This is a genomic window from Microvirga sp. HBU67558, from assembly GCF_018069605.1.
GTDB classification, from domain to species: domain Bacteria; phylum Pseudomonadota; class Alphaproteobacteria; order Rhizobiales; family Beijerinckiaceae; genus Microvirga; species Microvirga terrae.
In genome coordinates, this window is sequence record NZ_JAGPUP010000536.1 from 1 (window position 1) to 57,671 (window position 57,671).

Annotated in this window: 50 protein-coding genes (1 of these 50 running past the window's edge); 31 read left to right on the top strand and 19 right to left on the bottom strand. The window is 64.9% G+C overall.

Annotated features, from left to right (window positions below; genetic code table 11):
- Positions 1-319: 319 nt before the first annotated feature.
- Positions 320-1,249, top strand: a complete 930-nt coding sequence (locus KBI52_RS19225; protein ID WP_210810558.1) for a class I SAM-dependent methyltransferase — start codon at positions 320-322, stop codon at positions 1,247-1,249.
- Between the two features lie 170 nt (positions 1,250-1,419).
- Here KBI52_RS19225 and KBI52_RS19230 read toward each other — a convergent pair whose 3' ends face one another.
- Together KBI52_RS19230 and KBI52_RS19235 are read right to left on the bottom strand one after the other, a co-directional pair.
- Positions 1,420-2,238 (bottom strand): SDR family oxidoreductase, encoded by an 819-nt coding sequence (locus KBI52_RS19230; protein WP_173947090.1) that lies wholly within the window; start codon positions 2,236-2,238, stop codon positions 1,420-1,422.
- A gap of 95 nt (positions 2,239-2,333) precedes the next feature.
- Positions 2,334-2,816 (bottom strand): GNAT family N-acetyltransferase, encoded by a 483-nt coding sequence (locus KBI52_RS19235; RefSeq protein ID WP_173947091.1) that lies wholly within the window; start codon positions 2,814-2,816, stop codon positions 2,334-2,336.
- 93 nt (positions 2,817-2,909) lie between these two features.
- On the opposite strand from KBI52_RS19235, the gene KBI52_RS19240 reads away from it, so the two are divergent.
- Together KBI52_RS19240 and pdeM are read left to right on the top strand one after the other, a co-directional pair.
- Positions 2,910-5,447, top strand: a complete 2,538-nt coding sequence (locus KBI52_RS19240; RefSeq protein ID WP_210810565.1) for a ligase-associated DNA damage response DEXH box helicase — start codon at positions 2,910-2,912, stop codon at positions 5,445-5,447.
- On the top strand, positions 5,444-6,145 hold the full coding sequence (gene pdeM, locus KBI52_RS19245; protein ID WP_173947093.1) for a ligase-associated DNA damage response endonuclease PdeM: 702 nt from the start codon (positions 5,444-5,446) through the stop codon (positions 6,143-6,145). Before KBI52_RS19240 ends, pdeM begins: the two co-directional genes overlap by 4 nt.
- 135 nt (positions 6,146-6,280) lie before the next feature.
- Here pdeM and KBI52_RS19250 read toward each other — a convergent pair whose 3' ends face one another.
- The 4 genes from KBI52_RS19250 to KBI52_RS19265 form a co-directional block, all read right to left on the bottom strand.
- Positions 6,281-7,258 carry a nitrilase family protein gene (locus tag KBI52_RS19250; RefSeq protein ID WP_173947094.1) on the bottom strand — a complete coding sequence of 326 codons (978 nt, stop codon included), beginning with the start codon at positions 7,256-7,258 and terminating at the stop codon, positions 6,281-6,283.
- 77 nt (positions 7,259-7,335) lie between these two features.
- Positions 7,336-8,097 carry a TIGR02186 family protein gene (locus tag KBI52_RS19255; RefSeq protein WP_173947095.1) on the bottom strand — a complete coding sequence of 254 codons (762 nt, stop codon included), beginning with the start codon at positions 8,095-8,097 and terminating at the stop codon, positions 7,336-7,338.
- Positions 8,094-9,023, bottom strand: coding sequence for a sulfite exporter TauE/SafE family protein (locus tag KBI52_RS19260; protein ID WP_173947096.1), 930 nt, complete (start codon positions 9,021-9,023; stop codon positions 8,094-8,096). The genes KBI52_RS19255 and KBI52_RS19260 overlap by 4 nt, the downstream gene beginning before the upstream one ends.
- A 103-nt stretch (positions 9,024-9,126) precedes the next feature.
- On the bottom strand, positions 9,127-12,300 hold the full coding sequence (locus KBI52_RS19265; protein WP_210810569.1) for an SEL1-like repeat protein: 3,174 nt from the start codon (positions 12,298-12,300) through the stop codon (positions 9,127-9,129).
- A gap of 362 nt (positions 12,301-12,662) precedes the next feature.
- Here KBI52_RS19265 and KBI52_RS19270 point away from each other — a divergent pair, with 362 nt between their 5' ends.
- The 8 genes from KBI52_RS19270 to KBI52_RS19305 all read left to right on the top strand — a co-directional run bounded on the left by KBI52_RS19270 (position 12,663) and on the right by KBI52_RS19305 (position 21,418).
- Positions 12,663-13,064 (top strand): MerR family DNA-binding transcriptional regulator, encoded by a 402-nt coding sequence (locus KBI52_RS19270; protein ID WP_173947098.1) that lies wholly within the window; start codon positions 12,663-12,665, stop codon positions 13,062-13,064.
- A 381-nt stretch (positions 13,065-13,445) separates the two neighbouring features.
- The gene (locus KBI52_RS19275; protein ID WP_173947099.1) at positions 13,446-15,239 is read left to right on the top strand and encodes an acyl-CoA dehydrogenase C-terminal domain-containing protein; all 1,794 of its coding nucleotides are present in this window, start codon (positions 13,446-13,448) and stop codon (positions 15,237-15,239) included.
- Between the two features lie 85 nt (positions 15,240-15,324).
- Entirely contained in the window at positions 15,325-16,533 is a 1,209-nt protein-coding gene (locus tag KBI52_RS19280) for an acetyl-CoA C-acetyltransferase (RefSeq protein ID WP_210810575.1), read from the top strand.
- A 24-nt stretch (positions 16,534-16,557) separates the two neighbouring features.
- Positions 16,558-18,768 (top strand): FAD-dependent oxidoreductase, encoded by a 2,211-nt coding sequence (locus KBI52_RS19285; RefSeq protein WP_210810577.1) that lies wholly within the window; start codon positions 16,558-16,560, stop codon positions 18,766-18,768.
- A gap of 188 nt (positions 18,769-18,956) precedes the next feature.
- Positions 18,957-19,466 (top strand): DinB family protein, encoded by a 510-nt coding sequence (locus KBI52_RS19290; protein WP_210810580.1) that lies wholly within the window; start codon positions 18,957-18,959, stop codon positions 19,464-19,466.
- Positions 19,467-19,476: 10 nt separating this feature from the next.
- The gene (locus tag KBI52_RS19295; RefSeq protein WP_210810581.1) at positions 19,477-20,025 is read left to right on the top strand and encodes a thioesterase family protein; all 549 of its coding nucleotides are present in this window, start codon (positions 19,477-19,479) and stop codon (positions 20,023-20,025) included.
- A 55-nt stretch (positions 20,026-20,080) separates the two neighbouring features.
- Positions 20,081-20,704: a 2-hydroxychromene-2-carboxylate isomerase gene (locus tag KBI52_RS19300; protein ID WP_210810585.1), complete on the top strand. Its 624-nt coding sequence runs from the start codon at positions 20,081-20,083 to the stop codon at positions 20,702-20,704.
- Between the two features lie 9 nt (positions 20,705-20,713).
- Positions 20,714-21,418 (top strand): aspartate/glutamate racemase family protein, encoded by a 705-nt coding sequence (locus KBI52_RS19305; RefSeq protein WP_210810590.1) that lies wholly within the window; start codon positions 20,714-20,716, stop codon positions 21,416-21,418.
- Positions 21,419-21,563: 145 nt separating this feature from the next.
- On the opposite strand, the gene KBI52_RS19310 is transcribed toward KBI52_RS19305, so the two are convergent.
- Together KBI52_RS19310 and KBI52_RS19315 are read right to left on the bottom strand one after the other, a co-directional pair.
- A complete protein-coding gene (locus KBI52_RS19310) occupies positions 21,564-25,073 on the bottom strand; it encodes a PAS domain-containing hybrid sensor histidine kinase/response regulator (protein WP_210810595.1) in 3,510 nt (1,169 codons plus the stop codon).
- Between the two features lie 71 nt (positions 25,074-25,144).
- A complete protein-coding gene (locus tag KBI52_RS19315; RefSeq protein ID WP_210810597.1) occupies positions 25,145-26,059 on the bottom strand; it encodes a LysR family transcriptional regulator in 915 nt (304 codons plus the stop codon).
- Between the two features lie 101 nt (positions 26,060-26,160).
- On the opposite strand from KBI52_RS19315, the gene KBI52_RS19320 reads away from it, so the two are divergent.
- The 4 genes from KBI52_RS19320 (at position 26,161) to KBI52_RS19335 (ending at position 28,939) form a co-directional block, all read left to right on the top strand.
- Positions 26,161-26,595, top strand: coding sequence for a DoxX family protein (locus KBI52_RS19320; RefSeq protein WP_173947108.1), 435 nt, complete (start codon positions 26,161-26,163; stop codon positions 26,593-26,595).
- A gap of 10 nt (positions 26,596-26,605) precedes the next feature.
- Positions 26,606-27,133 (top strand): VOC family protein, encoded by a 528-nt coding sequence (locus KBI52_RS19325; protein WP_210810599.1) that lies wholly within the window; start codon positions 26,606-26,608, stop codon positions 27,131-27,133.
- 53 nt (positions 27,134-27,186) lie between these two features.
- Positions 27,187-27,621, top strand: a complete 435-nt coding sequence (gene mscL / locus KBI52_RS19330; protein ID WP_210810604.1) for a large conductance mechanosensitive channel protein MscL — start codon at positions 27,187-27,189, stop codon at positions 27,619-27,621.
- Positions 27,622-27,736: 115 nt separating this feature from the next.
- Positions 27,737-28,939 carry a pyridoxal phosphate-dependent aminotransferase gene (locus tag KBI52_RS19335; RefSeq protein ID WP_210810605.1) on the top strand — a complete coding sequence of 401 codons (1,203 nt, stop codon included), beginning with the start codon at positions 27,737-27,739 and terminating at the stop codon, positions 28,937-28,939.
- Positions 28,940-28,952: 13 nt separating this feature from the next.
- Here KBI52_RS19335 and KBI52_RS19340 read toward each other — a convergent pair whose 3' ends face one another.
- Positions 28,953-29,417, bottom strand: a complete 465-nt coding sequence (locus KBI52_RS19340; protein WP_173947112.1) for an RbsD/FucU family protein — start codon at positions 29,415-29,417, stop codon at positions 28,953-28,955.
- Positions 29,418-29,574: 157 nt separating this feature from the next.
- Between KBI52_RS19340 and KBI52_RS19345 the strand changes: the two genes are divergently transcribed.
- Positions 29,575-30,624: an AbrB family transcriptional regulator gene (locus tag KBI52_RS19345; RefSeq protein ID WP_210810653.1), complete on the top strand. Its 1,050-nt coding sequence runs from the start codon at positions 29,575-29,577 to the stop codon at positions 30,622-30,624.
- Positions 30,625-30,736: 112 nt separating this feature from the next.
- Here the strand turns inward: KBI52_RS19345 and KBI52_RS19350 are convergent, their stop codons facing one another.
- Entirely contained in the window at positions 30,737-32,239 is a 1,503-nt protein-coding gene (locus tag KBI52_RS19350) for a hypothetical protein (RefSeq protein ID WP_210810609.1), read from the bottom strand.
- 137 nt (positions 32,240-32,376) lie between these two features.
- Positions 32,377-33,264 carry a MurR/RpiR family transcriptional regulator gene (locus tag KBI52_RS19355; protein WP_262265898.1) on the bottom strand — a complete coding sequence of 296 codons (888 nt, stop codon included), beginning with the start codon at positions 33,262-33,264 and terminating at the stop codon, positions 32,377-32,379.
- A 124-nt stretch (positions 33,265-33,388) separates the two neighbouring features.
- Between KBI52_RS19355 and KBI52_RS19360 the strand changes: the two genes are divergently transcribed.
- The 5 genes from KBI52_RS19360 to KBI52_RS19380 all read left to right on the top strand — a co-directional run bounded on the left by KBI52_RS19360 (position 33,389) and on the right by KBI52_RS19380 (position 39,847).
- Complete coding sequence (locus KBI52_RS19360) at positions 33,389-34,177, top strand: N-formylglutamate amidohydrolase (protein ID WP_210810610.1); 789 nt, start codon at positions 33,389-33,391, stop codon at positions 34,175-34,177.
- 63 nt (positions 34,178-34,240) lie between these two features.
- The gene (locus KBI52_RS19365; protein ID WP_210810612.1) at positions 34,241-35,776 is read left to right on the top strand and encodes an amino acid permease; all 1,536 of its coding nucleotides are present in this window, start codon (positions 34,241-34,243) and stop codon (positions 35,774-35,776) included.
- A gap of 21 nt (positions 35,777-35,797) precedes the next feature.
- A complete protein-coding gene (locus tag KBI52_RS19370; RefSeq protein WP_262265897.1) occupies positions 35,798-37,207 on the top strand; it encodes a glutamine synthetase family protein in 1,410 nt (469 codons plus the stop codon).
- A gap of 73 nt (positions 37,208-37,280) precedes the next feature.
- Complete coding sequence (locus tag KBI52_RS19375; RefSeq protein ID WP_210810617.1) at positions 37,281-38,672, top strand: aldehyde dehydrogenase family protein; 1,392 nt, start codon at positions 37,281-37,283, stop codon at positions 38,670-38,672.
- Positions 38,673-38,683: 11 nt separating this feature from the next.
- Positions 38,684-39,847, top strand: coding sequence for an iron-containing alcohol dehydrogenase (locus KBI52_RS19380; protein WP_173947117.1), 1,164 nt, complete (start codon positions 38,684-38,686; stop codon positions 39,845-39,847).
- Between the two features lie 66 nt (positions 39,848-39,913).
- Here KBI52_RS19380 and KBI52_RS19385 read toward each other — a convergent pair whose 3' ends face one another.
- Positions 39,914-40,516, bottom strand: coding sequence for an NADPH-dependent FMN reductase (locus KBI52_RS19385; RefSeq protein ID WP_173947118.1), 603 nt, complete (start codon positions 40,514-40,516; stop codon positions 39,914-39,916).
- Between the two features lie 103 nt (positions 40,517-40,619).
- Between KBI52_RS19385 and KBI52_RS19390 the strand changes: the two genes are divergently transcribed.
- Positions 40,620-41,024: a helix-turn-helix domain-containing protein gene (locus KBI52_RS19390; protein WP_173947119.1), complete on the top strand. Its 405-nt coding sequence runs from the start codon at positions 40,620-40,622 to the stop codon at positions 41,022-41,024.
- 5 nt (positions 41,025-41,029) lie between these two features.
- On the opposite strand, the gene KBI52_RS19395 is transcribed toward KBI52_RS19390, so the two are convergent.
- On the bottom strand, positions 41,030-41,689 hold the full coding sequence (locus KBI52_RS19395) for an HAD family phosphatase (RefSeq protein ID WP_210810621.1): 660 nt from the start codon (positions 41,687-41,689) through the stop codon (positions 41,030-41,032).
- Positions 41,690-41,868: 179 nt separating this feature from the next.
- On the opposite strand from KBI52_RS19395, the gene KBI52_RS19400 reads away from it, so the two are divergent.
- On the top strand, positions 41,869-42,636 hold the full coding sequence (locus tag KBI52_RS19400; RefSeq protein ID WP_173947121.1) for a potassium channel family protein: 768 nt from the start codon (positions 41,869-41,871) through the stop codon (positions 42,634-42,636).
- A 5-nt stretch (positions 42,637-42,641) separates the two neighbouring features.
- On the opposite strand, the gene KBI52_RS19405 is transcribed toward KBI52_RS19400, so the two are convergent.
- The 4 genes from KBI52_RS19405 to KBI52_RS19420 all read right to left on the bottom strand — a co-directional run bounded on the left by KBI52_RS19405 (position 42,642) and on the right by KBI52_RS19420 (position 47,987).
- Positions 42,642-43,751, bottom strand: a complete 1,110-nt coding sequence (locus KBI52_RS19405) for an ABC transporter ATP-binding protein (protein ID WP_173947122.1) — start codon at positions 43,749-43,751, stop codon at positions 42,642-42,644.
- Positions 43,748-45,937: an iron ABC transporter permease gene (locus tag KBI52_RS19410; protein ID WP_210810624.1), complete on the bottom strand. Its 2,190-nt coding sequence runs from the start codon at positions 45,935-45,937 to the stop codon at positions 43,748-43,750. Before KBI52_RS19410 ends, KBI52_RS19405 begins: the two co-directional genes overlap by 4 nt.
- A gap of 109 nt (positions 45,938-46,046) precedes the next feature.
- The gene (locus KBI52_RS19415) at positions 46,047-47,093 is read right to left on the bottom strand and encodes an ABC transporter substrate-binding protein (RefSeq protein ID WP_173947124.1); all 1,047 of its coding nucleotides are present in this window, start codon (positions 47,091-47,093) and stop codon (positions 46,047-46,049) included.
- A 120-nt stretch (positions 47,094-47,213) separates the two neighbouring features.
- Complete coding sequence (locus KBI52_RS19420; RefSeq protein WP_247654507.1) at positions 47,214-47,987, bottom strand: inositol monophosphatase family protein; 774 nt, start codon at positions 47,985-47,987, stop codon at positions 47,214-47,216.
- 208 nt (positions 47,988-48,195) lie between these two features.
- Here KBI52_RS19420 and KBI52_RS19425 point away from each other — a divergent pair, with 208 nt between their 5' ends.
- The 8 genes from KBI52_RS19425 to KBI52_RS19460 all read left to right on the top strand — a co-directional run bounded on the left by KBI52_RS19425 (position 48,196) and on the right by KBI52_RS19460 (position 55,510).
- Entirely contained in the window at positions 48,196-48,642 is a 447-nt protein-coding gene (locus tag KBI52_RS19425) for an NUDIX hydrolase (protein ID WP_173947126.1), read from the top strand.
- Between the two features lie 114 nt (positions 48,643-48,756).
- Positions 48,757-49,929, top strand: a complete 1,173-nt coding sequence (locus tag KBI52_RS19430; RefSeq protein WP_210810626.1) for a zinc-dependent alcohol dehydrogenase — start codon at positions 48,757-48,759, stop codon at positions 49,927-49,929.
- Between the two features lie 11 nt (positions 49,930-49,940).
- Positions 49,941-50,516, top strand: coding sequence for a cyclase dehydrase (locus tag KBI52_RS19435; RefSeq protein WP_210810627.1), 576 nt, complete (start codon positions 49,941-49,943; stop codon positions 50,514-50,516).
- A gap of 9 nt (positions 50,517-50,525) precedes the next feature.
- Entirely contained in the window at positions 50,526-50,975 is a 450-nt protein-coding gene (locus KBI52_RS19440) for a DUF488 family protein (protein ID WP_173947129.1), read from the top strand.
- Between the two features lie 41 nt (positions 50,976-51,016).
- Positions 51,017-51,559, top strand: a complete 543-nt coding sequence (locus tag KBI52_RS19445; protein ID WP_210810631.1) for an MOSC domain-containing protein — start codon at positions 51,017-51,019, stop codon at positions 51,557-51,559.
- A gap of 301 nt (positions 51,560-51,860) precedes the next feature.
- A complete protein-coding gene (locus KBI52_RS19450; protein ID WP_210810635.1) occupies positions 51,861-53,672 on the top strand; it encodes an ABC transporter ATP-binding protein in 1,812 nt (603 codons plus the stop codon).
- A gap of 42 nt (positions 53,673-53,714) precedes the next feature.
- Complete coding sequence (locus KBI52_RS19455) at positions 53,715-54,212, top strand: GAF domain-containing protein (RefSeq protein WP_210810639.1); 498 nt, start codon at positions 53,715-53,717, stop codon at positions 54,210-54,212.
- An 8-nt stretch (positions 54,213-54,220) separates the two neighbouring features.
- Complete coding sequence (locus KBI52_RS19460) at positions 54,221-55,510, top strand: FAD-binding oxidoreductase (RefSeq protein ID WP_210810644.1); 1,290 nt, start codon at positions 54,221-54,223, stop codon at positions 55,508-55,510.
- 220 nt (positions 55,511-55,730) lie between these two features.
- Here the strand turns inward: KBI52_RS19460 and KBI52_RS19465 are convergent, their stop codons facing one another.
- Together KBI52_RS19465 and KBI52_RS19470 are read right to left on the bottom strand one after the other, a co-directional pair.
- On the bottom strand, positions 55,731-56,042 hold the full coding sequence (locus KBI52_RS19465; protein WP_173947134.1) for a hypothetical protein: 312 nt from the start codon (positions 56,040-56,042) through the stop codon (positions 55,731-55,733).
- 109 nt (positions 56,043-56,151) lie between these two features.
- Positions 56,152-57,671, bottom strand: partial view of a M10 family metallopeptidase C-terminal domain-containing protein gene (locus KBI52_RS19470; protein ID WP_210810648.1) — the 3' portion only. 160 nt of this gene lie beyond the right edge of the window; the window shows 1,520 of its 1,680 coding nt (coding positions 161-1,680); its start codon lies beyond the right edge, outside the window; its stop codon occupies positions 56,152-56,154.

Consider the following 57,671-nt stretch of genomic DNA (forward strand, 5'->3'; position numbering starts at 1 on the left):
ATCGAGCTGTCAAGAACAAAGTGAGAACACATCGTTGCGCAGACCCTGCCACGTCATCACCGGCCCTGTGCCGGTGATCCCGATCCGGGAAGCGCCGCGCCTCACCGCAGCGGGATGGCCGGGACAGGCCCGGCCATGACGGGGTGCGTGGAATGACGGGCGGTGGGTAGCCATGACGTGGTGGGTGTCAGGACGGGCGGAGGGTGGCGGAACGGCCGCAGGATGACGGGAGCCGCTCCACGAGACTGCCGGGGCCGTTCCGGAACGACCGGGACACGACGCCATTGACAGCCCCCTTGCTCTCCCGCATCCAAACGTCATGCCGCAGACCGCCACCGTCCGATCCACCGGCGATTTCCACGCCGACCGCCGCTATGAGTATGCCCGCTCCGCCTTCGACGAGGGCGACTTCGAGGCTGCCGCCGACCTGGCCCGTCAGGTGCTCGAGCTTGCCCCGGACTTCGCTCCGGCCCAGGCGATGCTCGGTCGCTCGGCCGCCGAACTGGGCCTAGCGGACGAGGCGGTGAACGCCCTGCGTCGCGCCCTCGCGCTCGAGCCCGAGGATGCGCTGGGCGTGCGGATCGACCTCGCGCGGCTCGGTGCGCTTGCGCCCGAGGCGGCGATCACCGATGGCTACGTGCGCGCGCTCTTCGACGACTACGCGCCGAAATTCGACCGGCACTTGACGAGAAGCCTCGCCTATCGGGGACCGGCGCTGATCGCCGACGCGCTGCGCCGGGCCTGCTCCAAACGGATGCGGGAGTACCGCTTCGGCGCCAGTCTCGATCTCGGTTGCGGCACGGGGCTGATGGCGCAGGAGCTCGCAGGATGCTGCGCGTCCATCGAGGGCGTCGATCTCTCGCCGCGCATGCTCGAGAAGGCGCAGAAGACGAAGCTCTACGACGCCCTGCACGAGGGCGAGCTCCTGGCGTTCCTCGCCGGCCGCCGGACGGGCGAGGCCGATCTCGTGGTGGCGGCCGACGTGTTCGTCTACATGGCGGCGCTCGATGCCGTGTTCCGCGAGGCGCATCGGGTGCTGGGCCGCGAAGGGCTCTTCGCCTTCACCGTGCAGGCGCACGAGGGCGAGGGCTTCATCCTCGGGGCGGATGCCCGCTACGCCCACAGTGGATCCTATCTGCGCGACGTCGCGGACAGCACGGGCTTCGATGTCGTGATCATCGAGCGCGTCTCGACCCGGGAGGATCGCGGCGTGCCGGTTCCCGGGCTTCTGGTGGTGATGCAACGCTAGGCTCCCGGCAACCTTGGACGTCATGGCCGGGCCTGTCCCGGCCATCCCGATCCGGTGAGGCGCGGCGCTTCAGACCATCGGGATCACCGGCACGAGGCCGGTGATGACGTGAGGGGCTGCCGGCCCTTGGTGAACCGGTCTGCGAATGAGGTTGCGTCTTGCAGAGTAGCCTACTCGGCCCGCGCCGAAGGATGCGGGGCGCTCTCGTAGCAGCCGGCCACCGACTGGTCGAAATCGATCACCGAGCCGGTCATCATGCCGGATTCCGAACTGCACAGGAACGCCACGGCGCGCGCCACCTCCGCCGGCTCCAGCAGGCGGCCGAAGGGCTGCTCCTTCATGGCCCTCTCCAGCCAGCCGTCCTGGGCATCGTGGTAGGTCTTCATGATCCGGTCCTCGCCCGGCGTGTTCATCCAGCCGATGTTCAGGGCGTTCACCCGGATGCGCCACGGCATGAGGCTGAAGGCGGCGTTCTTGGTCAGCGTGGCGAGCGCGCCCTTCGAGCCGCTATACGCGGTGATGAAGGGCTGGCCGCCATGGGCCGACATGGACAGGATGTTGACCATCGCGCCTTCGATCTTCTCGCGCCGCATGATCTTGGCGGCTTCCTGCATGAGGAAGAAGGGCGCACGCACGTTGACCGCGAACATGCGGTCGAAGAGTTCCGGGCTCGTGTCGAAGATCGTGCCGCGATCGGTGATGCCGGCCGCGTTCACCAGCACGTCGACGCGCCCGAACACGGTGTCCGCCCGCGCGGTCACCTGACGGGCCTCGTCGACGCTCTCGAGATCGGCCTGCACGAATTCGGTATGGCATCCCTGTCCCGAGATCTCGCGGGCCACCGCGTGCCCGCGCTCCGCGTTGCGGCCGCAGATCACGATGCCCTTGGCACCGCGCTCGGCGAAGGTGCGGGCGATGGCTTCGCCCAGGCCTTGGGTCCCCCCGGTGACGACCGCGATGGCGTTCTGGAACTGGAAGTCGTGCGGCATGACGTGTGCCTTTTCATTCTCGTTGCTGGCTTTGCCCAAGCTGACGGTATCGCGGGCCGGATGGCAAGGGTCCGGCCCTGAGTTTCGACGGGTGTCTACACGGTCAGCTCCTTGACCATTTCCCAGCAGGGAACCGGGACGGGGCCCGCACGGGTCTCGGCGTCCTCGGTGACGGTTTCCGTGCAGCGCCAGCCGCAGCGCTCGTAGAACGAGCGGGCGCCGTGATTGCCGACGAGGCAGCGCAGATGGGCCTTGTCGAAACCGCTGGCCCAGATCGCATGTTCGCTCGCCTGCAGCAGGGCGCGCCCGATCCCGAGGCGTCGCCCCTCGCGGGCCACGTAGAGCTGGCCGAGCAGGTTGTCCGCCCAGGCCGCGAAGCCGAGCAGCCGGCCCTGCCCATAGACGGCGAGCGGCGGCACGGGAAAACGCTTCACCCGCTCGATGAAGAAGCCCTCGTCGCGATGCTCGGCCACGCTCGAGGGCTGCAGCGGGGCCTGCGTCTCCAGCCAGACCGCGTGGTAGAGCCGGCCGATGGCTTCCAGCTCATCGTCTTCGGCTGCGCGAAGCTCCTCGCTCATCGTCCTCCCCTCGTGCCGCCATCATGGTAATTTTGTTTCGTTCGTCAAGACGCGGTCTGGCGAATGGCACACCGTACCTTATCTTGAGGACAGATGTCCCACGCGCCGGCCTCCCTCCTCCCAAAGATCTTCCGCGACTGGTTCAGGCACCGAGGCTGGAAGCCCCGGGAGCATCAGCTCGACCTTCTCGCCAAGGCCCGGGAGGACCGCTCCGTGCTGCTCGTGGCGCCGACGGGGGCGGGCAAGACCCTCGCGGGCTTCCTGCCGAGCCTGGTGGAACTGGCCGAGCGGGGACCGGGTCGCGGCACGGCCAAGGACAGGCGCGGCCTCCACACCCTCTACATCTCTCCCCTCAAGGCGCTGGCCACCGACATCGCCCGCAACCTCGAGGCGCCCGTGCAGGAGATGGGATTGCCCATCCGCATCGAGACGCGCACCGGCGACACGCCCTCCCACAAGCGCGCCCGGCAGATCGAGCGTCCGCCGGATATCCTGCTCACCACGCCGGAGCAGCTGGCGCTTCTCTTGGCCCATGCGGAGGCGCGGGAGTTCTTCAAGGATCTGCGCCGGGTGGTGCTCGACGAGCTGCATTCCCTCGTCACCTCGAAGCGGGGCGACCTTCTGTCGCTCGGGCTCGCGCGGCTTGTCGCCATCGCCCCGCAGGCGACCGCCGTGGGGCTGTCCGCTACGGTGCGCGAGCCGGACGATCTCAGGCGCTATCTGGTGCCGCAGCGCTCGCCGTCTCCGTCCGAGGAAGAGGTGGAGCGCGGTCAGCTTGCCGACCTCGTCGTCGTGCAGGGCGGCGCGCAGCCCGACATCCGCATGCTCGAAATCGACGAGCGCCTGCCGCTCGCCGGCCACACCGCCTCTCTCTCCATGCCGGCGATCTACGATCTCATCCGGGATCACAAGACCACCCTCGTCTTCGTCAACACGCGGCTGCAGGCGGAATACACGTTCCAGGAACTCTGGAAGCTCAACGACGACAACCTCGCTATCGCGCTTCATCACGGCTCCCTCGACGTGTCGCAGCGCCGTCGCGTCGAGGAGGCGATGGCGGCCGGAAGGCTGAAGGCGGTGGTGTGCACCGCGACGCTCGATCTCGGCATCGACTGGGGCGACGTGGATCTCGTGGTGAACGTGGGCGCGCCCAAAGGCGCATCCCGGATCATGCAGCGCATCGGTCGCTCGAACCACCGCATGGACGAGCCGTCGGAAGCCTATCTCGTGCCGGCGAACCGCTTCGAGATCCTGGAATGCCGCGCGGCACTCGACGCGGTCCACGAGGCCGCGCAGGACACGCCGGATGCGCGCACCGGCGCCCTCGACGTGCTCTGCCAGCACATCCTCGGCATGGCCTGCGCCGAGCCGTTCAGGCTCGACGGATTGTACGAGGAGGTGCGCTCCGCCGCGCCCTATGCGGGCCTGACCTGGGAGGATTTCGAGGCCTGCGTCGCCTTCGTGGCGACGGGCGGCTATGCGCTGCGGGCCTATGAGCGCTTCGCCAAGATCGTCAAGGGCAAGGACGATCTGTGGCGCGTGCGCGACGCGAAGGTGGCGCAGCAATACCGGCTGAACGTGGGCACCATCGTCGAGTCCAGCATGATCAAGGTGCGGCTCGGCAAGTCGGCGCGCTCGCGGCCCGGCACCGTGCTGCCGCGGGGGCGCATCCTCGGCGAGATCGAGGAGTACTTCGCCGAGACGCTGACGCCGGGCGATACCTTTCTCTTCGCCGGCGAGGTGCTGCGCTTCGAGGGCATCTCCGAGGACGAGGCGCTGGTGACCCGCGCGGGCGCCGGCACCGACCCGATGATCCCGTCCTACGAGGGCGGCAAGTTCCCGCTCTCCACCTTCCTGGCCGCGCGGGTGCGGCAGATCCTCGCCGATCCCTTCGAGTGGGACCGCCTGCCGCAGCAGATGACCGACTGGCTCCTGCAGCAGCGCCGGCGATCGCTCCTGCCCGGGCCGCGCGACCTCCTGGTCGAGACCTTTCCCCGCGGCAACCGCTTCTACATGACCTGCTTTCCCTTCGAGGGACGGCTCGCCCACCAGACGCTGGGCATGCTGCTCACCCGCCGGCTCGAGCGGGCGAAGCTCAAGCCGCTGGGCTTCGTGGCCAACGATTACGGCATCGCGGTCTATGCCTCGGGCGACGTCGCCGACCGCGCCGCGCGCGATCCCGCCTTCATGGACGACCTGTTCTCCGAGGACATGCTCGGCGACGATCTCGAGGACTGGCTCGCCGAATCCTCCCTCATGAAGCGCACCTTCCGCCAATGCGCGGTGATCGCCGGCCTCATCGAGCGCCGCTTCCCGGGGGAGAAGAAGACCGGCCGTCAGGTCACGATCTCGACAGACCTCGTCTACGACGTGCTGCGCAAGCACGAGCCCGACCACGTGCTCCTGCGCGCCTCGCGGGCGGATGCGGCAACGGGACTCCTCGACGTGAGGCGTCTCGGCATGATGCTAGAGCGCATCCGGGGGCGAATCATCCACAAGCCGCTCGACCGGGTTTCTCCTTTGAGCGTGTCCGTCATGCTGGAGATCGGCCGCGAGCGCGTCTATAGCGACAACGCGGACGAGATTCTAGCCGAGGCGGAAGCGGCGCTTCTCGACGAGGCTTTGGCGTGACGGCATTGCGGAAGAACAAACAGACAACACATGAGATCGAGCTGGCCGGTCAGCTGGCCCTCCTCGACCTGACGGGGGCGATGTATCTGCCCGCCCACGACGCCCTGCTCGTGGCCGATCTCCATTTCGAGAAGGGCTCGTCCTTCGCCCGGCGCGGCATGATGCTGCCGCCCTACGACACCCGCGAGACGCTTCTGGCGCTCTCCGACGCGGTACTCCGCTTCGACCCGAAGACCGTCGTGGCGCTCGGCGACAGCTTCCACGACATCGGCGGGCCGGACCGCCTCGGCGACGAGGAGCGCGCCACCCTCGCGCAAGCGCAGCAGGGCCGCGACTGGATCTGGGTCACGGGCAACCACGACCGCATCCTGCCCGACAGCATCGGCGGGCAGGTGGTGGACGAGATGGCGCTCGGCTCCCTCACGCTCCGCCACGAGCCGGCGGCAGGCGAGCAGGCCGAGATCGCCGGCCACCTGCACCCGGTCGGCAAGGTGGTCATGCGCGGGCGCGCCACACGGCGGCGCTGCTTCCTCACCGACGGTCGGCGCTGCGTCATGCCGGCGCTCGGCGCCTATGCGGGTGGGCTCAACGCCTGCGACGCCGCCTTCAAGCCGCTCTTCCCGAACGGCTTCACGGCGCATCTCATCGGCACCGAGCGCATCTTCGCCATCGCCCGGTCGATGCTCTGCCGGGACTGAGGAGAGCCGTCGCCCCCTTGTGCTGTCATGGCCGGCACGGGTCCGGTGATGACGGGGAGCGGGGAACCCGCCCGCAGACCTGGCGCGGATCAAGCCGTCGCTTCCTATCGCGGGCGCTTCCGGGACCGTCGCGAGTTACCCGGCCGTCTTGACGACCGGATCCTCCGAGAACCGCGCCTGCCGGGGCGCGAGCTCATGGCCCTGCGGCTGGGTGAGGATCCCGTAAAGCTCCGGCCGGCGTCCCCGGATCCAGCGGCGGCCGGTGGCGAGCGGCAGGAGGCCGAGGTCGAGATCGGCCACCACCAGGGCGTCCTGCGCCTTCCAGGTCTCGTCCACGATGCGGCCGTAGCAGTCGATGATCATGGCGTTGCCGGTGCGCACCTCGCCGTCGTCTTCCCCGACCCCGTTGGAGAAGAGAAGGAAATAGCCGTTGTCGTGGGCGCGGGCCGGCAGCCAGCGCAGCAGCCATTCGCGTCCCTTCGGGCCCCGGAACTCGGCCTCGATGGTCTCGGGATCACGATGGCGGTTCTCCCAGAGGGCGGGGTCGATGAGCCCCATGGCCTGCGGGCTGCGGGACAGGCAGCCGCCGGTCTGGTGCGGCGCCATGACGATGTCGGCGCCGAGCAGCGCGGTAGCGCGGGCGTTCTCCACGAGGTTGTTGTCCCAGCAGATCAGAACCCCGATCCTCACGCCCCAGGGCGTGTCGAAGACCGTGTAGCTGTCGCCGCTCGCGATGTGGTCGCTTTCGAAGGCATGGAGCTTGCGGTGGCGGTGGACACGTCCGTCGGGCAGGCAGACCACATAGGTGTTGAACAGGCGCCCGTCGTCGGCGCGCTCGATCAGACCGACCCCGATGGCCATGTCGTGGCGGGCCGAGAGCGCGAGGACGGCCTGCGTGGAGGGGCCCGCCGGCACCGGTTCGGCCAGCGCCTCCAACCGTTCACGTCCGAGATTGCGCACGTGCCAGTACCCGGTGAGGCACATCTCCGGAAAAGCCAGGATCTTGACGCCCTGATCCGCAGCCTCGCGGGAGAAGCGCTCCACCACCGCCATGTTGGAGGTCTTGTCGTCGGCCTTGTGATGGAACTGAACCGTTCCGCACCGGAGCATCATGATGCCGTTCTCCCTGCATTCGCCGTCGACACGATTGCGTGACGACCCTGAGACGTAAAGACCTGAGCGCGTCCTGGTCAGTCCCGCCGGAAGATCGTGCTGGCGAGCCAGCCGAACAGGAGGGCGATGGCGGCGGTCGACAGGCCGTAGGCCAGGGACCAGTCCCGGGCGATGACGCCGACCTGTTCCTCGAACCCGGTCTTGACCAGCTCGAAATGGGTCTGCGTGCGGGCGAGGATCACCGTGTCGGCGAAGAGGGTCACGTCGACGTCGTAGTTGCCTGGCGGCGCCGTGGCCGGCAGGTCGATGCCGGCGCGGAAGATCTCGGGCGTCAGGAAGGTCACGCCGCGTTCGTCCTCGAGATAGAGGCCCTCCTGGGCCTTCAGCCGGTACAGGGCATCCCGGAAAGGCTGGTCCGCACCGTCGCGACGGCTCGTGAAATCGGCGGAATTGATGATGGCGCTCAGGCCGACCTTCTGGCGCTGCCGCAGCTGGTCGCTCGTGATCTCCTCGATCGGCCGGGAGCTGAGGACGTTCAGGTAGGCCGGCGCTGTCGGAAACTTCTGCTGTTCCTGGTTGATCCAGACCGGACCGAGCCGCTCCTTCTCGCGCACCGTGAGGAACTGGCGCGGGCCGCGGACGGTGACGACGATATCGTAACTTGTGGCGCGGGCGACCGTCTGGGCATCACGCTCGATGGCGCCGAACACGGCGATCTGCGTGCCCGTGTAGTTGGAATTGATCAGCACCCGGTGGTTCGACAGGGATGTGATCAGGGTTTCCGCCCGCGCGCTGACCATCGTGCCGACGAGGATCAGGAGGGCGCCGACGATCCTCACGTGCGCGTCTCCTGCGTGGTGATGGAGAAGGGCTCGTCCGGCTCCAGCACGAGTTCGAGGCCGAAGCGCAGGCCCACCGCCAGGAGCAGGATGGCGAGCAGGAAGCGGAACAGCTCCGCTCTCAGGTGCCTCCCCATGCGGGCGCCGAACTGCGCCCCGAACACGCCCCCGACGATGAGCAGGATCGCCAGGACCATGTCGACGGCCTGATTCGTCACGGCATGGAGAATGAGGGCCACGAGGGTGGTGCAGACGATCTGGAACTGGGAGGTTCCCACAACCACGTTGGTCGGCACCCGGAAGACGTAGAGAAGGGCCGGCACCACGATGAAGCCGCCGCCGATGCCCAGCAGGGCGCCGGCGAAGCCGATGAACAGGGACAGCCCGATGATCGGGATGATGCTCACATAGAGCTTGGATCGGTAGAAGCGCATGCGCAGCGGCCAGCCGAGATAGGGCGCGTGCTCGCCCGCCTGCCGCCGCAGGCGCACAGCGCCGCCCTTCCGCCGGCTCCAGAATTCCCGGATGCTCTCCTTCAGCATCAGGCTGCCCACGATGGTGAAGAGCGTCACGTAGGAAATGACGATCACGAGATCGAGCTGTCCGGCCCGTCGCGCCGCCGCGAAGAACCACACGCCCAGCGCCGAGCCGACGAATCCTCCTGCGACCAGGATGGCGCCGAGCTTGTGGTCGAGGGCGTTGCGGCGCAGCGCGCCGAGCACGCTGGTGGTGGAGGAGGCGACGATCTGCGCCGATTGAGTCGCCACGGCGACGGCCGGGGGGATCCCCAGGAAGATGAGGAGCGGCGTCATGAGAAATCCGCCGCCGATCCCGAAAAGCCCGGATATGAAGCCCACCGCCGCACCCATCCCGAGGATGAGAAGAACGCTCACGGGCATCTCAGCGATCGGCAAATAGATTTGCAACCCGGTTCCCCCATTGGCCGGTGCAGCCACGTCGTTGTTACAGCATCATGCAGGCGGTGTAACGGTCATGTTCTGAACGGAAGATGACAAAGCCTGCGTGCGCTCAACTCCGGTCGCCCTGAGTTCGATCCAGAGCGGCCGTTCGGCCCGGGACGGCGACGGGCGGTCTGTTGGCGAGAGGATCGACCGGCCGAGGGCGCCAGGCTTCGAGAGCGGCCTTGGCGGCCTTCAGTTCGGCCGCGCTCAGGCGCCCGGCGATCTCGTCCCGCTTCTGGCCCGCCTCCGCGTCTCCCTGGTCGGCCGCGAGGGAGAACCACCGGAATGCCTTCGCCGGATCCGCCTTGGCCCCGATGCCGAGGGCGAGCAGGACGCCCAGATTGTATTGGCTGTCCCGCAGGCCGGACTCGGCAGCCTCGCCGTACCAACGCATCGCGGCGACGTAATCCGGCTTCCCGTTCCTGCCCGAGGCGAGAAGGGTGGCGAGATTGTGCATGGCGCGGATGTTGCCGCCCAAGGCCGCCCGCTCGTACCAGAAAGCGGCCTGCTTGAGGTCCAGGGGAATACCGTCGCCCTTCTCGTGCATCGTGGCGAGCCGCTCCTGCGCCGGAGGAAGGCCAGCCTGAGAGGCCCTCTCGAAAAGGCGGGCGGCGGCGGTCATGTCCTTTGCCATCCCGCGTCCCTCGGCGGCCCGGGAGGCGATCTCATAGAGCGCTGCCGCGTCGCCCGAAAGGGCCGCCTGCTGCAGGCCCGCCGGGGCATCCGCCGGGATGCCCTTGATGGTCGCAGGATCGACGAGAAACTGCCCGGACACGAGCGGATCGGCGGACACGGCCCCGGTGGCGAGGCTGGACGACTGGAAGACGCTCAGATCGGCGGCTTGAGAAGCATCGGTGGCGGTGCCGACCGGCTTCGCATCGGCGGCAGGCGCCGCTTCCTGCCGCACGCTCGCCGGCACCGGGTCGGGCGAGACCCGCCCGATGGACAGGATCGGGTAGGTGCCGGTCGCCAGGATCAGAAACGCCACCCCGAACAGGAGAGGGCGCCGGCGGCTGTCGAGGCTGCGGCGCAGGCGCTCGAACAGGGACGCGACGCCGGCTGCGGATTCATCGGCCTCGGGCTGTTCGGCCTCGACCGCGGACCCGGCCTCCTGCTTCAGGGGCGACGGGGTGGAAACGGGGGCAGGCTCCGGGATCGCGCTCTGCGCGGCCCGTCGCGCGGCCGCGATGAAGCTGGCGCGCAGATGGCCGAGATCGGGTTCCGGAGTCGGTTCGGGCGGCGCAACCGTCGGGGCTGACGGGGAGGCGGCGTCCGGAGGAGGCGGGGCGGCCTCATTCATCTGCGACAGGGTGGCGGCATGGAGCCTGCGCACGGCGGCTTCGAGACGATCCGCGGGCAGCCGCGGCCCCGCGGGCGCTGCCGGCATGGACGGGCCCGGGCCGGCCGTCACGGGAGCGTCCCCGTTCGGCAGCCGGGACGTGAGGGCTTCCAGCGCGTCGCGGACGGCCCGGAGGGTCTCCTGCGTCTTCTTGTCGGACCTATTGTGAAGGGCCTTCAGCTCGACGACCCCATGCCTGAGGGCATCGAGATCGCCGGAATCCGGCAGGGCAGGGCGAATGTCGTTCAGCACGGTCCTGGCCGCACGCTCCGCGATGCCGACCGCCTCGTCCTGAAGCCTCTTGAGGTGTCCGCCCGCCTCGGTCAGGGCCGTCTGCAGGGCTTCCCCCGGAATCTGATCGAACCGTTCGGCCAGAGCCGCCACCTGGCGCTCGAGAGTATCTAGGCCCGTGGGCTGAGACGGCGTCCGCTCAAGCTTCTGGTCGATGGATCGCAGCATCTGGGCCATGCCGGAGGTATCGGCCTGCCGGACGAGTTCGCGCAGCTCCTGCTCGATGCGGTCGAACCGCTCGATCAAGGGCTCGCGGGGCTGCGCCTCCCTTTCGGCAACGGCCTCGATCCGCGAGGATAGGTGCTCGATCCTGTCGATCAGCGTCTCGCCGCCAACGGCGCGGCCTTCCGACAGGCCGGCCATCCGCTCGGTCAGCAGCGCGAGCTGCTCGCTGATCGGGGTCAGGTCCGCCGGTGCCGGTTGAGGACGGCGGGCGAGGAGGTCCACGCTGCGGCTCAAGGTCTCGAGCTGCTCGGGAACGCGGCTCGTCTCCTGCGCCGTGGCAGTGACGTAGAGAGCCGAGCAGACATCGTCGAGGGAGGTCTTCAGAGCGGTGAAATCGCTCTTGCTCACCTGATGGAGGCGCAGTTCCGACAACTGGCGGGCGAGGGTCTCGATCTCGCCGGACAGCCGGGCGATCTGCTGCGGCTCGGCCCGGTGCGCCAGATCCTGGCGCATGTCGACGATCTGGCCGCTGAGGAAATCCACGACCGAGCGGTCCACCCCGGACGCGGCCATCGCGTCGATCTTGGCTTTGATGTGGTCGATGTCCTGGCCGATGCGCCCGTGCAGCTCGTCGCTCACCTCTCCCGCAAGCGACCGGATCTGCTCGTAGAGCACGGTGATCGAGCCGGCGAGGGTGCGCATATCCTTGACCGTCGGCCCCTGTCCGAGATCCTTGGCGATCGACCCGAGGGCCGCGTCGAGAGCCGCGATCTCCTCACGGGTCGCCAGGCTTTCGATGCCTGAGCGGAGGCCGTCGATCTCGGCGCGGATCCCGTCGACGGCAGGGATAAGGGTCGGATTGGGCTGTTCGAGATGGGAGGCGAGACGGGACATGTCGGCCCGCAGGCCGACCAGGGTTTCGGACACGGGAGCGAGCGCCTTGAGCGCCTCCTCGACCGGAAATTCGATGCGGGGCGGGGCAGTCCGTTCCGCGGTGACCTGCCGCTCCACCGTCTCGAGACGCTCCTTGAGAGACGACAGGGCCTCCGAGAGAACCGCGGCGATCCGGTCCTGCTGATCCGCTGAGCTGCGGGAGGCATCGTTCAGGCGGATCTCCGCCTGCTCGATCCAACTCGCCATGGATTCGAGTGCCACCGCGGTCCGGGATGCCTGATCCTGGGCCGGACGCCCGCTCTGCGCCGCCACGGCGGCCATCAGGGTGTCGTAGTCGCGCTTGGGCCGCGAACGGGGGGACATCCGGGCGATGAGGCCGTCGAGATCGCTGCCCGCCCGCCATGGCGAGGGTCCGGGCCTGTCCTGCGTCTCTTCGAGAACGGCCGCGATCCATTCCTCGAGGCTCATGCCGGCCTGCCGAGCCGCGGCGGAGATCAGCGCGCGGGCATCGAGATCCAGGTCGTCAGATCTTGAGAAGACGGGTCGTCTCATGGTTGGGCTCGCCGGGATACGCGTGAACTCGAGAAGGCCCGCACGGCCCCGAGCCGGTGCGCGCCTGATGGGCCGGAGCCTGAACGAGGCGAATCACCCCGCGTCAAGACCCCCTGCCCAGCGCTGCAACTTCCGTCCGGCATAGTAAAAAACCCGTTAAACGGAGGGGATTTAGCGGCGAACCGGGCATGGGGATCCCATGACTTCCGCAACGGTAATCTTCCGAAGCGCTCTTCCTTTACCCCAGCGGCAGATCCGAAACGTAACACTCTTGCAAAGAGGCTAAATAATGTTCTATCATTTCATTACTGAAGGGGAAGTGCTCATACTTACCCTGTCATGAAGAAATCACGGGGGGTTCCATGGACCAATTTACGGGCAGCACTCCTGCCGGCGAGAGTGCAAAACTTTATACGATCGGCGATCTGGCCCGCGAGTTCGGGGTCACGCTCCGCACCCTGCGGTTCTACGAGGATCGCGGCCTTCTCTCCCCTCGACGGGACGGGACGGCACGCATCTATGATGCCCGCGACCGTGAGCGACTCTCCGTCATCCTCAAGGGCAAGCAGCTCGGTTTCACCCTGACCGAGATCCGCGCCATGGTGGCCGAGGAGCGGTCCGGCAACGGAGCGGCGATGAATCTCAAGCTGTCCCTCGACCAGATCGAAGATCAGATCCGCCATCTCGAGCAGCAGAGAGGCGAGATCGAGGAGGCTCTGGCCGAGCTCCATGCCCGGCGCGCCGGCCTCGCCGTCGCCGCCTGAGCCGCAACGCGATCGTCCGAGACAGCCCATCCGTTCGCAGATCCGCGGATCTGCGAACGGATGGGCGTTTTCGCTTGTGAGCGCGGACGGGCCGGGCAGGCTTCCTGCTGGAGCGGTCTCCCCGCCGCACTGAGACGCCACCGACCCTCGGTCCGGGCCGCAAGATCGGCAGCCGCTTCAGGATCCGATGCTCCTGGAGGAGGGGAAGTTCCGTCGGGACGGGGCCAGGCCGGGCCGGCCCCGATCGTCACGGCTTCCACCAAAGATTTCCCACCCTACCTCTTCCCAAGACGGCAGAATAGTTTATATGTGAACTATCTACTTGGCCGGCACCTTCCCCATGGGAACGTTCATGCCGGAATGGGATCTGGGAGAGTTCGAATGCCGGTCTACAAGGCCCCCGTCGAAGACGTCATGTTCCTCCTGAACGACGTGTTTCCGATTGAGCGTCACAACAACCTGCCCGGTTTCGCCGATGCGACCTCCGACACGGTGGAGGCGATCCTCGCCGAGGGCGCCAAGCTCTGCGAGGAGGTGTTCGCGCCCCTGAACCTCCCCGGCGACCAGGAGGGCTGCACCCGCCACCCCGACGGCTCGGTGACGACCCCGAAGGGCTTCAGGCAAGCCTACGACGCTTATGCCGCCGGCGGCTGGATGGGACTGGCCGCGCCCGGGGAGTACGGCGGCCAGGGTCTACCGTCCGTCCTCAACACGGTGATGCAGGAATTCGTCTCCTCGGCCAACCTGGCGCTCGGCATGTATCCGGGCCTGACGCAGGGGGCCATCGCGGCCCTCGTGGTGCACGGAACCGACGAGCAGAAGAAGACCTATCTGCCGAAGATGATCGAGGGCGCCTGGACCGGCACCATGAACCTCACCGAACCCCATTGCGGCACGGATCTCGGCCTCCTCAAGACGAAGGCCGTTCCGAACGGGGACGGATCCTACGCCATTTCCGGCACCAAGATCTTCATCTCGGCCGGCGAGCACGACATGGCGGAGAACATCGTTCACCTGGTGCTTGCCCGCATCGAAGGAGCGCCCGCCGGAACCAAGGGCATCTCGCTCTTCGTGGTGCCGAAGATCCTCGTCAATGCCGACGGCTCCCTCGGGGACCGCAACGGCGTCTCCTGCGGGTCGCTCGAGCACAAGATGGGCATCCACGGCAACGCCACCTGCGTGATGAACTACGACGGCGCCAGGGGTTGGCTGATCGGCGAGGCGAACCGCGGCCTCAACGCCATGTTCGTGATGATGAACGAGGCGCGGCTGGCGGTCGGCGTCCAGGGACTGTCCCAGTCGGAGGTCGCCTATCAGAACGCGGTGGCCTACGCGAAGGACCGCCTGCAGGGCCGTGCGCTCACCGGGGCCAAGTTCCCCGACAGGCCGGCCGATCCGATCATCGTGCATCCGGACGTGCGCCGCACGCTGCTCTCCATCAAGGCATTCAACGAGGCGGCGCGGGCGCTCATCGTCTGGACGGGGCTGAACAACGACATCGCGCACCGCTCGTCCGACGAGGCGCAGCGCCAGACCGCCGAAGACTACATGGGTCTCATGACCCCCGTGGTGAAAGGCGTGCTCACCGATCTCGGCTTCGACAATGCCGTCAAGGCGCAGCAGATGTTCGGCGGCCACGGCTACATCGAGGAATGGGGCATGTCGCAGTTCGTGCGCGATGCCCGCATCGCCATGATCTACGAGGGCGCCAACGGCATCCAGGCCATGGACCTTGTGGGCCGCAAGCTCGGCAAGGACGGCGGGCGCGCCATCATGGCGTTCTTCAACGAGGTCGGCGCCTTCTGCCAGGAGAATGCCGACGACGAAAGCCTGAAGGCCTATGTGGCGCCCCTGCAGCAGGGTCTCGGCCATCTGCAGCAGGCCACCATGTGGTTCATGCAGAACGCCATGGCGAAGCCCGACAATGCCGGCGCGGGCGCCACCGACTACATGCATCTCTTCGGACTCGTGGTCCTGGGGTACATGTGGGCCCAGATGGCGAAGGCCGCCCAGGCGAAGAAGGCTGAAGGCAACGGCGTTGCCGACAAGATGGATGCCAAGCTCCTGACCGGCCGCTTCTTCATGGAGCGGATGATGCCCGAGACCGGCATGCGTCTCGCCCGCATCTCCACCGGGGCGGACACGACCATGGCGCTGCCGGCGGAAGCGTTCTGACCGCGCAGCAAGTAAAGCGTTCCTTATCCGACAACGATCCCGGCGCGCCTCGCGTCCGGGACGACCACATGACCGGGAGACCCTCATGGCTGATGCCTTTATCTATGACGCCGTTCGCACCCCGCGCGGACGCGGCAAGCCGGACGGTTCGCTGCACGAGGTTCCGGCGGTCGATCTCGCCGTGACGGCGCTCGATGCCATCCGCAAGCGCAACGATCTCGATCCGATGCTGGTGGAGGACGTGGTGCTCGGCTGCGTGGATCCCATCGGCGAGGCCGGCGGCGACATCGCACGCGCCGCGGCCTTGAAGGCGGGCTTCGGCAAGGAGGTTCCGGGCGTGCAGATCAACCGCTTCTGCGCCTCGGGTCTGGATGCCGTGAACCTCGCTGCCGCGCAGGTCATGTCGGGCATGAAGGACATCGCCATCGGGGGCGGCGTCGAATCCATGAGCCGCATCGGCATGGGCGCGTCGGGCGGCGCATGGCCGGTCGATCCCGGCATCGCCATTCCCACCTATTTCCTGCCGCAGGGCATCTCGGCGGATCTCATCGCCACGAAATACGGCTTCTCGCGCGACGATGTCGATGCCTACGCGATCGAGTCGCAGAAGCGCGCCGCGAAGGCCTGGGACGATGGCCGCTTCGCCAAGTCCGTCGTGCCGGTGAAGGATGTCAACGGCATCACGATCCTGGCGAAGGACGAGCACATGCGGCCGCAGACCGATATGCAGTCGCTGGGCCAGCTGAAGGCCGCTTTCGTTCAGATGGGCGAGATGGGCGGCTTCGATGCGGTCGCGACCGCGGCGCATCCGGATGTGGAGTTCGTCAATCACGTGCATCACGCGGGCAACTCCTCGGGCATCGTGGATGGTGCCGCTGCGGTGCTCGTCGGCAGCCGGGAAGGCGGCGCGAAGGCCGGCCTGAAGCCGCGGGCGCGCCTGAAGGGCTTCGCATCCATCGGGTCCGATCTCGCGCTCATGCTCACCGGCCCCATCGACGTGTCGGAGCTCGCCTTGCGCAAGGCCGGCATGACGAAGGACGACATCGATCTCTTCGAGATCAACGAGGCTTTCTCGTCCGTGGTGCTGCGCTACATGCAGGCGATGGATCTCGACCCGGCGAAGGTGAACGTGAACGGCGGCGCCATCGCCATGGGCCACCCGCTCGGCGCCACTGGGGCCATGATCCTGGGCACCGTGCTCGACGAGCTGGAGCGCACGAACAAGCAGACGGCCCTGATCACCTTGTGCGTCGCCGCCGGCATGGGCACGGCTGCGATCATCGAGCGGGTTTGAGACGGCGGAAACGGGAGAACCACCATGACGAACTTCACCAATTTCCGCTTCGAGGTCGATGCCGACGGGATTGCGGTCGCCACCTGGGACATGCCCGGCCGCTCCATGAACGTGATCACCCCCGAGGTGATGGGCGAACTGGAGCAGATCATCGACGCGGTCGCCGGCGACGAGGCGATCAAGGGCTGCGTCATCACCTCCGGCAAGGAGGCTTTCTCCGGCGGGGCCGATCTCACCATGCTCCAGGGGCTCGGCGCCGAATATGCGCGGCTTGCGAAGGAAAAGGGCGAAGAGGCTGCGATGCAGTTCTTCTTCGAGGAATCGCGCCGGCTCTCGCTGCTCTACCGCCGCCTCGAGACCAGCGGCAAGCCGTTTGCCGCGGCCGTGCACGGCGTCTGCCTCGGCGGCGCCTTCGAGCTGGCGCTCGCCTGCCATTTCCGCGTGCTCTCGGATGTGGATTCGACCCGCGTCGGCCTGCCCGAGGTGAAGGTCGGACTCTTCCCCGGCGCCGGCGGCACGCAGCGCGTGGCGCGCCTGATGCAGACGGGCGATGCCCTGCAGATGCTGTTCAAGGGTGAGCAGATCCGCCCGCTGATGGCCCGCAACATGGGCCTCGTCCATGCGGTCGCGCCCCGCGACGCCATCGTCGAGACCGCCAAGGACTGGATCAGGAACGGCGGTTCCGCCGTCGCACCGTGGGACCAGAAGGGCTACAAGCTGCCGTCGAACAAGGTCTTTTCCGCCGCCGGCATGCAGATCTGGCCTCCGGCGAACGCCATCTACCGGCGCGAGACCCAGGACAATTACCCGGCGATCCGCGCGATCCTGGAATCGGTCTATCAGGGGCTGCAGCTTCCGATGGACCTCGCCCTGAAGGTGGAGTCGCGCTGGTTCGCCAAGATCCTGCGTTCGAAGGAGGCGGCCGCGATGATCCGCACGCTCTTCATCTCCATGCAGGATCTCAACAAGGGCGCGCGCCGTCCGAAGGACGTGCCGCCGACGAATCTGAAGAAGGTCGGCGTCGTCGGAGCAGGCTTCATGGGCGCGAGCGTCGCCTACGTCACGGCCAATGCGGGCCTCGACGTGGTGCTCGTCGACCGCGACATGGAATCGGCCGAGAAGGGCAAGGCCCATTCGCACAAGCTCATGAGCGACCAGATCATGAAGGGCCGCGCCAAGACGGCGGACCGCGATGCGCTGCTCTCCCGCATCACGCCGTCCGCCGATTATGGTGATCTCAACGATTGCGATCTCGTCATCGAGGCCGTGTTCGAGGATCCCAAGGTCAAGGCCGAGGTGATCCAGAAGGTCGAGGCCGCGATCCGCCCGGACTGCGTCTTCGCGTCGAACACCTCGACCCTGCCGATCACGGGTCTGGCCCAGCAGTCGAAGAAGCCCGGCCAGTTCATCGGCATCCACTTCTTCTCGCCGGTCGAGAAGATGATGCTGGTCGAGATCATCATGGGCAAGGAGACCGGCGATACGGCGCTCGCCACGGCGCTCGACTACGTGCGGCTGATCAAGAAGACGCCGATCGTCGTCAACGACTCGCGCGGCTTCTTCGCAAACCGATGCGTGCTCGCCTACATCCTCGAGGGACACCTCATGTTCACCGAGGGCCTGCCGTCCGCGATGATCGAGCAGGCAGGCAGGCAGGCCGGGATGCCGGTCGGGCCGCTCTCGCTCAACGACGAGGTCGGGGTTGATCTCGGCCTCAAGATCCTGCGCGCCACCAAGGCCCAGTTGGGCGAAGCCGCCATCGTGCCGGAGCAGGAGGACCTGCTCACCACGCTTGTGGAGAAAGAGGGGCGCCTCGGCCGCAAGAACCGCAAGGGCTTCTACGATTATCCGGAAGGCGGGCAGAAGCGCCTGTGGCCCGGCCTGAAGGATCTGCAGACCAAGCACGTCGAGCCCGAGTTCGCCGACATGCAGGAATTGAAGCAGCGCCTGCTCGTCACCCAGGCCCTGGAAGCGGCCCGCACCTTCGAGGAGGGCGTGATCACCGATCCGCGCGAGGCGGATGTGGGGTCGATCCTCGGCTTCGGCTTCGCCCCCTATACCGGCGGCGCGCTCTCCTACATCGACTTCATGGGCGCAAAGGCCTTCGTGGCCTTGTGCCAGAGCCTGCAGTCCAAGAACGGCGACCGCTTCGCGCCGCCGAAGATCCTCCTCGACATGGCCGCCTCGGGCGACACGTTCTACGGCCGCGCCGCAGGAACGAAGAAGGCGGCTTGATCGTCTCCCGCGTCTTGTCATCACCGGCCCTGTGCCGGTGATCCCGATCCGAGAAGCACCGCGCCTCGACTCAGCGGGATGGCCGGGACACGCCCGGCCATGACGGGGAGGGGCCCCGGCGAAATCTTGACCGATGTCCCACTGCGTCCCATGACTCGGAGGGTGTGAAGACACGGAGGGGCCTCCCCATGAAGCCGCACTATGCCATGATGGCGGGCTACAATGCGTGGTGCAACGAGCGCATCTACGATGTTGCCGCGCACTTGTCCGATGCGGACTACCGCGCCGACCGCGGGGCGTTCTTCAAGTCGGTGCACGGCACGCTGAACCATCTCCTCGCCACCGACCGCATCTGGCTGAAGCGCTTTTCCGGCCAGGGGGAGGCGCCGAACCGGCTCGACGCGATCCTGTTCGAGGATTTCTCAGCGCTTCGCGAGGCGCGCCAGAGGGAGGATGCGCGGATCGTCGCTTATGTTGACGGCCTGTCCGACGCCGATCTTGCCGGACGCATCCGCTATCGGACGATCACGAACCCGGTCGAGGTCGAGCAGCCGCTGGCGCCGGCGCTCGCTCACTTCTTCAATCATCAGACCCATCACCGCGGACAGGTCCATGGCCTGCTCACGGGCTTCGGCCTCGAGGCTCCCTCCCTCGACCTGATCCTGTTTCAACGCCAGACGGGCATGGGCTTGGCATGATGGGCCTGGCATGAATCTGTGGCTGCGCGTCCTTCACCTCATCGTCATGTCGCTCTTCCGAAGGAAGCTCGATCCGGCGCGGGACGTGTCGCGCCTGGGATTCCGGGTGTGGCTGCATGATCTGGATACGTCTCTGCATATGAACAACGGGCGCTACTGGACGCTCATGGATCTCGGGCGAACCGACATCATGATCCGGTCCGGCCTGTGGCGCCCCATCCTCAGGCACGGCTGGGTGCCCGTCGTGGGAGCGGGACAGATCCGCTTCCGGCGGGAGCTGAGGCCCTTTCGCGCCTTCACGCTGGAGACCCGCATCCTGACTTGGTCGGTCAGCCATGTGGTGATGGAGCACCGGCTGATCTCGAAAGCCAGGGACGGCCGCCCCGTGCTCAACGCCATCGCTCTCGTGCGGGCGGGGCTCTATGACCGCAAGGAGCGTCGCTTCGTTCCCATGGAGCGCCTGCTCGGCGAGATCGGGGTCGATGCGCAGGCGCCGGCGGCCGCCCCCGAAGTCGAGGCTTTCCTGGCGGCCGAAGAGACGTTGAAGAGCGCCGCCTGATGGTCCAAGGTGGGGCCGACGCCGTTCCGGCCTGCGAAAACCCCGAATCGGACCCATGCCCCGCATCATCGACTATTACTTCTCCCTCGTGAGCCCCTGGGCCTATATCGGCCATGCGCCCTTCATGGAGATCGCGCAGAAGCACGGCGTCGAGGTCAACTACAAGCCCGTCTTCCTGGGCCGCGTCTTCTCGGAAACTGGCGGCCTGCCCCTGGCCCAGCGCCACCCGGCGCGGCAGCGCTACCGGATCCTCGAATTGCAGCGCTGGCGTGAGAAACGCGGCCTGTCCTTCAACATCAGCCCGAAGCACTGGCCGTTCGACGTGAACCTCGCCGACCGTTTCGTCATCGCGATCACGGCGTCCGGCAAGAGCCCCGACGCCTTCCTGCGCCGGGCTTTCGCCGCCGTCTGGGAGGAGGAGCGCGACCTGTCCGATCCGCTCGTTCTCTCGGAACTGGCCGAGCAGGCGGGGCTCGACTCGTCCTCCCTCATGGACGTGGTGACCGGCAGCACCACCGAGGCGATCTATGCCCTCAACCTGGAAAACGCGGTGGCGGGCGACGTCTTCGGCTCGCCGGCCTATGTGCTCGATGGGGAAGTGTTCTGGGGCCAGGATCGGCTCGAACTGCTGGACGATGCGCTGACAAGCGGCCGCGAGCCCTACACACCGAGTTCGTGAGGCCCAGCCATGCAACCAAGGACGATCGGGCTCATCGGCGGCATGAGCTGGGAAAGCTCGGCCGAGTATTACCGCATCATCAACCAGGAGACGAACCGGCGCCTCGGCGGAGTGCACTCGGCCCAATGCCTGATGTATTCCTTCGATTTCGAGGACATCAAGCGGCTGCAGCATGACGGCGAATGGAACAGGCTCGCCGAGGCGATGAAGGAGGCCGCCCTGCGCCTGGAGCGCGGCGGAGCGGACTTCATCGTCATCTGCACCAACACGATGCACCGCCTCGCCGATGCGGTCTCGTCGGCCGTGGGCCTTCCGCTGCTTCACATCGCCGATCCCACGGCCGCGAAGATTAAGGCGGCGGGCTTGGAACGCATCGGCCTCCTGGGCACGGCCTTTACGATGGAGCAGGACTTCTACAAGGGCCGCCTGCAGCAGCATCATGGGCTCGACGTGATCGTCCCGGAAGAGGACGACCGGCGGATCGTGCACGAGATCATCTACAAGGAGCTCGTGCTCGGGACGGTCAGGCCGGAGTCGCGGCAGGCCTACCGAGAGATCATCGCGCGCCTGATCGAACACGGCGCACAGGGGATCATCCTCGGATGCACCGAGATCATGCTGCTGGTCTCGGATGCGGACAGCGCCGTTCCGTTGTTCGACACGACGACACTCCATGCGCTCGCGGCTGTGGATCGGGCATTGCAGGCGGAATGACGCCTTTCTCGTGACCTCTCCCACGTCATGGCCGTCCCCCCGACTTGATCCGGGGATCAGTCCCGGCCATCCCGACTTTCTGAAGCTCAGCGCTCTTGGAATCGGGATCACCGACACAAGGCCGGTGATGACGGAGTGCCGGTTCCTACTCCGCCGCCACCTTCGTGGCCCGCCACTGGGTCAGCAGGGCCCGCAAGGCCGCCGGCTTCAGGGGCTTGTTGAGCACATGGATGTTCATGGCCGCCGCGGCGTCGCGAACGACTGGCGTGCGGTCCGCGGTCACGAGCACGGCCGGCGTGTCGACCTGGGTCTTCCAGCGCAGGGCCTTGATCAGCTCAAGGCCGTCCGTCTCGTCGAGGTGATAATCCGCGATGATCACCTCCGGCAAGGCCTTATGCGTTCTGAGCGCCTGATGGGCGCTCTCCAGGTCCGACGCCGTCCAGGTGTCGCAGCCCCAGCCCGAGAGAAGCAGGCGCATGCCTTCGAGGATTGCCGGTTCGTTGTCGATCACGAGGACGCGCAGGCCTGACAGCATCGTCGCAGCCGGCTTCGGCGGCTCGGGCGTGGCGGCCGTCGCCGGAAGAGCCGCCACCACAGGCACCTCGACCCGGAACACGGATCCGCGTCCGACCTCCGAATTCAGCGTGATCGGATGTTTGAGCACGCGCCCGATGCGCTCGACGATGGACAGGCCGAGGCCCAAGCCCCGCGCGGCCTTCATGCCCTGATCGAGGCGCTGGAACTCGCGGAAGACGATGCGCTGCTTCGAGGGCGGAATGCCGAGACCCGTGTCCCACACCTCGAGCACGATATGGCCGCCGCGACGGCGCCCACCGACGATCACGCGGCCCGACGGCGTGTACTTGATCGCGTTGGAGATCAGGTTCTGCAGCAGGCGGCGCATCAAGCGCCGGTCGGATCGCACCGTCAGCGAGGAGGGCACGAAGGTGAGCTTGAGGCCCTTGTTGCGCGCCACGGGCTCGAACTCGCGCTGGAGCTGGCGGAACAGCTCGTCGATGCGGAAGCTCGACCATTGCGGCTTCATCGCGCCGGTGTCGAGGCGCGAGATGTCGAGGATGGCTGTCAGGATTTCCTCGACCGCGTCGAGGGAGGCGTCGATGTTCTCGGCGAGCGTCCCGTCGCCTGCTTCGCGGTCCCGCTCCACCAGGGAGACCGCATAGAGGCGCGCCGCATTGAGCGGCTGCAGGATGTCGTGCGAGGCGGCGGCGAGAAAGCGCGTCTTCGAGATGTTCGCCTCGTCGGCTTCGGCCTTGGCGCTGCGCAGGGCTTCGTTGAGGCGCGTCAGCTCTTCGGTTCGCTCGCGCACGCGCTGTTCCAGGGTCTCGTTCGCCCGGCGGCTCGCCTCCTCGGCCAGAACCGTTTCGGTCACGTCCGTGTAGGTGGTCACGTGGCCGCCGTCGGGAAGCAGGTTCGACCGGATCTCGATCACCTTGCCGGACGGATAGAGCCTGAGGCGCACGGGCTCCACATCGTGCCGGAACGAGTGCAGGCGCGCGGCCACCAGCTCGTCGATCTTGCCCGGTCCATAGGATCCGCGCGAGGCGTTGTAGTGCACGATGCGCTCCATGCTGATCCCTACATGCACGAAGTTGGGGGGCATGTCGTAGAGATCGATGAAGGCTTGGTTCCAGGCGAGCAGGCGCAGATCGCTGTCGAGCACGGTGATGCCCTGCTTGGCGTAGTTGAGCGCATGCTGGAGCAGGTCGCGGCTGTGCTGGATGGCCGCGGACGCATCGTCGAGCAGCTTGAGAGCGGCTTCCGTGGAAACGGTGCGGCGGCGCAGGAGCAGCGACAGCGCGAGGCGCGAGGACGCCGTGCCGATGGCCGATGCCAGGAGGTGCTCCGCGTAGCGCAGGAGATGGACATCGGCTTCGGCCCGCGGGTCGAGGTTCTGTCCGCGGCTATGGGTGAATCCTTCGAAAGATCGGTTCGTCCGCTCCTCGCCGAGGTAGCGGGCGACGGTGGCGCGCAGTTCGCCGACCGTGACGCTGGCGCGGAACAGGCGGAAGCTCGGGGCCGCCGAGGCGGCGGCTTCGCCCATGAACAGATCGGCCTGGATCTGCTCCATGGCGGTCACCGGCCGCCACAGGGAGAAGCCGATATAGCACAGGATGTTGAGCGTCAGGCTCCAGACCACGCCATGGGTCAGCTGGGGCAGGTCGACGCCGAACAGGGCGGTCGGTTTGAGGGCCGTGATGCCGAATGGACCGGTGACGACCACGTCGGACCAGAACACCCCGTCCCAGACGAGGCTCGGCAGGAGAAGCGTGTAGGCCCAGGTGAGAAAGCCGACCACGAGCCCGATGCTGGCCCCGAACGCCGTGCCGCGCGACCAGATGAGACCGCCGAGAAAGGCAGGCGCGACCTGCGCGATGGCCGCGAAGGAAAGAAGCCCGATGGCGGCAAGCGCCGCTTCGCCGGAGGCGCGGTAATAGGCATAGCCCAGGAGAATGACGACGACGATCGAGATGCGCCGCACGCCGATCACGAAATTGCCGGGATCGATTCCCGCAAAGGCGCGCCGCCGCAGGACGATGGGCATGACGAGGTGGTTGGAGATCATCACCGCCACGGCGACGGAGTCTACGATCACCATTGCTGTGGCGGCCGAGAATCCGCCCAGGAAGGCAATGACCGCGACGGTACCCGCCCCGTCGGCGAGCGGCAACGCCAGCAGGGTCATGTCCCGGTCGACCGCGCCCTCCGGAAACGACGCAAGGCCTGCGAGCGCGATCGGGATTACGAAGAGATTGATGAGGAGCAGATAGAGCGGGAACAGCCAAGCGGTCCGCTTCAGATCCGCGATGTCATGGTTCTCGACCACCGTCACGTGAAACTGGCGCGGCAGGAGGAGAGCCGCGCAGGTGGAGAGCAGGATGAGGGTGATGTAGCTGCCGAAGCCCGAGGTCCGGCTCATCAGATCCGCCGTGGTCCCCTGCGCGTGGAGGCGCTGGACGATGGCATCGTAGCCGTCGAACATCACGAACGTGATGTATCCGCCGACGATCAGGAAGGCGATGAGCTTGACCAGGGATTCCAGGGAGATCGCCAGAAGGAGCCCGTTCTGGTGCTCCGTCGCATCCGTGTGGCGGGTGCCGAACGCGACCGCAAACCCCGCCAATACGAGCGCCACCACGAAGGCGAGATCACCGATGAAGGGAAGCTGCGACGGGAACGTCTCGTTGGCCGCTCCGAGAAAGACGTCGAGCGATGACGAGACCGCCTTCAGCTGCAAGGCGATGTAAGGCACGGAGCCGACAAGGGCGATCAGGCTCACGAGGGCGGCCACCCGTTCACTCTTGCCGTAGCGGGCCGCGACGAAGTCGGCGATGGAGGAGATGTTCTGCGTCTTGGCCACCCTGACGATCCGGGCGACGAGGGGATAGCCCAAGCCGATGACGAGGATCGGCCCGATATAGATGGCCAGGAAGTCGAAGCCGGAATGGCTGGCGAGCCCGACGGATCCGAAGAAGGTCCAGGACGTGCAATAGACGGCAAGGGCGAGGGACGCGATGGTGGAGCGAGCCGGACCCTGAATGAAGCGCCGCCCGCCATAATCGCCCCAGTGGGCCACGGTGAACAGGAAGCAGAGATAAACCAGCGCCGACAGCACGACGGCCCAGGTGGCAACCATAGGCTCAACCCTCAAAAGCAAACGTCCAACAGGTTTAGCCGTTCAGGCGCACGAAAGCCATCGCAGGGCCGTCACAGGCCGCGATCCCATTCCGGTTCCGGCCCGAAACGCGCGGCCAGGAACGCCACGAAGGCGCGGACCTTGGCCGGAGCTTGCCGGCCCGAAGGCAGGACGGCATGGATGGCGGGCTCGTAGGTCGGGTAGTCGCGCAGGACCGGGACGAGATCGCCAGCCCGCAGGCTGTCGCCGACGATGAAGGTGGGCTGATAGATCAGCCCCTGTCCGGCAACCGCGGCGGCCAGGAGGGCATCGCCGTTGTTGGCCCGGAGGTTGCCCTGGATGGGCACGACCATGGCGCCGTCTGTGCCGAAGGTCCATCGGTTCGCCCCGATGGCGCTCGGCAGGGTGTAGCCGAGGCAATTGTGCCGGGCGAGATCATCCAGGGTCCGCAGGGTTCCGTGCGCCTCCAGATAAGCCGGGGATGCGCACACGATGGTCCGGCAGGGGGCGAGCCGCCGGGCAACGAGGCTCGAATCCTTCAATCGGCCGATCCGGACCGCCAGATCCCAGCCTTCCTCCATGAGGTCGACATAGCGGTCGGCCAGTCCGAGGTCGAACGAGACCGCAGGGTAAAGCCGGCTGAACTCGGCGAGAGCCGGAACGACCTGGCGGAAACCGAAGGTGAGGGGGACGTTGAGCCGCAGCGTCCCCCGGGGCTCGACGCGATCGAGACTGGCCGAGGCTTCCGCTTCCTCAATCTCGGCCAGGATGCGCTCGCAGGCGGCGAGATAGCTCCGTCCCGCTTCGGTCAGCGCCAGCTTGCGCGTGGACCGGTGCAGCAGCTTCACGCCGAGCCGGTCCTCCAGCGCGGCCACATGCTTGGTCACCATGGTCTGGGACAGGTGGAGCGACCGTGCCGCCGCCGAGAAGCTGCCGAGCGTCGCGACACGGACGAAGACCTGCATGCCGGTCACACGGTCGAGCATGGATCGATCTCACTCTGCGGGTGTGAAGTATAATTCTGATACTTGGATTATCACATCAGTGGTTTGAGATCATATGGGAAGACCGATTTCAGGAGATCTCAATGATCGATACCCGCACCGCTCCCTACGCCGCCCTCATTCTGCGCATCACGCTCGGCGTCCTGTTCCTGGCCCATGCCGGCCTCAAGGTCTTCGTGTTCACGCCGGCCGGCGCGGCGCAGTTCTTCGGCAGCCTCGGGCTCCCTCCGGCCCTGGCCTACCTGACCATCGCGGCCGAAACGGCCGGCGGGATCGCCCTCATCCTCGGGTTCTTCACCCGCTGGGTCGCTCTGGCTCTGATCCCGGTGCTTCTCGGCGCCATCGCGTTCGTGCACGGCCCGGCCGGGTTCTTCTTCAACAACCCGAAGGGCGGCTGGGAGTACCTGGCATTCTGGATCGTTGCTCTCGTGGCCCAGGCCCTTCTCGGAGACGGCGCCCTTGCGGTGCGGGCTGGTTCGGCGAAGACTGCTCCCGCATTGTCCACCCGTTCGGCCTGAGGCTCGCTCCATGATCAAGCCCATTCCCCATGATGCCACCGGGCAGCCGGTGGCCCGGCCCATCGATCCCGGCGTCAGGATCGGCCATGTCCACCTGAAGGTGGCCGATCTGGACCGAGCGCTTGCCTTCTATTGCGGCGTGCTCGGCTTCGAGCTGATCCAGCGCTACGGCACCCAGGCGGCCTTCGTGTCGGCCGGGGGCTACCATCACCACATCGGTCTCAATACCTGGGAGAGCAAGGGCGGTTCCCCGCCGCCTCCCGGCACCACCGGTCTCTACCATGTGGCCATCCTCTACCCGACGCGGGCCGCCCTCGCCGACGCGCTCTATCGGTTGGTCGAGACCGGCATTCCGCTGCAGGGCGCGAGCGATCACGGGGTCAGCGAGGCGCTCTACCTGAGCGATCCCGACGGCAACGGCATCGAACTCTATGTCGACCGGCCGCAGGAGCAATGGCCGCGAACGGCCGAGGGCGAACTTGCGATGGTCACCCAGCGCCTTGATCTGCAGGATCTCCTGGCCGCCCGGGAAGCTTGACGAAATTCCCAGATCGGGCAGCTTTAGCCAGGGGGCAGCAGAGAGGTCCGGTCATGTGGAATGAATTCAAGCAGTTCGCCCTGCGGGGGAACGTGGTCGATCTCGCCATCGGCATCATCATCGGTGCCGCGTTCGGCAGGATCGTGGATTCCCTTGTGGGCGATGTCTTCATGCCGATCATCGGGGCCATCACCGGCGGCCTCGATTTCTCGAACTACTTCACGGCCCTGTCGGGCAACGTCACGGCGGGGTCGCTCGACGAAGCCAAGAAGCAGGGGGCGGTGCTCGGCTGGGGCAACTTCATCACGGTCGCCATCAACTTCGTCATCATCGCCTGGATCCTCTTCCTCCTGGTCAAGGGCATGAACCGCCTCCGCCGTGCGGAAGATGCCAAGACGGGCACGGCCGAGAAGCCTCCGGAAATCCCGGCCGACGTGAAGCTGCTGACGGAAATCCGCGACCTCCTGAAGACCGGGCGGACGAGCTGAGATCGATCACAGGTTTCGATCGGACCCTTCGTCTTTCGTGATGAGACCCATTCCGGACTTGCCTTGAGCGGGCGAACGGGCCATGCCTGATCGCCCGTCTCCGAGGAACTTCCCCATGAACGCGTCCGTCTCGATTCCGTCCGTTCTCAACCTGCGCCCCGAGGCGGAAAAGGCGCCGACGAGCGGCATCGTGGACGTGTTCACCTACGGTCGCCAGAAGCCCGGCATCATCCCGCTCTGGGTGGGCGAGGGTGACCTGCCGACCCCGTCCTTCATCTGCGATGCGGCTGCCCAGTCGCTTGCCAAAGGCGAAACCTTCTACACCTACCAGCGCGGCATTCCCGAACTGCGCCAGGCCATCGCCACCTACCACGAACATGTTTACGCCAAACCCTTCGATCCGGAACGCTTCTTCGTGACGTCGGGCGGCATGCCGGCGATGCAGCTCGCCTTCCGCATGCTGGCAGGCAACGGCGACGAGGTGCTGGTCCCGACCCCCGCCTGGCCGAATTTCACCGGTGCGATCACCGTTGCCGGCGCGCGTCCCGTGGCCGTGCCGATGACCATCGACGCGCGCGGCTGGCATCTCGATTTCGAGCTTCTCGAGAAGGCCATCACCTCGCGGACCCGCGCCATCGTCATCAACTCGCCGTCGAACCCGACCGGATGGGTCGCAAGCCATGCGGATCTTCGCGCCGCGCTCGATCTCGCCAGGAGGCACGGCCTCTGGATCGTGGCGGACGAGATCTATGGCCGCTTCATCCACGATCCGGCGCTGACCGTCGACGGACGGGCGCCTTCCTTCCGCGATGTCATGGAAGCGGACGACAAGATCCTCTTCATCCAGACCTTTTCCAAGAACTGGGCCATGACCGGATGGCGCCTCGGCTGGCTCGAAGCCTCGCCGGCCATGGGCCAGGTGATCGAGAACCTGGTGCAGTACCAGACCTCCGGAACGCCGGTCTTCATCCAGCGCGCCGGTGTCGCGGCCATCGAGCAGGGTGAGAGCTTCCTGGCCGATCAGATCGGCAAGGCCCGCCGCGGCCGGGAGATCGTAGGGCAGCTGGCCGAGACCGGCCTCGTGGAGCTGGCCCCGCCGAGCGGCGCCTTCTATGCCTTCCTGAAGATCAAGGGTGCCACGAGCTCGAAGGATGTCGCGTTCCGTCTCATCGATGAGGCCAATGTGGGCCTCGCGCCGGGCTCCGCCTTCGGCGAGGCCGGGGAGGGCTACCTGCGTCTTTGCTATCTGCGCAAGCCCGAGGACGTGGAAGAGGCGGTCCGCCGGATCAGCGAAGCCCTCCCGAGGCTCGTCGCCTGAGGCGGAACCTGACCTAGGGCGGCGGAATCACGCCCTTCTTCAGGATGAAGCAGCCGTAGAAGCGACGCTCGCCGGTCGCCACGATCGCATAGGCCCGCTTGGCGCGCTCGTAGAACGCGAAGCGCTCGACCGATCCCATCGGCCAGGTGTCACGTCCGGCATCGCGCTGGGCCACCGCGTCGATTTCGCTCTGGGCTTCCTGCTGGATGGCCGGAAGGTCGTCGGGATTGCCGACGACTTCCATGCGTTCCGCGGGAGTGTCGACGAAGCTGTCGAGCGGCATCAGCGACAGGACGGCCCGGATGGCCCGCGGCGAGCCGATATTGTCCAACCGGACCACCCGGCCATAGGCCGTCTGGCGCGCAATGGAATCGGCGGGGAAATTGGCGTCACAGATCACCAGATCGTCCCCGTGGCCCATGGACCGGAGCACATACAGCAGGTCGGCGTTGAGCGCCGGGTCGAGTCCATGAAGCACCGTTTCCTCCGTGTCATGATTGATGGTGCAATCTCATCAGGCTTTCGGGATCTCCGCAACGCTTCCGTCGTTCCATGGCCAGACCGTGACCGCATGGCCACTGCGCACCATCGGCATTTGACCTGAGGGGCCGGGCCGTCCATTGAGCCAAACCGTGATGCGTCTTGTCCTTGCCCATGTCGCCCAGATCCTCGTTGCCGCACTTGGCGGGCTTGTCTTCTACTGGCTCGGGGTCCCGGCCGCCTGGCTGTCCGGCTCGGCGATCGCCGCCACCCTGTGGGGGTTGACCGGCTGGTCCGTGCCCCTGCCGAAGGCGCTGTCCGATGCCGCCATGCTGACCTCGGGGGCCGCCATGGGGGCGGCGGTGACGCCGGCCGCGATCGCCGCCATGGGGCGCTATCCGGGCAGTCTCATCCTGCTGGTCATCGGGGTCGTGGCGATCTCGGCCGCCTCGAGCGCGTGGCTCGTGCGCATGTCGGGCTGGCGCAAGGCCGATGCGGTGCTGGCCTCCGTTCCGGGGGCCCTCTCGACGGTCCTCGCCGTGGCGGCCGACCGGAAGGCCGAGGTGGCGTCCATCGCCATCGTGCAGAACTTCCGTCTCTTCGTGCTGATCGCCCTGCTGCCGAGCCTCGTGGTGGTGACCGGGGGCGGGGGCAATGCCGGCATGCTGGTCGGCGAGGGGCTCCCGGTTGAGAGCCCCGGCGGCATGGCCTTCATCCTGCTCGGCGGCCTCCTGCTGGGGACGGTATTCGCCCGGCTGAAGGTGGCCGCTCCGATCCTGCTCGGGGCCACCGTCGTCAGCTCGGTCAGCCACGGAACGGAATGGGTGACGGGCGTGATCCCTCCGGTGATCGCCACGGGCGGCCTCGTGCTGATCGGGCTGTTCATCGCCGAGCGGTTCCGCAACCTCCAGCGCTCGACCCTGAGAAGGGCTCTCGTGTCCGCGCTCGGCTCCTTTACGGTCGGCATGGTGGTGGCCGCCCTGTTCGCAGGTGCCGCCGCCTGGCTTGCCGGGGTCAGCTTCGCCAACGGACTCGTCGCCTTCGCGCCGGGCGGGCTTGAAGCCATGACCGTGCTAGCCCTGATCCTCGGCCTCGATCCGCTCTATGTGGGCATCCACCACCTCGTCCGGTTCCTTGGGATCGGCCTGGTCCTCCCATTCCTCATCGGCTGGCTGCAGAGAGCCCGGCCGGAAGCGGCGGAATAGGGCAACGGGTTCCGGCCTCCTGTGCGCGTCGTCGGTGTATTGCGACGGGCGAGCATGGCATCTCGGGTTCCGGGGCCTCTCAAAGGAGTCCAGATAGCCACAGGACGGATCGTCAATTCGATGCCCTCGGTGCGTTCCCGGCTCGCTGAGCCTGCACCTTCAGCCAGTTCAGGACATCGGAAACGTGCTTAGGTCGACGTTGCTCGCGGGATTGTCGAGCCGGGTTGATGGGAATGGTCGAGAGAAGCTGAGGGGCGCATCGGCCGATGATGATCCGGAAGGCCGTCGCGCTCTTGCGATCGGGTTCCGACACCCCAAGAAGCGCCTCGAAGATCGAGCGGCTGTTGAAGGGGATGAAGCAGTCGGCATAGAAATCGCGCTCTAAGAGGATCATCCCATGCCACGCGCTCATCCTGTGCTCCCAGTAGAACTGATCCCGCGGGTCCAGGATGCCGCGCGCTGCGTTGAAATCGGAATCGCGAATGAAATCGGCAAAATATTCATGCATCAATCGGTCGCTACGCAACTCCTGTAATATGGAGGCTTTGCGGGCCGAGTTGGGGATCGCGGCAAGGGCCATGTCTGTCATGGATCGAGGATTGTCCGGCAGATTATCTGCATACCATTGCCCCTTGTAGAAGAATCGGCCGATCTCCAGGAGATTGGCCGTCACGGTGAGGGCGTCGGTGTCAGCAAAATGGTCCTGCATCGGCTGTACCACCGAATGATGATGATTGTAGTAAGTCGTCCTATTGATGACACGTTTCAGATCGGGAGGAGCAACACTCGGTGTCGGCACGACGACGTGTGCAATTCCTGCGATCCGGGCCAGTTCGCTGGCAAGCTCGCAATCGACGGATGTTCTGTCTCCACGATCATACGTGTACCCGTCGAACGGGATCCCGGCCTGGAGTGCAAGGGCCAGCATCGTTCGGGAATCGAGGCCTGCGGTGATGCTCAGGGAAACGCGTCTTCCTGCTGCAATTCTCTTGAGAGCCGTTGTCACGCGCTCGCAAACGATATCCGCTGCCCTCTGAGGCGCGACCTCCCTGATGCGACCGCGCGGCCAAAAGCGGACGACCTTGCCTTTCGCGAAATCGTACAGCGTGTTGGCTGTCAGCAGGCGCGTTCTGACATAAGGCGTGTGATTTCCCGGAAAGCCGTAGCGATAGGGAAGAGTGACACGCTTGATCTCACCACCAAGGGTCTCTTCGACGAGCCGGGCGTGGGATGCGACGACGCCGCCTTCTGCCGCATAAAAGATCGTGCGCATCCCCGTGGCATCGCCAAGAACGGATGGGACGTCCTTGGGGCCGAAAATGATGACGTGCCTGCCGCAATATTGGTCGAGGGCATCATAGAACAGCGCCGTGCTCGCAAGAAGCGCACGGAGCAGGTGCTGAGCGGGAGTTTCCTCGGCGGGCCCTTCGCCGAGCGGATTATGATCAGTGTCCAGGCTTGTCGAGGACGTTTGCCCTCGATCCGTCTCGGTGCTGACGCACGTCCCCAGGATCACCACGGCAAGTTCGCCGCTTGATGCGGAATCAACGCAATTCGCAGCTTCGATGAAGAAATTGTCGAAGATCGGACCCGCCTTGAAACCTGGCGGGGGCATAGTGCCGTACCTGGAGAGGAGAAAGCCCCGTGGGTAAGCTTGAGGTTCCATAAGGAGAAGCTTCTTTAAATGTTATTCCACCTCCTTATATCTTATATAACATAACATTAATACCCTAAATATGAGGCTGGCCTCCTCTAGGTTCTCCGGTTCCTTAGACGCTCAACCGCCTCCATGCGCGGTTTGGCACTATCCCACAGGCGTTTCGTGACGGCCGCCACGAGAGCTTCGGTGAGGAGCAGGAGGCCCGCCGACGAGTCCCAGTTGGAAGGCGCCACGATATGGGCCGGCAGCACGTGCCGGGCCACACGGGCGATCGGCGAGAGCCAGGGATCGGTGAGCAGAACCACCGTCGCGCCCTGCCTGGCGGCGGTCTCGCACAGGGCCGTGACGTCTTCCTGGTAGCGTCGGATGTCGAAGGCGACGACAACGTCCTTGCGTCCGATCTCGATCATCCGGTCGCGCCAGAGCACCGGCTGCCCCTCGATGAAATCGATGTGGCTGCGCACGATGCGGAAGTGGCTCTCCGCATAGCGGGCCAGAGCGCCGGTGAAGCGCCCGCCGGTGAAATGAATGTGCCGGCGCGGATCCGACAGCAGCGCGACCACGGCTTCGAACTCGGCCGGTGCGATGTTCTCCACCGTCGCCTGCAGGTTCCCGATCACCACCTCCGCAAAGGCCGCGAGCGCCGGCGCACTCTGGCTCTTGTCGGAGGGGCTCGCCTTGGCCAAGGGGGAGAGGAGCTGAGCTTCCAACTCCTCGCGCAGGTGCTTCTGGAAGTCCGGAAAGCCACCGAATCCGAGGCGGGTGACGAAGCGTAGGACTGACGGAGCGGAAATCCCGGCCCGGGAGGCGAATTCGGCTACCGTGTCGAGGCCCGCGAACGGATAATGGCTCAGGAGAAGATGCGCAGCGCGCTTCTCGCTGGGCGTGAACGAATCCATCTCGAGACGGATGCGCTCGGCGAGGCTCGGCGGTGCGGTCAGGGGAGGGCGATGGTCGTCGCGCATACCGGATTGATTCACACCCCCTCCTTGACGGTTCTGAAAACCTGTATCAGAAATTTCATCACGAGAGAAAAGTACAAGAAACGTATCAAGCGTTCAAACGGGGATTGGCCGGCCTTCGGGCGGGTCGACGGAGAACCGCATGACGCAGGCGAGTCGGAAGACAGACGATCTGCCCCCTGCCGTAACGGCAGAAGAACCGGTTGCCATCATCGAAAACCCGAACGGGCGTTCGCCCATCCTGCTCATCTGCGAACATGCCTCCAATCACCTCCCGGCCCGCTACGGCACGCTGGGCCTCCAGCCTTCGGATCTCGAAAGCCACATCGCCTGGGATCCGGGCGCGCTCGGCGTGGCGAAGGATCTCTCACGGCTCCTCGACGCGCCGCTGATCCACGCGGGCGTCTCGCGCCTCGTGCTCGATCTCAACCGAGATCCCTCGGCGCCGGATTCGATCTGGACGCTCAGCGAACGCACCACGATCCCCGGCAATCTCGATCTCGACGAGACGGAGAGGGCAGTCCGGGTGCGGGAGGTGTATGACGCCTTTCACGGCGTGGTCGACGCCCTCGTGAAGTCCCGCACGGCCGCAGGACAGCTGGCCGCCGTCGTGTCCATTCACTCGTTCACGCCGGTCTATCGGGACGTGCCGCGCCCCTGGCAAATCGGCCTGATCTTCGATCGCGACGAGCGTTATGCGCGCAGCGTCGAAGCCGGATTGCGGCAGGACCCGACGCTCATCGTCGGCATGAACGAACCTTATTCTCCAGCGGACCGGGTGTTCCACACCCTCGAGCGACACGCCGTGAGGCGAGGCCTCCATCCGCTGATGATCGAAATCCGCAACGACCTGATCCGCGCACAAGACGGACAGGCGTCGTGGGCTCGCCGTCTGGCGCCGCTTTTGAGGGAGGGGGCACGGACGCTCTGATGACGGGCATGGCGCGGACCGTGCCGTGACCCGAACGACAGAACTTCTTGGAGGATCTACTCGATGTCAGTCGGACAAGGAAGCACCGGGGTGCATGCGCCCCCGGCCGGCGTGCAGGGTGCCGCCGGCATTACCTACACGACCGTGGATGAGAGCTATTTCGAGGCGCGGCGGCTCAAGCGCCACGCCCGCGTCTGGTCGCTTTGGGCGCTCGGCGTCGGGGCGGTGATCTCGGGCCATTATTCAGGCTGGAATCTCGGCCTCGCCAACGGCTTCGGGTCGATGTTCTTCGCCACCCTCGTCATCGCCGTCATGTATCTCGGCCTGACCTTCTCGCTGGCCGAGATGTCGCCGGCCCTGCCACACACCGGCGGCGCCTATTCGTTCGCCCGCACCTCCATGGGACCGTGGGCGGGATATGTCACGGGCATCGCGGAGAACATCGAGTTCGTTCTGACTCCGGCCGTGATCGTGTTCTTCATCGGCTCGTATCTGTCGGCGATCTTCGAGACGGCGCCGGCCTTCCAGCCCGTCTATTGGGTGCTGTGTTACGCCCTGTTCGTCGGCCTCAACATCATCGGGGTGGAACTGTCGTTCAAGGTCACGGTGACCGTGACGCTGGCCGCTCTCGCGGTGCTCGCCTTCTTCTACGTGTCGGTGCTGCTCTCCGGTCAGTTCGACTTCGCCCGCTGGGCGCTGAACATCGGCCCCGATGGTGCGGAGCTTCCCAGCGGCAACGGCCCGTTCCTGCCGAATGGCGCCCTCGGCATCCTGGCGTCCCTGCCTTTCGCCGTGTGGCTGTTCCTCGCCATCGAGCAACTGCCGCTCGCGGCCGAGGAATCGCATGACCCGCAGCGGGACATGCCCAAAGGCATCATCGCCGGCATCCTGACCCTGATCGCTTCAGCGTTCCTCGTGCTGTTCCTGAACACGGGCATCGCACCGGGCGCGGTCGGGCTCGGCAAGTCCGGCGAGCCGCTGCTCGACGGGTTCCGGACCCTGTTCGGCACCGATATCGCGAAGATCCTGGCGGCCATCGCGGTGATCGGGCTCATCGCATCCTTCCACACCATCATCTTCGCCTTCGGACGGCAGATCTACTCGCTGTCGCGGGCAGGCTACTTTCCGAGCTTCCTGTCGGTCACGCACGGAGCGCGCAAGACGCCGCATGTGGCCCTGGTGGCGGGAGCGGTGATCGGCCTTTTCGTCATGCTGGTCATCTGGTTTTCGGTCGGTGCCGAAGCCGGAGCCACGGTCATCGGCGGGACGCTGCTCAACATGGCGGTCGCGGGAGCAATGCTGGCCTATTTCATGCAAGGCATGTCCTACATCGTGCTCAAGAGGAAGTTCCCGGACTTGCATCGGCCCTATACGAGCCCCTTCGGCATCGCGGGCGCGGTGATCTGCATGGCGATCGCGGCCGTGACGCTCGTCTTCCAGCTGACCGACCCCGTGTTCCGGGCCGGCGTGACCGGCGTGGCCATCTACTATGTGGTGATGATGGCCTATTTCCTCCTGATCGGGCGCCACAAGCTCATCCTCTCGCCGGAGGAGGAATTCGCGCTCACCAAGGGTGAAAGCGGATACAAGACGCACTGACGCCACAAGGGAGCGCGCGTCGTGCGCGCTCCTCTCCTCCGCCAGGTCAAGGTTCTTCGTATGGACGCTCCCAAGATCAAGAATGCCGCGGATGCGGTAGAATATGTGCGCAGCCGCGATCTTCGCTTCGTGAAGGTCGGGGTGACCGATGTCGACGGCATCATGCGCGGCAAGTACATGGCACGCGACAAATTCGAATCAGCCCTCGAAAAGGGCTTCGGCTTTTGCGACGTGGTCCTGGGCTGGGACTCCAACGATCAGCTCTACGACAACACCAAGCTTACGGGTTGGCACACGGCCTATCCGGATGCGCCGGTTCGGGTGCTGCCGGAGACGATGCGGCTCATTCCCTTCGAGGACGATCTGCCGTTCTTTCTCGCCGAGTTCGAGGGCTATGCGGAGGAAGCCTGCCCACGTGGGGTGCTTCGGCGCGTCCTGAATCTGGCGGACGCAATGGGTTTTGCCGTGTCGGCCGCGGCCGAGTTCGAGTTCTTCCTGTTCGAGGAAACGCCGCACTCTGTAAGGGAGAAGGATTACAAGAACCTCAAGAACATTACGCCGGGATTTTTCGGATACTCCGTGCTTCGGTCAGGAGTCCATGCGGATTTCTACCATGAGCTCCTCGACCTCGCGAACAGGATGGATTTCGAGATCGAGGGACTGCATACCGAAACGGGGCCTGGTGTTCTGGAAGCAGCGATCCGCGTCGACGATGCCCTGAAGGCCGCCGACAAGGCGGCGCTGTTCAAGACCTACACCAAGATTCTGGCGCAACGCCGTGGCTGGATGGCGACCTTCATGGCGAAATGGTCGCGCGACTGGCCCGGTCAATCCGGCCATCTGCACACGTCCCTGCGCGACCTGCGGTCCGGCAAAGGCGCATTCTACGATCCGTCCGGCAAGCACACCATGTCCGAGACGATGCGCTGGTTCGTCGGCGGCCAGCAGGCGCTGATGCCCGAGCTCCTCGCCATGGTGGCCTGCACGGTCAACAGCTACACGCGGCTCATCCCGGGCTTCTGGGCACCGACCGATTCGGCCTGGGGCGTCGAGAACCGCACCACGGCGCTGCGGGTCATCCCCGGATCGGAGAAATCGCAGCGCGTGGAATACCGGGTCGCCGCCGCCGACATCAACCCGTACATTGCCCTGGCGGCGGCCATCGGGTCCGGCCTGTGGGGCATCCAGAACCGGATCGATCCCGGAGACCCCATCGAAGGCAACGCCTATGCGGTCGAGCATCCAAAGGAGCGGGCCTTGCCGCGTTCCCTCGGCGAGGCGGCCGAGCGTCTGAAGGGGTCCAAGGCGGCCCGAGAGCTTTTCGGCGACACCTTCGTCGACCATTATGCGGCCACCCGCGAATGGGAGGAGCGCGAGGCCCGCAAGGCCATCACCGACTGGCAGCTCGCCCGTTACTTCGAGATCATCTAAAAGACCGTCCCATAATCAACGCACAGGAGGCGACCATGATTCTCGGGGATCATGGTCATTCAGGCATACCATCATGGCCGATACCGATATCGTCTGCATTTCCCCCATCGACGGACGCGAGCTCGTCCGCCGCCCCATCCTGTCCGAGGCTGCCATCGAGGCCGCCCTTGTCTCGGCGCGCGAGGCGCAAAAGGCGTGGCGCAACACACCCATCGCCGAGCGCGCGCAGAAGGTCTCCGCTTTTCTCGACGCGCTGCTCGCCATGAACCAGGAGGTGGTGCCTGAGCTTGCCCAGCAGATGGGCCGCCCTGTGCGGTACGGGGGCGAGTTCCGCGGCGTCGAGGAGCGGGCGCGCCACATGATCGGGATCGCGGAGAAGAGCCTCCAGCCTATTCCGGCGGATGACGAGAGACCGGGCTTCCGCCGCATGATCAAACGGGAGCCGGTGGGGCTCGTCATGGTCGTCGCGCCCTGGAACTATCCGTATCTCACCGCCATCAACACAATCGTGCCGGCGCTCATGGCCGGCAATGCGGTCCTGCTCAAGCACGCTTCCCAGACGGTTCTTGCGGGTGAACGCTTCCAGGCGGCCATGGACCGGGCGGGAATGCCGAAAGGTCTGTTCCAGAACCTGTATCTGAGCCATGATCAGACAAGCCGCATCCTGAGTGCCGGCCTCGTCGGTCACTGCAACTTCACCGGTTCCGTCTCGGGTGGTCGCGCCATCGAGCGGGCGGCGGCGGGCAGCTTCACGTCGCTCGGGCTCGAACTCGGTGGCAAGGATCCCGCCTATGTGCGCGAGGACGCCAACATCGATCACGCCATCGAGAATCTGGTCGACGGCGCCTTCTTCAACTCGGGCCAGTGCTGCTGCGGTATCGAGCGCATCTATGTGCACGAGAGGCATTACGACCGCTTCGTCGAAGGCGCGGTCGATCTCGTGAACCGATACGTGCTCGGCAATCCGCTCGACGAGGCGACGACGCTGGGGCCGATGGCGCATAAGCGCTTTGCCGATCTCGTGCGCCACCAGAATGCGGAGGCCGTGGCAAAGGGCGCGAGGGCGCATATCGACACCAAGCGCTTCGGGGCGGACGTGGGCGACACGGCCTATCTGGCGCCACAGGTGCTGACGAACGTCGATCATTCCATGAGCGTGATGCGCGACGAGAGCTTCGGCCCGACGGTCGGCATCATGAAGGTGAAGGGAGACGAGGAGGCGATCCGCCTCATGAACGATTCCCCCTACGGCCTCTCCGCGGCGATCTGGACCTCCGATATCGATGCGGCCGAGGCCATCGGCGAGAAGCTTGAGACCGGCACCGTCTTCATGAACCGCTGCGACTATCTCGATCCCGCGCTCGCCTGGACGGGCGTGAAGGACACGGGTCGTGGGGCGAGCCTGTCGAGGCTGGCTTATGAAGCGCTCACACGCCCGAAATCCTACCATCTCCGTCAGATCTGATTGAAACCATCATGACCGCATCTCCACGCTCCAACTGGAACTACCCCACCGCCGTGCGCTTCGGCGCAGGCCGCATTGCGGAACTGGCCGAGGCCTGCAAGGCTTCGGGAATCTTGGCTCCGCTCATCGTCACGGACCCGTTCCTCGCCACCCAGCCGATGACGAAGGCGACCCTCGACCAGCTCACGGGCGCCGGTCTGAGAGCCGCGATCTTTTCGGACATCAAGCCGAATCCGGTTGAAACCAATGTCTACAAGGGGCTTGATGTCCTGAGGTCCGGGAAGCACGACGGCGTCGTCGCGTTCGGCGGAGGCTCGGCGCTCGATGCTGGCAAGGTCATCGCCTTCATGGCGGGCCAGACCCGACCCATGTGGGACTTCGAAGACATCGGCGATTGGTGGACCCGCGCCGATCCCAAGGGCATTCTGCCAATCATCGCCGTCCCGACGACCGCCGGCACCGGCTCGGAGGTGGGGCGTGCCGGGGTGATCACCCAGGAGGCCACGCATACCAAGAAGGTGATCTTCCATCCGCTCATGATGCCGAAGATCGTGATCTGCGATCCGGAGCTGACGGTCGGCATGCCGCCGCACATTACGGCAGGCACCGGCCTCGATGCGCTGGCTCACTGCCTCGAGGCCTATTGCGCACCGGGCTATCACCCGATGGCCGACGGGATTGCGGTCGAGGGCATCCGCCTCGTGAAGGAGTACCTGCCCCGCGCCTACAAGGACGGTCAGGACATCGAGGCCCGCGCGCAGATGATGTCTGCCGCCGCCATGGGAGCGACCGCGTTTCAGAAAGGCCTCGGGGCGATCCATGCCCTCTCGCATCCGACCGGCGCGCTCTATGACACCCATCACGGCCTGACCAATGCGGTCTTCATGCCCTACGTGCTGGTCTACAACCGCGAGGCCATCGAGACCCGGATCGAGCGCCTCGCTGCCTATATCGGCCTCGAGCCGTCATTCCAGGCCTTCTTCGACTGGGTGCTGCAGCTGCGCAAAGATCTCGGCGTGCCGCACACCCTGGAGGGGCTGAAGGTCGATGCGGCCCGCTTCGACGAGATGTCCGAGATGGCGCCGAACGATCCGACCGCCGGCGGAAATCCAGTGCCGATCACCCGGGAGAGCGCCCGCACGCTCTTCGAAGATGCGCTGGCGGGACGTCTCTGAACGGCTGACAAAGGCACAGAGGCACCGCTCTGGCCGAAAGCGGTGCCTCTTGGTTCGACAGGACAATCAGGCGGCTTCGGCCTTGCGCTCCAGAGAGGCTTTGTGCTTGGAGCGGACGCCCTTCAGGGCCTCGGTCCAGACGTGGAGTTCATCCAGCATGGCCGCGGCCGAGGTCCTGTAGATCTCGGCGGGCTTCAGCTTTCCGTTTTCCAGGTTCTGGAACACCATCGGCATCGGCACGCCTTCCGTGATGGGCATCACCTTGAAGGTGGTGAGAATCTGCTTCGTCATCTGGACGGCGCGAAGTCCACCCGAGATGCCGCCATAGCTCACGAAACCGGCCGGGGTGTATTGCCACTCCGCCACGAGATAGTTGAGGGCGTTCAATAGAGAAGGCGGGGGGCCGAAATTGTACTCGGGCGTTACGAACACGAAGGCGTCCGCCTCTGCCACACTGTCGCTCCAGGCCTTGGTATGCGCGTGGTGATAGTTGCGCAGGCGCGGATGCTCGGGCTCGTTGAAGACCGGCAGGTTGAAGTCGGCCAGATCGACCAGAACCGGATCGAACCTGCCGTGCTCGTCGGCGAAATCGCGGAACCATTCCGCGACGCTCGGACCGATCCGGCCGGGGCGAGTGCTGGCGATGATGATGTGAAGCTTGGGCTTCATGGGATGTCCTTGGTTTGCATTCGGGGGCCGGAGCACATAAGTTCCGTTTTGTAACCGAGGCTCATTAAGTAACTTCTTGAGCGTCGCGCAAGGAGGCACTTTCATGTCACCCAGTCACATCCATGTGCCCACCAACTGCCGGACCGTGACCGAAATTCTGTCGCGCGTCGGCGACAAATGGAGCGTGCAGGTCGTGGTCCAGATGGGCGAGGGCCCCAAGAGATTCAACGAGTTACGCCGTTCGGTCACGGGCATTTCCCAGCGCATGCTCACCTTGACGCTGCGCGGATTGGAGCGGGACGGGCTCGTGACGCGCACCGTCTATCCGACCATTCCACCCCGGGTGGATTACCAGCTTACAGAGCTGGGTTGCTCCCTGCTCAGGACTGTACGGGGGCTCGGCGAGTGGGCGATCCAGAACCGGGATGAGATTCTGGCGGCGCGCCGACGCTTCGATGAAGGCGGTGCCGGCCATGATTCCAGCGAGCTGCGGCCCGACGCCGCCTGAGGCAACTAGGACGCGATCCTGTGCTCCAGGATCTCCCAGAGGGCCCGGTCGTGGAAGGTCACGATGGCGCCGTCGGCGCCGATCTCCCTCATCTCGCCCGCGGTCAGGCCGGTCAGGACGCCGAAGGAGAAGAGGCCTGCGGCCTTGGCAGCCCTCATGCCGGACGGGGAATCCTCGAACGCGATGGCCTCCTCGGCCCGGATGCCGAGCCGCTCCAGGGCCGTCAGATAGGGCAGGGGATCGGGCTTGCCGCGCTCCACCTCCTCGATGGTGATCTCGACCTTGAAGCGGCCCGCCAGTCCCAAGGCTTCGAGCATGTGATCCGCATTGAGCCGCGGCGCGTTGGTGACGAGGGCGATCTGGATATGGCGCGCCTCGGCCCAGTCGAGGAGTTCGAGAAGCCCGTCCAGCGGCTTGAGGTCCGACGCAATGCGGCGGAAGGTGGCCTCCTTTTCGTCGGCATAGGTTTCGTGCCGCTCCACCGGCAGGTGAGGCAGGAGAGACGCGAAAATCGCCTCGTTGGTGCGCCCGATGATCTGGGAGCGATAGACTTCCTCGGTGATGTCGACGCCCTCGGCCTTCAGGACCTCGGCGAAGGCCTCGAGGTGCACGGGGTCGCTGTGCACCAGTGTTCCATCCATATCGAAGATCAGAGCTTTCAGCATCGGGACATCTCTCAACAGCATCGGGTTTCGAGGCGAGGGAATAGACCGCTTCGTCCCGGATGGCACCCCGTTGGAATTGCAACCCTGCTCTATAGATAATCAGGGAGTCGATAAACCCTATAAAACGTGATTCGACCGATGGTTCGCACTTCCTTCCGCCCATTCGACGAGACCTCCCGATGCGGATAAGAGATAGGCTGAGGCTTCTCTACGAGGGCGATACTCAGGAAGCGCATCAGTTCCGCTATGCTCTGCTGGTCTTCGACGTGACCACGATCCTGTTCATCGTCATCACATCGTTCCTGCCGCGCTCGCCGGCCTTCGAGTGGGTCGACGTGATCATCGGGTTGATCGTTCTGGGCGACTTCTCAGCCCGCTTGGCCATCAGCCGGACGCCTTGGCGGGATCTGGCTCATCCCGCGACCCTGGCGGATGTCGCGGCCATCGTGTCGTTTCTTGCGCCGGTCGTCGGAGAGGGCATCGGGTTCCTGCGAATCCTGCGCACCCTGCGCCTGCTGCGCACCTATCAGCTGCTCGCCCGCCTGAGGTCCGACAGCGTCTTCTTCCGGCGCAATGAAGATCTGATCATCGCTTCGGTCAACCTCGGCGTCTTCATCTTCGTCATGACGGGCTTCGTCTACGAGACGCAGCGCTGGACGAACACGAAGATCGGCAACTACATCGACGCGCTCTATTTCACGATCGCGGCGCTCACCACGACCGGGTTCGGCGATATCACGTTGACCGGCACACTGGGGCATCTGATTTCGGTCATCATCATGATCTTCGGCGTCACGCTCTTCCTGCGTCTGGTTCAGGTGCTGTTGAGACCCGACAAGGTGAGGTTTCCCTGTCCCGTCTGCGCCCTGCAACGCCATGACCGGGATGCGGTGCACTGCAAGGCTTGCGGCACCGTCCTCAACATTCCGGACGAGGGGGCGATCTGAAGTCCTTACGAGTTCGGGATGACGGCAAGGCCGCGCTGTGCAGTGAAGGCGACCGACACCGGTGTGCCCGGCGCGATTGGCTCCTTGCGCCCGTACTGGACCACGAACAGATTCCCGATCGGGCTCTCCACTTCGTATTCCACCTGCGTGCCGAGATAGGACGCCTTGCGAACCGTGCCGGACAGGGGGCCGGTCATGGCCTCGTCGAGCAGGATCGCATCAGGCCGGACGGCGAGTTTGACCGAACCCAGACCAGAATTTCTATGCGGGAGCTGAAGAAGGACATTGCCGACATTCACCTGCGCGGTGGGCCCGATGACGTCCACAACCTCACCTGGGATGATGTTGGCGTCGCCGATGAAATCGGCGACGAACAGGTTCGCCGGTTCTTCGTAGAGCTGGCGCGGCGTTCCGGTCTGGGCGATCCGGGCATTCGACATAACGATGATGTGGTCGGAGACGGCAAGCGCCTCCTCCTGATCGTGCGTCACATAGGCCACGGTGAGGTTGAGGCTCTGCTGAAGCTCGCGGATATCTTCGCGCACGCGCCGGCGCAGCTTGGCGTCGAGGTTCGACAGAGGCTCGTCGAAAAGCAGAACCTGCGGCTCGAGAACGAGCGCCCGGGCGACCGCCACCCGCTGCTGCTGCCCGCCGGAGAGTTCGGAGGGAGCGCGCTTCTCAAGACCCTTGAGGCCGATCAGCGCGAGCTTCTCCATGGCCATCTCGATCGCGTTCCTCTTCGGCACTCCCTGAACGGAAGGCCCGTAGGCGACGTTCTCCAGCACCGACATATGAGGAAAGAGCGCGTAGGACTGGAACACCATGCTCACGTCCCGGTCGGCCGCCGACAGGTTCGTCACATCGCGTCCACCGATCAGGATCTGGCCTTCGCTCGCCATCTCGAGCCCCGCGATCATGCGCAGGGTCGTGGTCTTGCCGCAGCCGGACGGGCCGAGAAGGGTCACGAGCTGGCCCGGCTCGATGGTGAAGGAGACGTCGTCCACGGCGGTGACGCTGCCGTAGCGCTTCGTCACATTGCGGAACTGCACCGAGGCAGCCTGCTTCTTCGAGGGTGCCGAGCGGGACAAGGCGTGGATGGAGGATATGTTGTTCATGGGACCGCCTGCACGGCAACGGGAGAGGGAGCAGTGCTCGCACTGCGGCGCCCGAGGCGCCGCTCGCCGACCGCGAGCTGAATCGCCACGATGGCAACCAGCATGACGAGGATGAGCACCGTGGAATAGGCGATTGCGAGGCCGAACTCGCCGGCTTCGACACGACCGACGATATAGGTCGTCGCCATGTTGTACTCGGCCGTGACAAGGAAGATCACGGCGCTGACAGCCGTCATGGCGCGCACAAAGGAATAGACGAGGGACGCAACGATGGCCGGGCGCAGCAATGGCAGAACCACGCGGCGCATGGTGGTCGACGAGCCGGCTCCCAGCGTCAGCGATGCTTCGTCGAGGCTCTTGTCGATCTGGCTCAGGGTCGCGATGCCGGAGCGGACGCCGACCGGCATGTTGCGGAACACGAAGCACATGACGAGGATGAACCCGGTTCCGGTGATTTCGATCGGCGGCACGTTGAAGGCGAGGATGTAGGACACGCCGACGACCGTGCCGGGGATGGCGAAGCTCAGCAGCGTGCCGAATTCGAAAGCGCGCTGCCCGGAGAAGCGCTGGCGCGTGAGCAGATAAGCGGTGAGCAAGCCGATGGCGGCCGTGAGCGGTGCCGAGAGCGCAGCCACTTTCACGGTGGCGAAAAACGAGTCCCAGGCTGAGCCGGAGAAGTAGAGTCCCGAGCCAGAGCTCTCCACCCGGAATGCCGTTAGGAAATGCTCGAAGGTCGGCGTGTAGTCGCGGCCCATCGACCGCACGAAGGCGCCGACCAGGATGATCGCATAAACGGCAACGGTGAAGATCGCCCAGGGCAATGCGGTGAGATAGGAGGCCAGCGCGACCCGCCGTGGAAGGGGCAGGGGGATCCCGGCATCGCCCTTGCCGGTGACGGTCGTGTAGACTTTCTTGCCGAGCCAAGCGTGCTGGAGCCAGAAGGCCCCGAGAGTGAAGGCGAGCAGAATGATGGACAAGACAGCCGCTCGGCCCTGGTCCTGCTGCGCACCGACGACGGCAAAGAAGATCTTGGTCGAAAGCACCTCGTAGTTTCCGCCGAGCACCAGCGGGTTGCCGAAATCGGCCAGGCTCTCCACGAACCCGAGGAGGAAGGCGTTGGCGAGCCCCGGACGCATGAGGGGGAGCGTCACGGTCCAGAAGGTCGTCCAACTCTTCGCGCGCAGGGTCTGCGAGGCCTCCTCGAGCGTCGGGCTGATGCCTTGCACGACGCCGATCAGGACGAGGAATGCAATCGGCGTGAAGGCGAGAAGCTGCGCGATCAGCACGCCGGGCAATCCGTAGATCCAGCGTGACCGCGGCACGCCGAACCAGTCCCACAGGACGGCCGACAGCGCGCCTGAGCGGCCGAAAAGCAGGATCAGGGCGAGGCCGATCACGAAGGGGGGCGTGATGATGGGCAGAACGCTCATCACGCGGAGGAGTTTCTTGAAGCGGAAATCCGTGCGCGTGGCAATCAGCGCGAAGGCAAGGCCGAGAGCGGTGGTGCCGACGCCTACGAGAAGGCCCAGGAACAGGGTGTTCCAGGCGACGCCGCAGCGCAGATCACCTGACAGGCAGTCGAGCCCCCAGATCGATCGATCCAGGAACTTCAACAGGAATTCGTACGGGGCGAAGTTGCCGTCGTTGTCGGCAAAGGCACTCGCAAGAATGGTGGTGACCGGGAAGAAGACGAACACGATGATCAGCGCAATGACGACACCGATCGATGAGGTGACGAATGCATCGCCCCGGCACCAGCCGCGTGCTGCAAGGCCATGACAGAGTATGATGAGGAAGGCGGTCGCGGTGAGAGCCGCGCCATAGCCCATCCCGGCCTGGCTCGGTCCAGGTAAGCCGAAGAGGCCCTTCAGGATGTCGAGCGTCCAGCCATTGAGACCGATGGCGAAGCCCTGAAGGATGAAGAGCGCGAGGCCCAGAAGCCCGGACGCGATGAGCCAGCCACCGTTGGCTTGCGCCAAGGGGCGGATCACGGGAATAAGGCCCAGACACAAGGGTATCAGGATCGGCAGAAGCCACCACGCGCCCTTGATGCCGTGGATCAAAGCCGACCCGCCGACGAAATAATCCGCAAGGGTCGGGACGACCGTGCGGTCGAAGCCGTACCAGGGCAGGAGGGCAAAGCCGACCCAGCCCAGAACGATCCAGCCAAGGGTTGCCCGTGACATCTTCTGTTCTCGCTTCAAGGCCGATGCTGAACTCGGCCCCCATGATCACAACAGTAATGGATTCTGGCGAAGCAGAGTCCCACTTCGCCAGAAACTGCTTCAAGTCCGCCTATTTCGGCAGGTTCTTGACCTCGTTGTCCCACTTGGACAGGAGGCGCTTGCGCTCGGCCGAAGATCCATACTTCGCGAAATCGAAGTTGATCAGCTTGATGTCGGCGAGCTTGGGAGCCTGTGGCGGAACCGGAGTGCTCTTGTTCGACGGCACCTGATAGGACTTGGCTTCCGCACCGAGCTTCTGGGCATCCGCGGTGAGCGCCCAATCATAGAACTTCTTGGCGTTGTCCAGGTTCTTGGCTCCCTTGATGATCGACATGGAGCCGATTTCGTAGCCAGTACCTTCGCATGGGGCGACCACCTTCACGGGCGCCTTGTCCACCACCATCGTGACGATGTCGTGCATGAAGGCGATACCCGCGGTCGTCTCACCGAGTGCCATGGCCTTGGCCGGAGCAGCGCCCGACTTGGTATATTGATTGACATTCTTGTGCAGGGCTTTCAGGTACTCGAAGCCTTTGTCCTCGCCCATGATCTGAACGATGGTTGCGAGCAATGTATAAGCGGTGCCCGAGGAGTTCGGATCCGCCACCTGCACCTCGTCCTTCAATTCGGGCTTCAGCAGATCCGCCCAGCATTTCGGCTCGCCGATCTTGTTTGATTGCGCGAGTTCCGTGTTGTAGCCGAAGCCGAGAGCGCCGGAATAGATGCCGACCGTGCGCCCCTTGGACTGCTCCCACTGGCGCACGGCCCAGTCCTGCAACTCGCCCATTTTCGGCGACTTGTACTCGTCCGTAATGCCTTCTTCGGCAGCCTGCATATGCGGGTCGCCCGTGCCGCCCCACCAGATATCCGCGCGGGGATTGGCGGCCTCGGCCTTGACTTGGGCGTAGACCTCGCCCGCACTCTTACGAGTCATGGAGACCTTGATGCCCGTCTCACGCTCGAAAGCGGTCGTCATGGCGCGGCACCATTCCTCCTGCACGCCGCAATACATGACCAGCGCGCCCTGGGCCTGAGCCGTTCCTGCGGACATGAAGGACAGGGCCGTCACGGTCCCTGCCAGCATGGTTGCCGCAACGAGATTCTTCTTTGCGCTCATTCTATCCTCCCGTGATGTCGTTCTTGTTATTGGTTGGTCGGCTAAGCTCCCTCCATTGTGGCGGCGGGTCAAGTGCCTGGCCGGCGCTCCAAATCTGAATCTTTAGAATAAGATGCGGTCTCAGGGCTCCTTCGCGATCCCTGTCGCCTCTGTGAGAGCAGCGGCCAGTCCGGGCGTGCAGGCCAGAACGGGATTGCCTTTCCTGAGGCCATCCTTGGCCAGGAAGTTGTTGGTCCAGCCGCCGGCCTCTTCGATGATCAAGAGGCCCGCCAAGGCATCCCAGGAATTGATGTGGAGTTCGCAATAGGCGTCGATACGCCCGTCCGCTACGTAAGCAAGGCCCAGCGTGCCCGACCCGGCACGGCGCACGTTGGCGCCGGCCGTCTTGAGCTTGTCCACCACGGCGATATAGGGCTCGGGCGGCAGGCGTGGCGACCAGCCTGCCTCCACGGTGGCCTGTTTCATGTCTTCGAGTCCGCTGACGCGGATCGTCTCTCCGTTGAGGATGGCACCCCGCCCCCGCTGGGCCGTGTAGAGCTCGGCATGCATCACGTCGTAGATCACCCCGATCTCGACCCGGTTCTCGCGCACGAAGGCGATGGAGATGGCGAAGTGAGGGATCCCGCGGGCGAAATTCGCCGTGCCGTCGATGGGGTCGACCACCCAGACATCTCGCTCGAAGGAGCCGCCGCCTTCCTCGCCGAAGAAGGAATCGCCCGGGAACAGCTCGCTCAGGCGGCCGCGGATCAGTTCCTCCACCTCCGCGTCGGTCGCGGTCAGGAAGTCCTGCGGACCCTTGAAGTCCGGCCGTTGCGAACGCGGCCTTTCCAGGAAGCGCTTACGGGCCAGTACGCCGGCCTCGCGGGCGATGGCGCAGGCTGCGGCGAATCTCATGTCCAGGCTCTCAGTCGTCATCACGGTGGGCGTCCTTCTGGATCAAAATGGAGGCTTCCATTGTTATGAGGCGGTCATGAAGCTTTGAGAGGATAGAGAATCGTATGAGGCCGGAGGCGTTCTCGGCAGCTTTCGACTTTACCCTTTCTTAGCCGGCTCAAATCATCTACGTTACAAGTTATCCCATTAGGAGTCCTACTCTCGTCGAATGCCCCAGACCCCAAAAGAAGAACTCAGCCAGGTTGCGGCACTCCCTTTCCGGATCAAGAACGGCAAGCTCGAGGTCCTTCTCGTCACATCCCGTGAGACCAAGCGCTGGCTGATTCCGAAAGGCTGGCCCATGAAGGGCAAGAAGCCCCACAAGGCCGCCGCCCAGGAGGCGGAGGAGGAGGCTGGCGTCAAGGGCGAGATCAAGAACACGCCTCTCGGCTCCTATGATTACTGGAAGCGTCGGGCTGCTCACTTCGACCTGTGCCGCGTCAACGTCTATCCGCTCGAGGTTTCCAAGCAGCTCAAGTCCTGGCGCGAGAAGGGGCAGCGGAAATCTCAGTGGTTTCCGGTCGAGGAGGCCGCCCATCAGGTTCTGGAACCGGCACTCGCCGATCTGATCCTAAGCCTGCCCGAGCACGTTCTCGATATCGTTTCTACGGAATAGTGAGCAGTTTTCGGCTCGCTTCAGGGAACGCAACGCTCCTCAAGAAGTCTTTCCTGTGACGAAGGCGGTCGAGCGGCGGAGCTTGGCCATTTGCAGGCATCTGAGGAGAATTCGATGAAGGCGCTCGTTTGGCATGGCACCACCGACATCCGTTGCGATTCAGTCCCCGATCCACAGATCGAGCACCCGCGCGACGCGATCATCAAGGTGACGAGCTGCGCCATCTGCGGCTCGGATCTTCATCTCTACGATCACTTCATGCCCGGAATGAAGTCCGGCGACATCATGGGGCATGAGACCATGGGTGAGGTCGTCGAAGTCGGAGCCGAGTCGAAAGGCAGGCTCAAGGTTGGCGACCGCGTGGTGATCCCGTTCACCATCATCTGCGGCGAGTGCGATCAGTGCAAGCGCGGCAATTTCTCGGTCTGCGAACGGACGAACCGCAACGGGCATATTGCCGCGAAGGCCTTCGGCCATACGACGGCGGGGCTCTTCGGCTACACGCATCTGACCGGCGGTTATCCCGGCGGGCAGGCCGAGTACCTGCGCGTGCCCTTCGCCGATGCAACCCATGTCAAGGTGCCGGACGGTATTCCCGACGAGAAGCTCCTCTTCCTCAGCGACATCTTTCCCACCGGATGGCAGGCGGCGGTTCAGTGCGACATCCAGCCGACCGACACGGTGGCGATCTGGGGATGCGGCCCGGTTGGGCAGATGACGATCCGCAGCGCGATCCTGCTCGGGGCGAAGCAGGTCATCGCCATCGACCGGGTCCCCGAGCGTCTCGCGATGGCGGAGGCCGGAGGCGCCATCACGATCAATTTCGACGAGGAGAGCGTGATCGAACGGCTCAATGAACTCACCAATGGCCGTGGGCCGGAGAAGTGCATCGACGCTGTCGGAATGGAGGCGCATGCGACCGCGACGATCGATTCGATGTACGACCGGGTGAAGCAGGCAACGATGATGGAGACGGATCGTCCCCATGTGCTGCGCGAGATGGCCTATGTCTGCCGCCCGGCCGGAACCCTCTCGATTCCTGGCGTCTATGGCGGCCTGCTCGATAAGATCCCCTTCGGGGCGATCATGAACAAGGGGCTGACCATCCGCACCGGCCAGACGCATGTGAACCGCTGGACGGACGACCTCCTGCGTCGGATCGAGGATGGCCAGATCGATCCGTCCTTCGTTATCACGCATACGGTGTCCCTCGACGAAGGGCCCGACATGTACAAAGTCTTCCGCGACAAGCAGGACGGCTGCATCAAGGTCGTCATCAAACCCTGATAGGTGAGATCATGCGTTACGAAACCGAAAGAACGCGCCGTCGTGGTCATGCCGACACGGCAACCGATACTCTCGCCCGTGGGCTCGGGCTGTTCTCCATTGCTCTTGGAATCGCTGAAATCGCCGCGCCTCGGGCCTTGGCGCGAGCGTTGGGCATGAAGGGGCAGGAGGGTCTGATTGCCGGCTATGGCGTTCGTGAGATCGCGACCGGCATCGGCATTCTGGCATCGAAGGACCCGACACCGTGGATCTGGGGGCGGGTCGCGGGTGACGGGCTCGACTTGGCGACCCTGGCGACCGCACTCGAAGGCAACAACCCGAAGAAGGGCAATGTCGGGATTGCCATGGCGGCTGTGGCGGGCGTGACGGCCCTCGATGTGTATTGCGCCCAGACCCTCAGTCGCGAAAGCCCCCATCCGCTGCCGCCGATGCAGGATTACTCCAGCCGCACGGGCTATCCCCGGGGGATCGAGCAGAGCCACGGGGCGGCGCGAGACTTTGAGGTGCCGCGCGACTTCCGCACGCCTGAAGCGCTGCGGCCCTACACGCAACCTGAGGCGCCTCGACATCCGCAACCGTCCATGTAACCTAACGGCATGGACAGGCCGCAGATATTTACGATCGGGTACGAGGGAGCGGACGTGGACCGCTTCCTCACGACTTTGAAGGATGCTGGCGTCGCGGTTCTCGCGGATGTGCGTGCCGTCGCGCTCTCGCGCAAGCGTGGGTTCTCGAAATCGGCCCTGCGTGATGCCCTGGCGGGCCAGGATATCGGCTACCAGCATTTCATCAGGCTCGGGACGCCGAAGGCGGGGCGACAGGCGGCGCGAGCCGGTGACGGCGAACTGATGCGCCGGATCTATTGCGACGAGGTTCTGGCCACGGGGCCGGCCCAGGAATCCCTCCAGGAACTCGAAGCCCTGGCGCTGACACGCCCGATCTGCCTGCTCTGCTTCGAGCGCGATCCCGCCAATTGCCACCGCCGGGTGTTGGCGCAGCACTTGGCCGAAAAGGGATTCGAAACGGTGGATCTGGCAGTTCTCTGACGCTACAAGGGAGAAACACTCCCTTGCGGCTGAGACACCCGATGCATGCATTCGTTACCGCCGTCAGTGCGAGTCCTAGCCACAGCTTCAGCAAGCCCAATCAGGATGTCATTCGTCTCCTGGCAGGTCTAGGGGTCGAGGGTGATGCGCATCTCGGCACGACGGTCAAGCATCGCTCTCGGGTGGCCAAGGACCCCAACCAGCCGAACCTGCGGCAGGTTCACCTGATCCATGCCGAGCTGCACGACGAGTTGCGTGAGGCAGGGTTCGACGTCCGTGCGGGCGCTATGGGCGAGAATGTCACGACGCGTGGCATCGACCTTCTCGGCTTGCCGACGGGCGCGCGACTGCTCATCGGCGATAGAGCCGTGATCGAGGTCACAGGGCTGCGAAACCCTTGTGTGCAGATTGATCGCTTCCAAAAAGGCCTCATGAAGGCTGTCCTCGGCAGGGACGCGCATGGAAATCTCGTCCGAAAATCCGGCATCATGGGGGTTGTCGTCGAAGATGGCGAGGTAAGAGCGGGGGATGCCGTTCGACTGGAACTGCCGTCCGGGCCCTATCGGCCGCTCGAAGTCGTATGAAGGTCCAGATCATCCTGCAACAAAACTGCGGTTGCCAAGTTGAAGGAACTGGACTACTTTGAGTCTAGGTTTAATTTCTAGAGAGGGAGGACTGCATGGCTTCTATGTGCTTGCTGAACGTTCCTCCCGCGTCCGAACTTTAGGTCGGATCAGGCGGGGCTCCAAGGCCCGGCAAACCTTACCAAGCTATCACGTGTGATGATCTTCGAGCGGCATCGGACGCCGTAAGCCGGCGTTTCTACGGTCGCTCTTCACTCTTCCGGGGAGAGGTGCGTGCTCCGAGCGCCGCCTGTTCGCTTCCATGAACCAGTCGAAGAAAAGCGGGGACGCCACCCGCGATGTCCTGAAATTCACGTTCCGCCACTGGCGTGAAGAGCCGCGCTATGTGGTGCTCATCATGGTGACCATGATGGTGTCGACCTTGGCCGACGTGTTCATGCCCGTCTTCGCGGGGCGGCTCGTCGATGCCATCGCGACGGGCAGCAGCGACCGCGAGGCTGCCCTGCATGCGGCGCTTGTCGCCTTCGCGTTCATGACCGGCCTCGGCCTGCTCATGATCGTCATGCGTCATCTGGCCTTCTACGGCATCGTGGAGCTCACGCTGCGGGTGATGGGGCGCGTCGCGCAGGATGCGTTCGCACGTGTGCAGCGGTTCTCGACCGACTGGCACGCCAACTCCTTCGCCGGCTCCACCGTGCGCAAGATCACGCGCGGCATGTGGGCGCTCGACCTGATGCACGATACGCTCCTGCTGGCCCTATTGCCTTCTCTCACGGTGCTGGCGGGTTCGATGATCATCCTGGGCCTGCGCTGGCCGGTGATGGGGCTCGTCATCGGAGTGAGCGCGCTGGCCTACATCGTCATGACCGGCTTCCTGGCGACCCTCTATGTCGCGCCTGCGGCCCGGTTGGCGAATGCGTGGGACACCCGTGTCGGCGGCACTCTGGCGGATGCTTTGAGCTGCAACCCGGTGGTCAAAGCGTTCGGTGCCGAGATACGCGAGGACGGGCGCCTCACCTGGGTGCTGGGAAAGTGGCAGACCCGCACCCGGCGCGTCTGGCAGCGGGGCACCAACAGCGGCACGGTGCAGTTCATCGCGCTGCTCGGCATTCGCGCCGCCATCATCGGGACGGCCATCTGGCTATGGTGGCAGGATCGCGCGACGCCGGGTGATCTCGCTTACGTGCTCACAACCTACTTCGTGATCCACGGATACCTGCGCGATGTCGGCATGCACATCAACAACCTGCGCCGTTCCGTGAATGACATGGAGGAACTCGTCGAGATCCATCGAGAGACCATCGGTGTGCCGGACCATGCCGGCGCGAGGCCGATCCACATCTCCCGTGGCGAAGTCGCGTTCGAGCGTGTCACGTTCCATTATGTCGGACACGAGACGCCGCTCTATCGGGATCTGTCGTTGATGATCCGAGCAGGCGAGCGTGTCGGCCTCGTGGGGCCGTCGGGCTCCGGCAAAACCACCCTCGTCAAGCTGATCCAGCGTCTCTACGACGTGACAGGTGGGCAGATCCTGATCGACGGGCAGAACATCGCTCAGGCCGAGCAGGCGTCCCTGCGTTCGCAGATTGCGATCGTGCAGCAGGAACCGATCCTGTTCCATCGCACCCTGGCCGAGAACATCGCCTACGGGCGGCCCGGCGCTTCGATGGCCGACATCGAGCAGGCGGCGCGTCTCGCCAATGCGCATGAGTTCATCATGAGTCTGCCCAAAGGCTACTCTACGCTCGTGGGTGAGCGCGGCGTGAAGCTCTCGGGCGGCGAGCGGCAGCGGGTCGCCATCGCGCGCGCTTTCCTGGCGGATGCGCCCATTCTGATCCTGGACGAGGCGACCTCGGCCCTTGACTCGGAATCGGAGGTGCTGATCCAGCAGGCCATGGAACGGCTCATGGTGGGGCGCACCTCCGTCGTGATCGCACACAGGCTGTCCACGGTGCGGGCTCTCGACCGCATTCTCGTGTTCGACCGGGGGCGGATCGTGGAGGAGGGGGACCACCTCACGCTTTACAGAAAAGGCGGCCTCTACCGCCGCCTCTGCGACCACCAGGGTCTGGACCTCGCAAAAGGGGCTAGGTCCGATATGGCCGCAGAATAGGACGTCTGGACAAAATTCTTTGAAAATCCTAAGGAAATTGCCATGTTCGAAGTCAAAGATATTCCGGTCTCCGACAGCAAGCGGGACTTTTACGCTTCCCTCGCTCAGCAACTCTCCGGGCTTCTGGCGGGTGAGCCGGACGCGATCGCGAATGCCGCCAACATGTCGGCGTTGATCTACCAGTTCCTGCCGGACCTGAACTGGGCGGGCTTCTATTTCATGCGTGGATCGGAACTCGTTCTCGGGCCGTTCCAGGGCAAGACGGCCTGCGTGCGGATCGCGGTCGGCCGCGGCGTCTGCGGCGCAGCGGTTGAGCGCAAGGAACCCATCGTGGTGCCGGATGTGCATGCCTTCCCGGGCCATATCGCCTGCGACAGTGCCTCGCGCTCCGAGCTCGTCGTGCCTCTCATCAAGGACGGAAAGGTTCTGGGTGTGCTCGATCTCGACAGCCCCAGCCCGAACCGGTTCGATGAAGAGGACCGTCAGGGCTGCGAGATGCTGGTTGAGATCTATCTCAATGCTTCCGACCTCACGCTTTAGCCCGACGCATGCTGCCAGCCCATGTCGACACCTATTACAGCCGCACGGCCGCCATATCGGAAACCTATCCGGGGGCGGCGGGCCGCATGGAGGCAGATGTCTGCATCATCGGCGGCGGCCTGGCCGGCCTCACCGCGGCACTGAAGCTCGCGCGCACCGGACGGAGCGTCGTTCTGCTCGAAGCCCGTCGTGTCGCCTGGGGCGCCTCTGGCCGTAACGGCGGCTTCGTCTCCGCAGGCTATGCGACCGGCCTTTCCTCCATCGAGCGGCGCGTAGGATCCGATCACGCGCGGGAGCTGTTCCGGCTTTCCATGGAAGGCGTGGACATCGTGCGCAGCGAAATCGACGAACTCGGCATCAAGGACGCTCATCCGGTGCCGGGAATCGCAAAAGTCCTGCGCTATGACTCGCGGGGAGCCTTGCAGGCGGCCAGTGAAAGCCAGCAGCGCGAGTTCGGTCAGACGCTGCGCTACTTGCCGCGGGCTGAGGTGAGAGAGTTGCTCGCCTCGCCCAGATACCACGAGGCCGTTCTGGATGAAGATGCTTTTCACTTCCATCCCTTGAACTACGGGAGTGCGCTGGCGCGCGAAGCGATGCGGCTGGGCGCAGCCATTCACGAGCACTCGCCCGTGACGTCGGCAGATCTTGAGGGACCCCGCAAGATCGTCCGCACGACGGGCGCGGAGATTTCCGCCGAGCACGTGGTCTTTGCAACGGGCGGCTATACGGATGACGTGCTGCCCGCCCTCAAACGCGCATTCCTGCCGATTGCCACTTATGTTCTGCTGACCGAGTCGTCGCCGGATCTGGTCCAGGGAGCCATTCGCATGCAGGCGGCGATTCTCGATGATCGTCGGGCAGGGGATTACTATCGTCGGGTCGATGGGGGGAGCCGAATTCTGTGGGGCGGACGAATCACCACCCGAACGACCGATCCGCGCAACATCGCGTCCCTGCTCAGACGGGAGATGGTGACGACTTATCCGCAACTCTCTGATTTGAAGGTAGAGGTCGCCTGGTCGGGTCTCATGTCGTACGCCCGACACCTGATGCCGCAGATCGGGTCATGGAAGCCAGGCGTCTGGTACTGCACGGCTTTCGGCGGTCACGGTATGAACACCACGACGATCGGCGGTACGGTGGTCGCAGAAGGCATTACGGGCGAGAGCGACCGTTACCGTCTCTTCGCGCCCTTCGGTCTGACGTGGAATGGCGGCATCATCGGTCGTGCCGCCGCCCAGCTCACCTACTGGAGCTATCAAGTCGCCGATGCGGCCAGGGAGTTCCGCTCCCGCTAAGTTGCGGATACAAGATCACATCTTGGCAGCGGATGCGACAATCCAAAGGCAGCTGAAACTGAACGCGAGCGCGATCAGATTCATGAGATAGGCCAGGGCATCGTTGGCGGGGTGGCGTTTTCCCGTCTGTTCCATCGTGCTTCCTCGAAAGCCGGAAGGTTCACGATGTGGATAATGCCTGAGCTTGCTATCTGTCCAGATGGTTAACGGATTATTTTAGTCAGCCACCAATTGTGCCGTGGATCGTTCCGAGGTGTCGGCTTTCGCAGGCGCAGTCACTGCTCTCGGACAGGGGCTCCGCAATCCAGCACACGCCTCTCGGCGTCGTGCAGGTGGCGCCTTGGCTCGTTCCTGCCCGCGAGCGCTCGTACGCACGCAGTCGGTGCTCGCGGAAATAGGTGCGTTCCTTCGTGCGGAAGGGGGCGGCAAGATCCGTTTCCGGAAGCGATCGCTCGCTGTCGGCTGCCAGCGTAACCACCGGGGCGACCGTTCCAACGAGCAGGATGAGACAGGCGGCGATGGAGGGTTGCATGCATGGCTCCCGAGATGGAATCGGTTCGGCTCCGAAGAGTCTGTCCTCGCACCATCCCTCGCCAGCAGGCAACCCCGGTCTGCCCGACCGAGAGATCACAAAAATCTGATCACAGATAGAAGTCGTTCTTCGACAGCGTGGTCAAGTCTGCGACCTTGATCTTGAAGTCCGCGGACCTGTCGCCGTTCACGTCGCCCGATACGATGCCATCGGCAAAGCGCAGTTCTCCCGCCTTCCCATGGAATGCAGTCTTGCCAATGAAGCTGAAGGCCTGGTTGCCTGCAACCTTGGTGTTGGCGTCGATTCCGCGAAGGTCGATATGGTCGGAGCCGCGGCGGAAATCGGTGATCGTATCCACAGTGGATTTACGAGAATCGCTCAACGTCTGGAAAACGAAGACGTCTGCGCCGCTTCCTCCGATGAGCAGGTCCTTGCCGCTCTGTCCATAGAGCTTGTCGCTGCCTGATCCACCATCGAGTGTATCATTGCCGCTGCGCCCGAAAAGGGTATCCTTGCCGCTTTCTCCATGAATGACATTGGAAGCACCATTGCCATAGAGCATGTCGTTGTAAGCACTGCCGGTAAGGTGCTCGATGCTCTCGTAGGTGTCGCCGGCGGCATCGCCTCGATTGCCCGAGGAGGACTGGAGATCAGCCGTCACGGCTGCCTTCGCTGTGATGTAGCTCGCCGTGTCTGATCCGATCCCGCCGTTGAGCAGGTCGCTGCCGCTTCCGCCAATCAGAACGTCGTTGTTGTTCTGGCCGTAGAGCGTGTCGTCGCCACCATTGCCCTGCAGCGTGTTGCTGGCCATGTTGCCCTTGATTACATCGCTTGCGGAACCACCGGAGGCGTTCTCAATAAGAGAGCGCTCGTTGCCCTGATAAAGGAGCGCATTGGCGATATTGCCGGCAGCGAGTTTCGAGCCGTCCCAATACAACTTTGCGCGTTGCTCCTGGGCGGTTATCGTCCAGGCTCCAGGCTCGAGATCGATGGAGAGACCGGTGGTGTAGTTGGTGAAGCTGTATGTATCGATCCCGCCGCCATCCCAGACGGTCAGCAGGATCTGGTTGCCGCCGGGGAGGCCCTGTCCGATGCCATTGATGAACATCTCGCCCGTCGTGGGGCTCCAGGCATAGGTCGTATCGCCACCGTTCAACCCGTAATTCGCACCATACATGTGCTGGATTGCGGCGATGTCGTACATCATGAGGGACTGGGGATAACCCCAGGTCTCGTTGGTATAGCCCGTGCTGGTCGATGCGCCCGCATAGGAGCGGTAGCTCATCACGGTGTATTCCAGGCTGTCGCGATCTTGGGGCATGTTGCCCTCATGCGAATGCTCAAGCCCAAGGGCATGCCCGATCTCATGCATGATCGTAAGATAGGCATAGTTCCCCATCGCCGGACTCGCGTAGCTACGGCTGGAATTATTGAGCCAGACATCGCCGCCTGTTGCATCGGTTGTCGGAAAATAGGCCCATGCCGTGCTGGGCAAGTCCGATTGTGCAAATCGCAGATCGGCAGAGGATGTGCTGGCTCCACTCTGCTCCTGGAAGGTCAGACTGCTGACTGCCGCATAGAGATTCAATGCCGAGCGCGTGATGGCCTGCTGGGCATCGTTGAACGCGC

Coding starts and splice junctions, on each gene's coding strand:
- KBI52_RS19235 (WP_173947091.1), bottom strand. CDS start 2,816: ATGAGCGAGGAGCTTCGCGCAGCCGAAGACGATGAGCTGGAAGCCATC.
- KBI52_RS19445 (WP_210810631.1), top strand. CDS start 51,017: ATGCATGCATTCGTTACCGCCGTCAGTGCGAGTCCTAGCCACAGCTTC.
- KBI52_RS19405 (WP_173947122.1), bottom strand. CDS start 43,751: ATGAACAACATATCCTCCATCCACGCCTTGTCCCGCTCGGCACCCTCG.
- KBI52_RS19320 (WP_173947108.1), top strand. CDS start 26,161: ATGATCGATACCCGCACCGCTCCCTACGCCGCCCTCATTCTGCGCATC.
- KBI52_RS19265 (WP_210810569.1), bottom strand. CDS start 12,300: ATGAGACGACCCGTCTTCTCAAGATCTGACGACCTGGATCTCGATGCC.
- KBI52_RS19390 (WP_173947119.1), top strand. CDS start 40,620: ATGTCACCCAGTCACATCCATGTGCCCACCAACTGCCGGACCGTGACC.
- KBI52_RS19455 (WP_210810639.1), top strand. CDS start 53,715: ATGTTCGAAGTCAAAGATATTCCGGTCTCCGACAGCAAGCGGGACTTT.
- KBI52_RS19380 (WP_173947117.1), top strand. CDS start 38,684: ATGACCGCATCTCCACGCTCCAACTGGAACTACCCCACCGCCGTGCGC.
- KBI52_RS19345 (WP_210810653.1), top strand. CDS start 29,575: ATGCGTCTTGTCCTTGCCCATGTCGCCCAGATCCTCGTTGCCGCACTT.
- KBI52_RS19430 (WP_210810626.1), top strand. CDS start 48,757: ATGAAGGCGCTCGTTTGGCATGGCACCACCGACATCCGTTGCGATTCA.
- KBI52_RS19305 (WP_210810590.1), top strand. CDS start 20,714: ATGCAACCAAGGACGATCGGGCTCATCGGCGGCATGAGCTGGGAAAGC.
- KBI52_RS19410 (WP_210810624.1), bottom strand. CDS start 45,937: ATGTCACGGGCAACCCTTGGCTGGATCGTTCTGGGCTGGGTCGGCTTT.
- KBI52_RS19300 (WP_210810585.1), top strand. CDS start 20,081: ATGCCCCGCATCATCGACTATTACTTCTCCCTCGTGAGCCCCTGGGCC.
- KBI52_RS19325 (WP_210810599.1), top strand. CDS start 26,606: ATGATCAAGCCCATTCCCCATGATGCCACCGGGCAGCCGGTGGCCCGG.
- KBI52_RS19280 (WP_210810575.1), top strand. CDS start 15,325: ATGGCTGATGCCTTTATCTATGACGCCGTTCGCACCCCGCGCGGACGC.
- KBI52_RS19335 (WP_210810605.1), top strand. CDS start 27,737: ATGAACGCGTCCGTCTCGATTCCGTCCGTTCTCAACCTGCGCCCCGAG.
- KBI52_RS19425 (WP_173947126.1), top strand. CDS start 48,196: ATGCCCCAGACCCCAAAAGAAGAACTCAGCCAGGTTGCGGCACTCCCT.
- KBI52_RS19365 (WP_210810612.1), top strand. CDS start 34,241: ATGTCAGTCGGACAAGGAAGCACCGGGGTGCATGCGCCCCCGGCCGGC.
- KBI52_RS19360 (WP_210810610.1), top strand. CDS start 33,389: ATGACGCAGGCGAGTCGGAAGACAGACGATCTGCCCCCTGCCGTAACG.
- KBI52_RS19450 (WP_210810635.1), top strand. CDS start 51,861: ATGAACCAGTCGAAGAAAAGCGGGGACGCCACCCGCGATGTCCTGAAA.
- KBI52_RS19225 (WP_210810558.1), top strand. CDS start 320: ATGCCGCAGACCGCCACCGTCCGATCCACCGGCGATTTCCACGCCGAC.
- KBI52_RS19275 (WP_173947099.1), top strand. CDS start 13,446: ATGCCGGTCTACAAGGCCCCCGTCGAAGACGTCATGTTCCTCCTGAAC.
- KBI52_RS19310 (WP_210810595.1), bottom strand. CDS start 25,073: ATGGTTGCCACCTGGGCCGTCGTGCTGTCGGCGCTGGTTTATCTCTGC.
- KBI52_RS19295 (WP_210810581.1), top strand. CDS start 19,477: ATGAATCTGTGGCTGCGCGTCCTTCACCTCATCGTCATGTCGCTCTTC.
- KBI52_RS19230 (WP_173947090.1), bottom strand. CDS start 2,238: ATGCCGCACGACTTCCAGTTCCAGAACGCCATCGCGGTCGTCACCGGG.
- KBI52_RS19420 (WP_247654507.1), bottom strand. CDS start 47,987: ATGAGATTCGCCGCAGCCTGCGCCATCGCCCGCGAGGCCGGCGTACTG.
- KBI52_RS19415 (WP_173947124.1), bottom strand. CDS start 47,093: ATGAGCGCAAAGAAGAATCTCGTTGCGGCAACCATGCTGGCAGGGACC.
- mscL (WP_210810604.1), top strand. CDS start 27,187: ATGTGGAATGAATTCAAGCAGTTCGCCCTGCGGGGGAACGTGGTCGAT.
- KBI52_RS19315 (WP_210810597.1), bottom strand. CDS start 26,059: ATGCTCGACCGTGTGACCGGCATGCAGGTCTTCGTCCGTGTCGCGACG.
- KBI52_RS19465 (WP_173947134.1), bottom strand. CDS start 56,042: ATGCAACCCTCCATCGCCGCCTGTCTCATCCTGCTCGTTGGAACGGTC.
- KBI52_RS19270 (WP_173947098.1), top strand. CDS start 12,663: ATGGACCAATTTACGGGCAGCACTCCTGCCGGCGAGAGTGCAAAACTT.
- KBI52_RS19385 (WP_173947118.1), bottom strand. CDS start 40,516: ATGAAGCCCAAGCTTCACATCATCATCGCCAGCACTCGCCCCGGCCGG.
- KBI52_RS19290 (WP_210810580.1), top strand. CDS start 18,957: ATGAAGCCGCACTATGCCATGATGGCGGGCTACAATGCGTGGTGCAAC.
- KBI52_RS19250 (WP_173947094.1), bottom strand. CDS start 7,258: ATGATGCTCCGGTGCGGAACGGTTCAGTTCCATCACAAGGCCGACGAC.
- KBI52_RS19435 (WP_210810627.1), top strand. CDS start 49,941: ATGCGTTACGAAACCGAAAGAACGCGCCGTCGTGGTCATGCCGACACG.
- KBI52_RS19400 (WP_173947121.1), top strand. CDS start 41,869: ATGCGGATAAGAGATAGGCTGAGGCTTCTCTACGAGGGCGATACTCAG.
- KBI52_RS19285 (WP_210810577.1), top strand. CDS start 16,558: ATGACGAACTTCACCAATTTCCGCTTCGAGGTCGATGCCGACGGGATT.
- KBI52_RS19350 (WP_210810609.1), bottom strand. CDS start 32,239: ATGCCCCCGCCAGGTTTCAAGGCGGGTCCGATCTTCGACAATTTCTTC.
- KBI52_RS19375 (WP_210810617.1), top strand. CDS start 37,281: ATGGCCGATACCGATATCGTCTGCATTTCCCCCATCGACGGACGCGAG.
- KBI52_RS19395 (WP_210810621.1), bottom strand. CDS start 41,689: ATGCTGAAAGCTCTGATCTTCGATATGGATGGAACACTGGTGCACAGC.
- KBI52_RS19240 (WP_210810565.1), top strand. CDS start 2,910: ATGTCCCACGCGCCGGCCTCCCTCCTCCCAAAGATCTTCCGCGACTGG.
- KBI52_RS19440 (WP_173947129.1), top strand. CDS start 50,526: ATGGACAGGCCGCAGATATTTACGATCGGGTACGAGGGAGCGGACGTG.
- KBI52_RS19460 (WP_210810644.1), top strand. CDS start 54,221: ATGCTGCCAGCCCATGTCGACACCTATTACAGCCGCACGGCCGCCATA.